Source organism: Microbacterium sp. TW_SC_2 (genome assembly GCF_055361165.1).
This window is the reverse complement of record NZ_CM143952.1, coordinates 2,208,683-2,264,208: the sequence shown is the minus strand read 5'-3', so window position 1 is coordinate 2,264,208 and position 55,526 is coordinate 2,208,683. Positions and strand designations below refer to the sequence as shown.

General features: G+C 69.4%; 57 protein-coding genes and 1 tRNA gene (1 of these 58 cut by a window edge). 31 read left to right on the top strand and 27 right to left on the bottom strand.

The window, feature by feature from the left end; all coding sequences use genetic code 11:
* Nucleotides 1-208: the 3' portion of a substrate-binding domain-containing protein gene (locus tag ACWA14_RS10770; protein ID WP_463793261.1), read on the top strand. Its footprint begins 911 nt before the window's first position; 208 of the gene's 1,119 nt are visible here — the last part of the coding sequence; the start codon falls outside the window, past its left edge; its stop codon occupies nt 206-208.
* Here the strand turns inward: ACWA14_RS10770 and ACWA14_RS10765 are convergent, their stop codons facing one another.
* Nucleotides 209-418, bottom strand: coding sequence for a glycoside hydrolase family 125 protein (locus ACWA14_RS10765; protein WP_463793258.1), 210 nt, complete (start codon nt 416-418; stop codon nt 209-211). It lies immediately after the preceding gene.
* On the opposite strand from ACWA14_RS10765, the gene ACWA14_RS10760 reads away from it, so the two are divergent.
* Nucleotides 360-1,004 (top strand): hypothetical protein, encoded by a 645-nt coding sequence (locus ACWA14_RS10760; RefSeq protein WP_463797505.1) that lies wholly within the window; start codon nt 360-362, stop codon nt 1,002-1,004. The two genes, ACWA14_RS10765 and ACWA14_RS10760, sit on opposite strands and share 59 nt — an antisense overlap.
* A 15-nt stretch (nt 1,005-1,019) precedes the next feature.
* Here ACWA14_RS10760 and ACWA14_RS10755 read toward each other — a convergent pair whose 3' ends face one another.
* Complete coding sequence (locus ACWA14_RS10755; RefSeq protein ID WP_463793256.1) at nt 1,020-1,946, bottom strand: spermidine synthase; 927 nt, start codon at nt 1,944-1,946, stop codon at nt 1,020-1,022.
* Between the two features lie 119 nt (nt 1,947-2,065).
* Between ACWA14_RS10755 and ACWA14_RS10750 the strand changes: the two genes are divergently transcribed.
* The 5 genes from ACWA14_RS10750 (at nt 2,066) to ACWA14_RS10730 (ending at nt 8,656) form a co-directional block, all read left to right on the top strand.
* On the top strand, nt 2,066-3,895 hold the full coding sequence (locus tag ACWA14_RS10750) for an ABC-F family ATP-binding cassette domain-containing protein (RefSeq protein ID WP_463793254.1): 1,830 nt from the start codon (nt 2,066-2,068) through the stop codon (nt 3,893-3,895).
* A 138-nt stretch (nt 3,896-4,033) separates the two neighbouring features.
* On the top strand, nt 4,034-5,833 hold the full coding sequence (locus ACWA14_RS10745; protein WP_463793251.1) for a Na+/H+ antiporter: 1,800 nt from the start codon (nt 4,034-4,036) through the stop codon (nt 5,831-5,833).
* Between the two features lie 114 nt (nt 5,834-5,947).
* Nucleotides 5,948-6,859, top strand: coding sequence for a MetQ/NlpA family ABC transporter substrate-binding protein (locus ACWA14_RS10740; protein ID WP_463793249.1), 912 nt, complete (start codon nt 5,948-5,950; stop codon nt 6,857-6,859).
* 94 nt (nt 6,860-6,953) lie between these two features.
* Nucleotides 6,954-7,997 (top strand): methionine ABC transporter ATP-binding protein, encoded by a 1,044-nt coding sequence (locus tag ACWA14_RS10735; RefSeq protein ID WP_463797431.1) that lies wholly within the window; start codon nt 6,954-6,956, stop codon nt 7,995-7,997.
* Entirely contained in the window at nt 7,997-8,656 is a 660-nt protein-coding gene (locus ACWA14_RS10730) for a methionine ABC transporter permease (RefSeq protein ID WP_463793247.1), read from the top strand. Before ACWA14_RS10735 ends, ACWA14_RS10730 begins: the two co-directional genes overlap by 1 nt.
* On the opposite strand, the gene ACWA14_RS10725 is transcribed toward ACWA14_RS10730, so the two are convergent.
* From ACWA14_RS10725 to ACWA14_RS10715, 3 genes are read right to left on the bottom strand one after another with little or no spacing between them, the layout of a single operon-like run.
* Nucleotides 8,643-9,587 carry a pseudouridine synthase gene (locus ACWA14_RS10725; protein ID WP_463793245.1) on the bottom strand — a complete coding sequence of 315 codons (945 nt, stop codon included), beginning with the start codon at nt 9,585-9,587 and terminating at the stop codon, nt 8,643-8,645. The two genes, ACWA14_RS10730 and ACWA14_RS10725, sit on opposite strands and share 14 nt — an antisense overlap.
* A 19-nt stretch (nt 9,588-9,606) precedes the next feature.
* Nucleotides 9,607-10,101, bottom strand: a complete 495-nt coding sequence (locus tag ACWA14_RS10720; RefSeq protein WP_463793242.1) for a MarR family winged helix-turn-helix transcriptional regulator — start codon at nt 10,099-10,101, stop codon at nt 9,607-9,609.
* 7 nt (nt 10,102-10,108) lie between these two features.
* Nucleotides 10,109-10,609: a GNAT family N-acetyltransferase gene (locus ACWA14_RS10715; RefSeq protein WP_463793240.1), complete on the bottom strand. Its 501-nt coding sequence runs from the start codon at nt 10,607-10,609 to the stop codon at nt 10,109-10,111.
* 131 nt (nt 10,610-10,740) lie between these two features.
* Between ACWA14_RS10715 and ACWA14_RS10710 the strand changes: the two genes are divergently transcribed.
* The 7 genes from ACWA14_RS10710 (at nt 10,741) to ACWA14_RS10680 (ending at nt 17,039) form a co-directional block, all read left to right on the top strand.
* Nucleotides 10,741-10,812 (top strand) — tRNA-Gln (locus ACWA14_RS10710).
* Between the two features lies 1 nt (nt 10,813).
* Nucleotides 10,814-12,244: a bifunctional UDP-N-acetylglucosamine diphosphorylase/glucosamine-1-phosphate N-acetyltransferase GlmU gene (glmU, locus tag ACWA14_RS10705; RefSeq protein ID WP_463793239.1), complete on the top strand. Its 1,431-nt coding sequence runs from the start codon at nt 10,814-10,816 to the stop codon at nt 12,242-12,244.
* Nucleotides 12,245-12,250: 6 nt separating this feature from the next.
* Nucleotides 12,251-13,285, top strand: a complete 1,035-nt coding sequence (locus tag ACWA14_RS10700) for a ribose-phosphate diphosphokinase (protein WP_463793237.1) — start codon at nt 12,251-12,253, stop codon at nt 13,283-13,285.
* Between the two features lie 96 nt (nt 13,286-13,381).
* Nucleotides 13,382-13,852, top strand: coding sequence for an FMN-binding protein (locus ACWA14_RS10695; protein WP_463793235.1), 471 nt, complete (start codon nt 13,382-13,384; stop codon nt 13,850-13,852).
* 10 nt (nt 13,853-13,862) lie between these two features.
* A complete protein-coding gene (locus tag ACWA14_RS10690) occupies nt 13,863-14,738 on the top strand; it encodes an FAD:protein FMN transferase (protein ID WP_463793233.1) in 876 nt (291 codons plus the stop codon).
* Between the two features lie 12 nt (nt 14,739-14,750).
* A complete protein-coding gene (locus ACWA14_RS10685; RefSeq protein WP_463793231.1) occupies nt 14,751-16,334 on the top strand; it encodes an FAD-dependent oxidoreductase in 1,584 nt (527 codons plus the stop codon).
* Nucleotides 16,335-16,643: 309 nt separating this feature from the next.
* Nucleotides 16,644-17,039 (top strand): type IV toxin-antitoxin system AbiEi family antitoxin domain-containing protein, encoded by a 396-nt coding sequence (locus ACWA14_RS10680; protein ID WP_463793227.1) that lies wholly within the window; start codon nt 16,644-16,646, stop codon nt 17,037-17,039.
* On the opposite strand, the gene ACWA14_RS10675 is transcribed toward ACWA14_RS10680, so the two are convergent.
* The 3 genes from ACWA14_RS10675 to ACWA14_RS10665 form a co-directional block, all read right to left on the bottom strand.
* The gene (locus ACWA14_RS10675) at nt 16,993-18,468 is read right to left on the bottom strand and encodes a sensor histidine kinase (protein ID WP_463793224.1); all 1,476 of its coding nucleotides are present in this window, start codon (nt 18,466-18,468) and stop codon (nt 16,993-16,995) included. The two genes, ACWA14_RS10680 and ACWA14_RS10675, sit on opposite strands and share 47 nt — an antisense overlap.
* 26 nt (nt 18,469-18,494) lie before the next feature.
* Nucleotides 18,495-19,223 (bottom strand): response regulator transcription factor, encoded by a 729-nt coding sequence (locus tag ACWA14_RS10670; RefSeq protein WP_463793222.1) that lies wholly within the window; start codon nt 19,221-19,223, stop codon nt 18,495-18,497.
* Nucleotides 19,224-19,294: 71 nt separating this feature from the next.
* Nucleotides 19,295-20,260 (bottom strand): acetylxylan esterase, encoded by a 966-nt coding sequence (locus ACWA14_RS10665; protein WP_463793220.1) that lies wholly within the window; start codon nt 20,258-20,260, stop codon nt 19,295-19,297.
* Nucleotides 20,261-20,433: 173 nt separating this feature from the next.
* On the opposite strand from ACWA14_RS10665, the gene ACWA14_RS10660 reads away from it, so the two are divergent.
* Together ACWA14_RS10660 and ACWA14_RS10655 are read left to right on the top strand one after the other, a co-directional pair.
* A complete protein-coding gene (locus ACWA14_RS10660) occupies nt 20,434-21,888 on the top strand; it encodes an ABC transporter permease (protein ID WP_463793218.1) in 1,455 nt (484 codons plus the stop codon).
* 44 nt (nt 21,889-21,932) lie between these two features.
* Nucleotides 21,933-22,658, top strand: coding sequence for an ABC transporter ATP-binding protein (locus tag ACWA14_RS10655; protein WP_463797429.1), 726 nt, complete (start codon nt 21,933-21,935; stop codon nt 22,656-22,658).
* Between the two features lie 75 nt (nt 22,659-22,733).
* Here ACWA14_RS10655 and gndA read toward each other — a convergent pair whose 3' ends face one another.
* Nucleotides 22,734-24,182: an NADP-dependent phosphogluconate dehydrogenase gene (gndA, locus tag ACWA14_RS10650; protein ID WP_463793216.1), complete on the bottom strand. Its 1,449-nt coding sequence runs from the start codon at nt 24,180-24,182 to the stop codon at nt 22,734-22,736.
* A 175-nt stretch (nt 24,183-24,357) separates the two neighbouring features.
* Here gndA and ACWA14_RS10645 point away from each other — a divergent pair, with 175 nt between their 5' ends.
* Both ACWA14_RS10645 and ACWA14_RS10640 read left to right on the top strand, forming a co-directional pair.
* Nucleotides 24,358-25,416 carry a D-2-hydroxyacid dehydrogenase gene (locus ACWA14_RS10645; protein WP_463793214.1) on the top strand — a complete coding sequence of 353 codons (1,059 nt, stop codon included), beginning with the start codon at nt 24,358-24,360 and terminating at the stop codon, nt 25,414-25,416.
* 14 nt (nt 25,417-25,430) lie between these two features.
* On the top strand, nt 25,431-25,937 hold the full coding sequence (locus ACWA14_RS10640) for a gluconokinase (protein WP_463793212.1): 507 nt from the start codon (nt 25,431-25,433) through the stop codon (nt 25,935-25,937).
* Between the two features lie 37 nt (nt 25,938-25,974).
* Here the strand turns inward: ACWA14_RS10640 and ACWA14_RS10635 are convergent, their stop codons facing one another.
* Nucleotides 25,975-26,100, bottom strand: a complete 126-nt coding sequence (locus ACWA14_RS10635; RefSeq protein ID WP_463793210.1) for a hypothetical protein — start codon at nt 26,098-26,100, stop codon at nt 25,975-25,977.
* A gap of 225 nt (nt 26,101-26,325) precedes the next feature.
* On the opposite strand from ACWA14_RS10635, the gene ACWA14_RS10630 reads away from it, so the two are divergent.
* Together ACWA14_RS10630 and pth are read left to right on the top strand one after the other, a co-directional pair.
* The gene (locus tag ACWA14_RS10630; protein WP_463793208.1) at nt 26,326-26,949 is read left to right on the top strand and encodes a 50S ribosomal protein L25/general stress protein Ctc; all 624 of its coding nucleotides are present in this window, start codon (nt 26,326-26,328) and stop codon (nt 26,947-26,949) included.
* 99 nt (nt 26,950-27,048) lie between these two features.
* The gene (gene pth / locus ACWA14_RS10625; RefSeq protein WP_463793205.1) at nt 27,049-27,630 is read left to right on the top strand and encodes an aminoacyl-tRNA hydrolase; all 582 of its coding nucleotides are present in this window, start codon (nt 27,049-27,051) and stop codon (nt 27,628-27,630) included.
* Nucleotides 27,631-27,676: 46 nt separating this feature from the next.
* Here the strand turns inward: pth and ACWA14_RS10620 are convergent, their stop codons facing one another.
* Together ACWA14_RS10620 and trpS are read right to left on the bottom strand one after the other, a co-directional pair.
* Nucleotides 27,677-28,294, bottom strand: a complete 618-nt coding sequence (locus tag ACWA14_RS10620) for a hypothetical protein (RefSeq protein ID WP_463793203.1) — start codon at nt 28,292-28,294, stop codon at nt 27,677-27,679.
* Nucleotides 28,295-28,316: 22 nt separating this feature from the next.
* Nucleotides 28,317-29,321: a tryptophan--tRNA ligase gene (trpS, locus tag ACWA14_RS10615; protein ID WP_463793200.1), complete on the bottom strand. Its 1,005-nt coding sequence runs from the start codon at nt 29,319-29,321 to the stop codon at nt 28,317-28,319.
* An 84-nt stretch (nt 29,322-29,405) separates the two neighbouring features.
* On the opposite strand from trpS, the gene ACWA14_RS10610 reads away from it, so the two are divergent.
* From ACWA14_RS10610 to ACWA14_RS10600, 3 genes are read left to right on the top strand one after another with little or no spacing between them, the layout of a single operon-like run.
* Nucleotides 29,406-30,062: an SRPBCC family protein gene (locus ACWA14_RS10610; protein ID WP_463793197.1), complete on the top strand. Its 657-nt coding sequence runs from the start codon at nt 29,406-29,408 to the stop codon at nt 30,060-30,062.
* Entirely contained in the window at nt 30,059-30,745 is a 687-nt protein-coding gene (locus ACWA14_RS10605; RefSeq protein WP_463793194.1) for a DUF4166 domain-containing protein, read from the top strand. Before ACWA14_RS10610 ends, ACWA14_RS10605 begins: the two co-directional genes overlap by 4 nt.
* Nucleotides 30,742-31,392, top strand: coding sequence for a DUF4166 domain-containing protein (locus ACWA14_RS10600; RefSeq protein WP_463793192.1), 651 nt, complete (start codon nt 30,742-30,744; stop codon nt 31,390-31,392). The genes ACWA14_RS10605 and ACWA14_RS10600 overlap by 4 nt, the downstream gene beginning before the upstream one ends.
* Here ACWA14_RS10600 and ACWA14_RS10595 read toward each other — a convergent pair.
* From ACWA14_RS10595 to ACWA14_RS10565, 7 genes are all read right to left on the bottom strand, one after another.
* Nucleotides 31,380-32,219: an exodeoxyribonuclease III gene (locus ACWA14_RS10595; protein WP_463793189.1), complete on the bottom strand. Its 840-nt coding sequence runs from the start codon at nt 32,217-32,219 to the stop codon at nt 31,380-31,382. The two genes, ACWA14_RS10600 and ACWA14_RS10595, sit on opposite strands and share 13 nt — an antisense overlap.
* Nucleotides 32,220-32,228: 9 nt before the next feature.
* Nucleotides 32,229-33,365, bottom strand: coding sequence for a YihY/virulence factor BrkB family protein (locus ACWA14_RS10590; protein WP_463793187.1), 1,137 nt, complete (start codon nt 33,363-33,365; stop codon nt 32,229-32,231).
* 37 nt (nt 33,366-33,402) lie between these two features.
* Nucleotides 33,403-34,170: a succinate dehydrogenase iron-sulfur subunit gene (locus ACWA14_RS10585; protein ID WP_463793185.1), complete on the bottom strand. Its 768-nt coding sequence runs from the start codon at nt 34,168-34,170 to the stop codon at nt 33,403-33,405.
* Between the two features lie 2 nt (nt 34,171-34,172).
* A complete protein-coding gene (sdhA, locus tag ACWA14_RS10580; protein WP_463793183.1) occupies nt 34,173-35,999 on the bottom strand; it encodes a succinate dehydrogenase flavoprotein subunit in 1,827 nt (608 codons plus the stop codon).
* Nucleotides 36,000-36,018: 19 nt separating this feature from the next.
* Entirely contained in the window at nt 36,019-36,465 is a 447-nt protein-coding gene (locus tag ACWA14_RS10575; protein ID WP_463793182.1) for a succinate dehydrogenase hydrophobic membrane anchor subunit, read from the bottom strand.
* Nucleotides 36,465-36,902 (bottom strand): succinate dehydrogenase, cytochrome b556 subunit, encoded by a 438-nt coding sequence (gene sdhC, locus ACWA14_RS10570; protein ID WP_463793179.1) that lies wholly within the window; start codon nt 36,900-36,902, stop codon nt 36,465-36,467. The genes ACWA14_RS10575 and sdhC overlap by 1 nt, the downstream gene beginning before the upstream one ends.
* A 143-nt stretch (nt 36,903-37,045) precedes the next feature.
* A complete protein-coding gene (locus ACWA14_RS10565) occupies nt 37,046-38,302 on the bottom strand; it encodes a CAP domain-containing protein (protein ID WP_463793177.1) in 1,257 nt (418 codons plus the stop codon).
* A 69-nt stretch (nt 38,303-38,371) separates the two neighbouring features.
* Here ACWA14_RS10565 and ACWA14_RS10560 point away from each other — a divergent pair, with 69 nt between their 5' ends.
* The 8 genes from ACWA14_RS10560 (at nt 38,372) to ACWA14_RS10525 (ending at nt 47,791) form a co-directional block, all read left to right on the top strand.
* Nucleotides 38,372-39,487, top strand: coding sequence for a mannose-1-phosphate guanylyltransferase (locus ACWA14_RS10560; RefSeq protein WP_463793175.1), 1,116 nt, complete (start codon nt 38,372-38,374; stop codon nt 39,485-39,487).
* Between the two features lie 147 nt (nt 39,488-39,634).
* Complete coding sequence (locus tag ACWA14_RS10555) at nt 39,635-40,732, top strand: BMP family lipoprotein (RefSeq protein WP_463793173.1); 1,098 nt, start codon at nt 39,635-39,637, stop codon at nt 40,730-40,732.
* A gap of 96 nt (nt 40,733-40,828) precedes the next feature.
* Nucleotides 40,829-42,337 (top strand): ABC transporter ATP-binding protein, encoded by a 1,509-nt coding sequence (locus ACWA14_RS10550; RefSeq protein WP_463793171.1) that lies wholly within the window; start codon nt 40,829-40,831, stop codon nt 42,335-42,337.
* Complete coding sequence (locus ACWA14_RS10545; protein WP_463793167.1) at nt 42,334-43,605, top strand: ABC transporter permease; 1,272 nt, start codon at nt 42,334-42,336, stop codon at nt 43,603-43,605. The genes ACWA14_RS10550 and ACWA14_RS10545 overlap by 4 nt, the downstream gene beginning before the upstream one ends.
* Entirely contained in the window at nt 43,602-44,882 is a 1,281-nt protein-coding gene (locus ACWA14_RS10540; protein ID WP_463793164.1) for an ABC transporter permease, read from the top strand. The genes ACWA14_RS10545 and ACWA14_RS10540 overlap by 4 nt, the downstream gene beginning before the upstream one ends.
* A gap of 27 nt (nt 44,883-44,909) precedes the next feature.
* Nucleotides 44,910-45,323, top strand: a complete 414-nt coding sequence (locus tag ACWA14_RS10535) for a cytidine deaminase (RefSeq protein WP_463793162.1) — start codon at nt 44,910-44,912, stop codon at nt 45,321-45,323.
* Nucleotide 45,324: 1 nt separating this feature from the next.
* The gene (locus tag ACWA14_RS10530) at nt 45,325-46,617 is read left to right on the top strand and encodes a thymidine phosphorylase (RefSeq protein WP_463793159.1); all 1,293 of its coding nucleotides are present in this window, start codon (nt 45,325-45,327) and stop codon (nt 46,615-46,617) included.
* Nucleotides 46,618-46,675: 58 nt separating this feature from the next.
* Nucleotides 46,676-47,791, top strand: a complete 1,116-nt coding sequence (locus tag ACWA14_RS10525; RefSeq protein WP_463793157.1) for an adenosine deaminase — start codon at nt 46,676-46,678, stop codon at nt 47,789-47,791.
* Nucleotides 47,792-47,815: 24 nt separating this feature from the next.
* Here the strand turns inward: ACWA14_RS10525 and ACWA14_RS10520 are convergent, their stop codons facing one another.
* The 8 genes from ACWA14_RS10520 to ACWA14_RS10485 all read right to left on the bottom strand — a co-directional run bounded on the left by ACWA14_RS10520 (nt 47,816) and on the right by ACWA14_RS10485 (nt 55,526).
* Entirely contained in the window at nt 47,816-48,568 is a 753-nt protein-coding gene (locus ACWA14_RS10520) for an alpha/beta hydrolase (RefSeq protein ID WP_463793155.1), read from the bottom strand.
* Between the two features lie 9 nt (nt 48,569-48,577).
* Nucleotides 48,578-49,864 carry a flavin-containing monooxygenase gene (locus ACWA14_RS10515; protein ID WP_463793152.1) on the bottom strand — a complete coding sequence of 429 codons (1,287 nt, stop codon included), beginning with the start codon at nt 49,862-49,864 and terminating at the stop codon, nt 48,578-48,580.
* A gap of 94 nt (nt 49,865-49,958) precedes the next feature.
* Nucleotides 49,959-51,116, bottom strand: coding sequence for a mannitol-1-phosphate 5-dehydrogenase (locus ACWA14_RS10510; RefSeq protein WP_463793149.1), 1,158 nt, complete (start codon nt 51,114-51,116; stop codon nt 49,959-49,961).
* A 17-nt stretch (nt 51,117-51,133) separates the two neighbouring features.
* Entirely contained in the window at nt 51,134-51,565 is a 432-nt protein-coding gene (locus tag ACWA14_RS10505; protein ID WP_463793147.1) for a PTS sugar transporter subunit IIA, read from the bottom strand.
* 64 nt (nt 51,566-51,629) lie between these two features.
* A complete protein-coding gene (locus tag ACWA14_RS10500; protein WP_463793145.1) occupies nt 51,630-53,252 on the bottom strand; it encodes a PTS mannitol transporter subunit IICB in 1,623 nt (540 codons plus the stop codon).
* Nucleotides 53,249-54,934: a phosphoenolpyruvate--protein phosphotransferase gene (ptsP, locus tag ACWA14_RS10495; protein ID WP_463793142.1), complete on the bottom strand. Its 1,686-nt coding sequence runs from the start codon at nt 54,932-54,934 to the stop codon at nt 53,249-53,251. The genes ACWA14_RS10500 and ptsP overlap by 4 nt, the downstream gene beginning before the upstream one ends.
* Entirely contained in the window at nt 54,931-55,212 is a 282-nt protein-coding gene (locus tag ACWA14_RS10490) for an HPr family phosphocarrier protein (RefSeq protein WP_463793138.1), read from the bottom strand. Before ACWA14_RS10490 ends, ptsP begins: the two co-directional genes overlap by 4 nt.
* Nucleotides 55,209-55,526: a PTS sugar transporter subunit IIB gene (locus ACWA14_RS10485; RefSeq protein ID WP_463793135.1), complete on the bottom strand. Its 318-nt coding sequence runs from the start codon at nt 55,524-55,526 to the stop codon at nt 55,209-55,211. Before ACWA14_RS10485 ends, ACWA14_RS10490 begins: the two co-directional genes overlap by 4 nt.

Genomic DNA, 55,526 nt, shown 5'->3' with positions numbered 1-55,526 from the left:
CGCGCTCCTCGTCGACCAGTCCATCAAGATGGTCGGCCAGCTCCAGAAGGGCGAGGAAGTCGACGTCAACGACACCGAGCAGTACGACAACGGCAAGAAGGTCGTCCCGGCATACCTGCTCGACCCGATCATCGTCACCCAGGAGAACGCTCTGGAGGCGTACGCCAACGTCCCGAGCCTGCTCGAGATCGTGCAGTCCTACCAGTAATCACTGAGTCACGACGGAGCCGCCCGGGTCATCTGACCCGGGCGGCTCTTTCATCGTCTGCCACCACATCCGAAGACAGCGGACGCGGTCCTCGGCGCCGCCGACCAGACCCTCCACGGCCAGGGCGATCGGCCAGACCCTGCCGGATCGCGTGTGCGGACTGCCGACACCGCGGAGCGCACGCCCGGCGAACCAGTACGGATTCGGCACGGCCACGCGCTACGGCGGGCTCGCCCCGCAGTCCGTCCGGCACGCGGAGTGGATGATCGAGCTCTCGAAGGCGTTCGCGACGGACCTGCAGCGACAGGTCTGGCTGCAGGAGGTCGGTGCGCCCTCGATGAACCTTGCGGACCACGAGATGCCGGAGTTCGCCACGCGCACGGTCGAGGCCGCGCTCACGACGCCGGGCCTCTACGGAATCACCTGGTGGTGCTCGCATGACGTGTCGCGGGCCCTCGGGGGTTACAAGGATCTGGAGTACTCGCTCGGTCTCCTCGACGTCGACAACACGGTGAAGCCTCTCGGGCGGCGCTTCGCCGAGCTGGTCGCCGAGGCACGGTCCGGGGCGGGAGCCTCGGTTCTCCCTCGTACGGTCGGCGTGGTCGTCGATGTGGACGATGCCGACCTTCCGCTCTCTCGCACCGACCTGGCGCCGGGCGGTGCGGTGTTCGAGCGCTGGCACGATCTGCGGGAGCAGGGCGAGCCGGTCACCGTGGTGACGTCGCGGGTCGCGGCGGATGCGCCGGCACTGGCGGACCGCGGGATCACGACGCTGGAGGCCGTGCAGCGCGCCTGACCCGGACGCGGGGCGTCAGTCCCAGATCGGGTCGTCGGGGCGCGGGGAGTCCGTGCCGTCCGCGTCGGTCATGACGCGTGCGCCGGCGATCCAGGAGGTCAGCGGACCGCCGTGCAGGACGTGCGGTCGCGGTGCATCGAACAGGCCGGGCGTCGTCACGATGTCGAGCGGCTCATCGCTCGCGAAGACGACGACGTTGCCGAGCGGCCCTTCCTCATCGTCCGGACCCGCCGCGAGAACGACGGCGACGTGGGCGAACACGGAGCCGAGGGTGGCCGCCTGCCGACGCGAGTACTCGAACGGATGCCCGTCGAGCAGGTTCACGGCGACGACGCCCGTCGCGGCCGAGCGGGCGGCGACCCGACGGTAGAACTCCTGGCTGGCGACGTGATGTCGGATGACGGCGGCATCCCAGAGATCGACGACGGTGAAGCCCGCCCCCACCCAGTCGGCGCCCACGGCGGTGCGAACGGACGCGGCGGCGTCGAGTCCGGAGGGCGGCGCTGACGGCACCGGCGATGGCCCCCCTTCCGGAAGATCCGCGTCCGCGACCGCCCGCGCATCGCCGAACACGACGCGGACGTCGGAGCCGGGAGGCAGGGGCAGCGCGGCGATCACCGCCGCATACAGCGCGGGCTCGAACTCGACCACGAGTTGGGGGGATCCGGCCCGTGTGGCCTCGACGTAGCGCGCCAGCGTGAGTGCTCCGGCTCCCAGATGCACGGTGAACAGCGGGGCGCCCGGCTCCGCGGCGGCATCCATCGCGCGGGCGATGTGCCGGGTGTACGCATACTCGAGGGCGGTGGGGTCGGTCATCGAGACGACCGACTGGGGGATTCCATCGACGCGGAGCTCGTAGCGGCCCGGCCGCCATCTCGACCGCACCAGCTTCGCCGTGTGATCGTCCAGTGAGAGGGAGAACACCCGGCGTTTCCATGGCACCCGTCGAGTTTAGGTCGGACGGGATCGGTCGGTGACCACTCGTCGGAACGGAGCGGCGGAGAACCCTCCTCGCTCTCGAGGGCTGGCGGTCGCCCGCAGACGACTACCCTGGAGAGGACATGGCACATCTTCTCGGGGCAGAAGCCCTACATCTCGAATACCCGACCAGGGTCGTCTTCGACTCCGTGACCCTCGGCATCGAGGAGGGGGACCGGATCGGCATCGTCGGCCGCAACGGCGACGGCAAGTCCAGTCTCCTCGGCATGCTCGCCGGGCTCAAAGAGCCCAACTCCGGTCGTGTGACGGTCCGCGGCGGCACCACGATCGGGGTGCTCTCGCAGGCGGACACGCTCTCCGACGACCTCACGATCAGTCAGGCCGTGGTCGGCGACACCCCCGAGTACGAGTGGGCCGGTGACGCCCGGACGCGCGACGTCATCGAAGGTCTGCTCACGGATCTGCCGTGGGATGCCGAGATCGGCTCGCTCAGCGGAGGGCAGCGGCGCCGCGTCTCCCTGGCCAAGCTGCTCGCCGGTGACTGGGACGTCATCGCCCTCGACGAGCCCACCAACCACCTCGACGTCGAGGCCATCACATGGCTCGCCGGGCACCTCAAGAAGCGCTGGTCGGGCAACTCCGGGGCGCTCCTGGTCGTGACACACGACCGGTGGTTCCTCGATGAGATCTGCACCGAGACCTGGGAGGTGCACGACCGCATCGTCGAGCCCTTCGAGGGCGGCTACGCGGCCTACATCCTGCAGCGCGTCGAGCGCGACCGGATGGCGGCGGCCACCGAGGCGAAGCGTCAGAACCTCGCGACCAAGGAGCTCGCGTGGCTCCGTCGCGGGGCCCCGGCCCGCACGGCCAAGCCCAAGTTCCGAATCGACGCGGCCAACGAGCTCATCGCCGATGTCCCCGAGATTCGCGACAAGGTCTCCCTGCAGTCGCTCGCGGTCTCGCGTCTCGGCAAGGATGTGGTCGACCTGCTCGACGTCGGCGTGACCTACCCGCCCTCGGGGATCAACCTCGAGGACAAGGTCGTGCTCCGCGACATCGAGTGGCGGATCGCTCCGGGAGAGCGCACCGGCATCCTCGGTGTCAACGGCGCCGGGAAGTCGACGCTGCTCGGACTCATCTCCGGCACGATCGAGCCGACGGTCGGCCGCGTCAAGCGCGGCTCGACCGTGGTGGTCAAGACCCTCACCCAGCGCCTCGACGAGCTCGAGGACGTGCGGCGCGAGCCGGTCCGCGTCGTGATCTCACGGCTGCGCACCTCGTACACGATGGGATCGGGCTCGAAGGCGCAGGATCTCACCCCGGGGCAGCTGCTCGAGCGGCTCGGGTTCGACTCGGCGCAGCTCTCCACTCCCGTCAAGGATCTCTCCGGTGGTCAGCAGCGACGCCTGCAGCTCCTGCTGGTCCTGCTGGACCAGCCGAACGTGCTGATCCTCGACGAGCCCACCAACGATCTCGACACCGACATGCTGGCCGCGATCGAGGACCTCCTCGACTCCTGGTCGGGCACTCTCCTGGTCGTTTCGCACGACCGCTACTTCCTCGAGCGCGTCACCGATCAGCAGTACGCGCTGCTCGACGGGCATCTGCGCCATCTTCCCGGCGGCGTGGACGAGTATCTGCGCCTGCGTCAGCTGCAGCAGTCGAACGTCGCCAAGGGTGCGGCGACGTCGAAGGCGGTCGCGACCGCCGCGTCCACGGCCTCGGCTCTCGACGGCGCGTCGCTGCGATCGGCGCAGAAAGAGGTCTCCGCGCTGGAGCGCCGGATCCAGAAGCTCACCCAGCAGAACTACAAGGCCAAGCAGGCGCTCGCGGAGCACGATCAGTCCGATTTCGCCGGCCTCGCCGAGAAGATGAAGGCGATCGACGAACAGCAGACCCAGATCGACGAACTCGAACTGCGCTGGTTCGAGCTCACGGAGCAGATCGGCTGAACGCCCGTTCGCGCGGGAGGGTCTGTCGCACCCGGTGTGCGGGGGAATACGGTGACAGTGCGATGCGCTGTGCTCTGGGCAGGGTCTGACGCCAGCCGGTGTCGCACGCCAGGACTCCGCGGCATCCGGGAGGTACGCATGGAGGGACTCGAGGTCACGGTCCTGCTCGGGCTCACGATTCTCGCCGGAGCCCTGCTGGCACCGCGCATCCGGCTCGCTCTCCCGCTGGTGCTGGTGGTCTTCGGGCTCGTGCTCGGATTCATCCCTCCGCTGCGTGAGGTGCAGCTGCCTCCCGAGACCGTGCTGCTGCTGTTCCTCCCCGTGATCCTGTTCTGGGAGAGCCTCACCACATCGCTGCGGTCGATCCGACGGGATTTCCGCTACATCCTGCCGATGAGCACTCTTCTCGTCGTGGCATCCGCTTTCGCAGTCGCGGGCGTCGGCGTGCTGTTCGGGATGCCGTGGGAGATCGCGCTCATCCTGGGTGCGGCGGTGGCGCCGCCGGATGCCACAGCCGTCGCCGCTCTCGGGCGGCTGCTCCCGCGGCGCACCTTCATGAAGCTCAAGGCGGAGAGCCTCACCAACGACGGCACCGCCCTCGTGCTCTACGCGATCGCGGTCTCGCTGGCCGTGGGCGGGCAGGTCACCCCGCTCTCGGTCACCGGGATGGTCCTGATGTCGTACGTCGGGGGAGTCGCGGCCGGAGCGGTGGTCGCCGCACTCGGCTTCCTGCTGCTGCGGCGGATCTCCTCGACCATGGTCATCAACGTCACGCTGCTGCTGATCCCGTTCACCGCGTTCCTGCTCGCCGAGATCGTGCATGCCTCGGGCGTGCTCGCCGTCGTCGTGGCGGGCCTCGCCGTCGCCGTCGTCTCGCCGCGCGTCACCACGGCGGCCTCGCGGCGTCAGACCGATGCCGTCTGGCCGTTCGGGGTCTTCCTGCTCAACGGTGCCCTGTTCGTGCTGATCGGCCTCGAGGTGCAGTTCGTGGTGCACGAGATCTCCGGCGCGGCGATCGGTCGTCTCGTGCTCGTGACGCTCGCGGTCTGGCTGGTGCTGCTCGTGGTGCGCTTCGTCTTCCAGCTGCTCACCGTGCCCTTCCAGCGCACCTCGGGACCACGGCCCCCGCGGGGTCTGCGCTCGCGCGCCCGGGTCGTGTCGACCATCGCGGGGATGCGCGGGGCGGTGTCCCTCGCGATCGCGCTCTCGGTGCCCGCGGGCGTCGCGGAGGGCGCCGGGGTGTCGGGCCGTGACGAGATCGTGTTCGTGACCGCCGGCGTCATCCTGCTGAGCCTGCTCGTGCAGGGTCCGCTGCTGCCCGCCGTCGTGCGGTGGGCGCGCATCCCCGTCGATCACGCCGCCGACGAGGAGTACGAGCTCGCGGAGCGCGCGATCTCGGGCGCCGCGCTCGCGTCTCTCGACGAACTGGCGACCACGCACGGCATCGGCCAGGAGGTGCGCGATCGCGTGCGCTCCGAAGGGTACCTGATGCTCGAGCTCGCCAACGCCCGGTCGCTCGCCCGGGAGCAGGCGCTCGTGGATGCCGAGGCGCGCGCACTCGACGACCTCCTGGGCGAACCCGATCCGCTCGGCGGGGCCGTCGTCGGCGCACAGGCGAGCGCGGTCGACCAGGAGGGAACCGACGGCGGGGCCGTTCCCGCCCCCTCGAACGTCCTCCCGGACATCACGGACGGCGGCACGGAGGGCGTCACGCTGCAGATGATCGCCACCTCGGCGGATGTCGACGTGATGCAGCGGTCCCCGCTGATCCGGCACGAGGAGCACTCGACGCTCAAGCTGGCGCTGTTGGAGCGCAAGCGCGAGGTGCTGCTCGGCCTGCGCCGCGCCGGCACCGTCGACGACCAGATCGTGCGCCGCATCTCCGCCCGTCTCGACCTGGAGCAGGTGCGGCTGCAGGGCATCGAGGAGTTCGACTGATCCTGCGCCACGCCCGGGATCTGCCGCTGTGACGCTGTGTGACGGGCGGATTCCGCTCGCGCCCCGAAGCCTGTCTAACGTAGCTGAGTCCCCCCAGAGAGGAACCCGAATCCCATGTCACGCCGCTCCACCTCCCTCCTCGCCGCGCTCGCCGCGGTGCCGCTCTTCATCGCCCTGTCCGGGTGCGCCACGGCGTCGTCCGACGCGGGGGCCGAGGGCGGAGATTCTTCCACGCCGGAGGTCGTCAAGGTCGGCGTCGTCGGCAAGGCCGACCCGCAGTGGCCCGCGTTCGTCGACGCCGCCGCCGAAGAGGGCATCGAGGTCGAGCTCGTCGACTTCGGCTCCTACGAGCAGCCGAACCCCGCGCTGAGCGAGGGCGAGATCGATCTCAACCAGTTCCAGCACATCGTGTACCTCGCGGATTACAACGTGAACTCGGGATCGGATCTGACGCCGATCGGTTCGACCGCGATCTACCCGCTCGGGCTGTACTCGAAGAAGTACGACGACGTGAAGAGCATCCCGAAGGGCGAGACCGTCGCCGTGCCCGACGACGCCTCCAACCAGGCCCGTGCGCTGCTCGTGCTGCAGTCGGCCGGCCTGATCGAGCTCAAGAGCGGCGGCACGATCTTCTCCGACGTCGCCGACGTCGACACCGCGAAGTCCAAGGTGAAGGTCACCGCCCTCGAGGCGGCCCTGATCCCGACGTCGCTGCCCGACGTGGCCGCGGCGATCATCAACAACGACTTCGTGCAGGATGCCGGACTGACCTTCGACGACGCGATCGCCCAGGACGACCCCGAAGACCCGAACGCGCTGCCGTACGTGAACATCTTCGCCGCCCGCGCCGATCAGGCCGACAACGCGACCTTCCAGCGTCTCGTCGAGATCTTCCAGACCGACGAGGACGTGCAGGCGGGCCTCGCCGAATCGTCGGGTGACACCGCCGTGGCGCTGCAGACGCCGGTCGAAGACCTCGTCGCTTCGCTGAAGAAGGTCCAGAAGGACACCGAAGACAACAAGTGAGCACGGGTGGGAGCCATCCCGCCTGATGTCAGAATCGGGTGACGCCGCGCGCGTCACCCGATTCGTCTTTCCCGAGAACAAGACCGGAGCACCCATGCCGATCGTGAGCCTGACGAACGTGTCGAAGGCCTACCCCTCGCGTACCCCCGGCGATGGCGACATCGTCGCCGTCGACGACGTGACCCTCGAGATCGAGAAGGGCGACGTCTTCGGCATCATCGGGTACTCGGGCGCGGGCAAGTCGACGCTCGTGCGGCTCATCAATGCGCTGGAACCGGCGACGTCGGGTGCGATCCATGTCGACGGCGTCGACATCACCGCGCTCAAGGAGAGCGAGCTGCGCCGCGTCCGGGGCGGGATCGGCATGATCTTCCAGCAGTTCAACCTGTTCTCCTCCCGCAGCGTCAAGGCGAACATCGCGTATCCGCTCACCCTCGCCGGGTGGAAGAAGGCGGACATCGAGGCGCGCGTGACCGAGCTGCTCTCGTTCGTCGGACTCTCCGACAAGGCGAAGGCCTACCCGGAGCAGCTCTCCGGCGGGCAGAAGCAGCGCGTCGGAATCGCGCGCGCCCTCGCCACCGGACCCGCGATCCTGCTCGCCGACGAGGCGACCAGCGCCCTCGACCCGCAGACCACCCATGAGGTGCTCGACCTGCTGAAGCGGGTCAACCAGGAGCAGGGCGTCACGATCGTCATCATCACGCACGAGATGGACGTCATCCAGACCATCGCCACCAAGGTCGCCGTCATGGAGAACGGTCGCGTGATCGAACAGGGCGACGTGTTCGAGGTGTTCTCGGCCCCGCAGAACCCGGCGTCGCAGCGCTTCGTCGGCACCGTCGTGAAGGGCCTGCCCTCGCCCGCCGAACTGGCGGTGCTGCGCGAGCGGCATCAGGGGCGCATCGTCACGCTGTCCTTCCGCGACGGCGACTCCTCGCAGGCGCAGGTGTTCCTCGACCTCGCCGGGGCGGGGCTCGACTTCGAGCTCGTGTTCGGCGGCATCAACGACATCCGCGGCCGTGCCTTCGGCCACCTCACGCTGGCGATCCGCGGAGACGGCGCCGCGATCGACCGGGCCCTGGCCGCGATCGGCGAACGGGTCGAAGTCACCGAGATCGCCCGAGAGGAGAGCCGCTGATGGATCGTCTGATCGAACTCGGACCGGAGTTCTGGGCCGCTGCCCTCGAGACCCTCTACATGACGTCATTCGCGCTCGTGCTCGGCGGCGTGCTCGGACTCCTGATCGGCATCATCCTCTACGTCACCCGCCCGGGCGGTCTGGTGCAGAATGCGGTCGTGTCGACGATCGCGAACCTCGCGGTCAACTTCTTCCGTCCGATCCCTTTCGTGATCTTCATGGCGGTCGCGCAGCCCTTCGCTCGCGCGGTCGTGGGCGTCGGCATCGGCACCACGGCGGGGGCGTTCATCATCGGTCTCGCCGCGGCCTTCGCGATCGGCCGCATCGTCGAGCAGCACCTCGTGTCGGTGTCTCCCGGCGTGATCGAAGCGGCGCGGTCGATGGGCGCGGGGCCCTGGCGCATCCTCTTCACGGTCGCGATCCCGGAGTCCCTCGGGCCCCTCATCCTCGGCTACACGTTCATCGTCGTCGCCCTGATCGACATGACAGCGATGGCCGGACTGATCGGCGGCGGCGGCCTCGGCGCGTTCGCGCAGATCTACGGATTCCGGCAGTTCGAGCCGGTGGTGATGTGGGCGGCCATCGTCCTGATCGTCGTGTTCGTGCACTTCGTGCAGCTGCTCGGCACCCGTCTCGCGCGCAGGATCATGCGCCGCTGACCGGCGCTTCCTGCAGCGTGAGCGTGGTCGTGAAGACACGCTCGCGCTCGCTCAACGGGTCCACGAACCGCAGTTCCCGCGCCAGCAGCTGCAGGGGGCGGCGGTAGTCGTCGGGCGCTTCGGGCAGCAGTTCGGGGTAGAAGCCGTCGTTCAGGATGCCGATGCCCAGGGCGGCGAGGTGCACGCGGAGCTGATGCATCTTCCCACTGTGCGGACGCAGCAGGGTGTGGAGCACGCGGTCGTCGGCCCCCTGCAGTTCGATCAGCGTCTCCGAGTTCGGTTTGCGCTCGGCGTCGACCTGCACGCGCACCTCACCGCGGTTCTTGGTGATGTGGTTGCGGTGGATCACCGGGAACGGCTGGCCGTCCAGGGCGGGCGCCGCGGCATCCCAGTCCGCGGGAAGCGCCGACACCGCCTCGTAGACCTTGCTCACCGCGCGATTCTCGAACATCAGTTGATAGGCCCCGCGGGTCTCCGGCCGCACCGAGAACATCAGCACGCCGGCCGTCGCGCGATCGAGCCGATGGATCGGGGTCAGCTCCGGGATGTCGAGGAGGTTGCGCAGCCGCACGAGCGCGGAGTTCTGCAGGTACTTCCCTCCGGGCGTCGTCGGGAGGAAATGCGGCTTGTCCACCACGACGAGATCGCGGTCCTGATGCAGCATCGCGATCTCGACGGGGAGGGGGGTCTCCTGCGGCGGCAGCCGGTAGTACCAGATGAACTCCGCGGCACCGAGGGGCGCGTCGCGAGCGATCGGAGCGCCGTCGCGGTCGACGATCTCGCCGCGGTCGAAGCGTGCGAACAGCGTCTCGCTGTCGAGATGGAAGAAGCGCTCGGCCATGTACGCGGCGATGCTCGGCCAGGGACCGGACAGCGGCACGTGCAGCCGTGTCGCGCCGACACCGTCGCGCACCGGCAGGGGCGAGGCCATCGCCATCAGTCGGCGCCGTTCATGCGTCGAAGCTGAGGCTCAGCTTGCGCAGCAGTCCGGCCAGGCGATCGCGATCGGATCGGGACAGGCCCCGCAGCAGCTCGGCCTCGACGTCGACGAGCCGCGTGATCGCGGCATCCACGCGCACTCGCCCGTCGTCGGTCAGGATCACCAGCACGCTGCGTCCGTCGCCGGGGTCGGCCTCGCGACGCACGAAATCCCGCGCGACCAGGCGGTCGATGCGGTTCGTCATCGTGCCGCTCGAGACGAGGGTCTGCTGCAGCAGCTGTTTGGGGGAGAGTCGGAACGGTGCGCCCGCGCGGCGCAGTGCCGACAGGACGTCCCACTCCCACGGCTCGATGTCGCTGCGCCGGAAGACGTCGCGCCGGGCGCGGTCGAGATGCCGGGAGAGGCGGTCCATGCGCGAGAGCACCTCGAGCGGGGAGAAGTCGAGATCGGGCCGCTGCGTGTTCCACGCACCGACGATCCGATCCACCTCGTCCGTTGCGCTCATCCGTTCATTATCGCGCCTGCGCGCCCGATGCGATCACCGCGACCGGCACCGGATGGAGCGTCAGGAAGACGCTGTGCGGATCGGGGCGGTAGCGACCGAAGGCCGCGGACTCCGTGAAGCCGGCAGCGGCGTACAGGGCGCGGGCCGGGAGGAAGAAGTCGGAGCTGCCGGTCTCGAGCGAGATGCGCCGGATCCCGCGCGCGGCGGCATCCGCCACGAGATGGTCGAGCATCTCCCGGCCGAGCCCCCGGCCCCGATACGCCGGATCGGTGCGCATCGACTTCACCTCCTCGTGGTGGGCGTCGACCGTCGCCAGCGCCCCGGAGGCGATCGGGCGGCCGTCGTCCGTCATGGCGAACAACCGCACTCCGGGTGCGAGCAGGCGATCGAACGGCAGAGCATGGCGGCTCTCCGGGGGAGCGGTGTCCTCGAGATCGTCGAGGTGGGCCAGGAGGAAGTCGGCCATCTCGGCGGTGGCGGTCTCGATGCGTTGGATGATGATGCCCATCCCGACATCATGACGCCACCGTGTTTCCTGCGGATGTCGACTCCCGCGCGCACCGCACGAATCCCGCTCGCACGGGCGGGAAGGCCGCGGCGTGGCAGAATTGACCGGTGGCGTCCCCGGGGGCGCCGCGGTCCGCCGTGGTGTAATGGCAGCACGACAGCCTTTGGAGCTGTGAGGTCTAGGTTCGAACCCTGGCGGCGGAGCATGACACGGAACAACCTCGCCATCATCATCCTCGCAGCGGGCCAAGGCACCCGCATGAAGTCGCGGCTTCCGAAGGTGCTGCACGCGATCGGCGGACGTCCGCTGGTCGGCCACGTGCTCACCACCGCCGGGCGCCTCGACGCCGCGCACATCGAGGTGGTCGTGCGTCATGAGCGCGACCAGGTCGTGGCCGCGCTGAGCGCCGACTACCCCGACGCCGTGTTCATCGATCAGGACGACGTCCCCGGCACCGGACGTGCCGTGCAGGTGGCCGTCGACGCCCTGCCCGACGACTTCGACGGCGACGTGCTCGTACTCTCCGGTGACTGCCCCCTGGCGGATGCCGACACGCTCGCCGCGTTCGTGGCGGAGCACCGGACCTCCGGTGCCCCGGCGACTCTCATGACGGCCGTGGTGGACGATCCCCGCGGCTACGGACGGGTCATCCGCGACGCCGACGGCAGCGTCGATCGCATCGTCGAGCAGAAGGACGCGAGCGATGAGGAGGCGGCCGTCCGTGAGATCAACGCGGGCATGTACGTCTTCCGTGCCCGGACCCTGCGCACCTACCTGCCCGAGGTGGGCGTGGACAACGCGCAGGGCGAGATGTACCTGACCGACGTCCCGGGTCTCCTGCGCCGTGACGGAGACCGCGTCGCGGCATCCGTCGTCTCCGACGTGACCGTGACCTACGGCGTCAACGACCGGGCGCAGCTGGCCGAGGTCGGGCGTCTCCTCAACGCCCGTATCGTGCGGCGCTGGCAGCTCGAGGGCGTCACCGTGATCGATCCGGCGACGACCTGGATCGACGACGATGCGACGCTCGCCCCGGATGTCACGATCCTGCCGAACACTCACATCCTGCGCGCGACCTCGATCGGTGCCGGGGCGATCGTCGGCCCCGACACCACGCTCGTCGACTGCGAGGTGGGGGAGGACGCCATCGTCCGCCGCACCGACGCGACGCTCGCCGTGATCGGCGCCGAGGCCACGGTCGGGCCGTTCTCGTTCCTGCGACCCGGCACGGTCCTGGGTGCACGCGGCAAGATCGGCGCGTACGTCGAGACCAAGAACGCCGAGATCGGCGAGGGCAGCAAGGTCCCGCACCTCTCGTACGTCGGCGATGCGACCATCGGCCGTGGCGTGAACCTCGGCGCGAGCACCATCACCGCCAACTACGACGACGTCGCCAAGCACCGCACGATCATCGAGGATCAGGTGCACACCGGCTCGCACACGGTGCTCGTCGCGCCCGTTAGGCTGGGTGCGGGCGCGAAGACCGGCGCCGGTGCCGTCGTCCGCAAGGATGTCCCCGCCGGCGCTCTGGCCATGAGCGTCGCGCCTCAGCGCAACATCGAAGGCTGGGTCGAGAAGAACAGGGCAGGAACGGGTGCGGCGGACGCCGCAGCCAAGGAACGATCGGCGGAATAGGCGAACATGGCGCGCAAGAAGAAGACAGTCGATCTGGATCGCGACAACGGGATCGCGCCCGGTCTGGTCGCGAAGACCAAGAAGCGGCTCGTCATCGCCGGTGGGCGCTCGCACCCGCAGCTGACGGCCGACGTTGCCGCCTCCCTCGGCACCGAGATCGCGCCGACCGAGCACCGCACCTTCGCATCCGGCGAGATCTACGCCCGCTTCGAGGTGTCGATCCGCGGCTGCGACCTCTTCCTCATCCAGACCTTCGGTGAGCCGGTCAACGAGTGGCTCATGGAGACGCTCATCATGATCGATGCCGCCAAGCGCGCCTCGGCCAAGCGCATCACGGTGGTCGCCCCCTACTACCCGTATTCGCGCCAGGACAAGAAGGGCCGCGGTCGTGAGCCGATCAGCGCCCGTCTCGTGGCCGACCTGCTCAAGACCGCCGGCGCCGACCGCGTCATGAGCGTCGACCTCCACGCCGCGCAGATCCAGGGCTTCTTCGACGGCCCCGTCGACCACCTGTTCGCGAAGCCCGTGCTGCTCGAGCACTTCCGGAGCACGCTGAGCGCCGCCGACCGCGAGGTCCTCACGGTCGTCTCGCCCGACATGGGCCGCGTGCGCGTCGCCGACACCTGGTCGGACAGCCTCGGTGCCCCGCTCGCGATCATCCACAAGCGCCGCGACCCCAAGGTCGCCAACCAGGTCTCCGTGCACGAGATCGTCGGCACGGTCGAGGGGCGCACCTGCCTGCTCGTCGACGACATGATCGACACCGGAGGCACGATCGTCAAGGCGGCCCAGGCGCTCAAGGCGGCCGGTGCGCTCCGCGTCATCGTCGCCGCGACGCACGCGATCTTCAGCGACCCCGCCAACGAGCGTCTGCAGGACGCGGCGATCGACGAGGTCGTCGTGACCGACACGATCCCCCTCACCGAGTCGCGCCGATGGGAGGGCCTGACGGTCCTTCCGATCGCCCCGCTGCTCGCTCGGGCGATCCACGAGGTGTTCGAGGACGGATCGGTCACGAGCATGTTCGGCGGCGACGCTTAGAGGACGCATCGCGGAGGCACAGCGCGCGCATAGGCCGTGTCCCTACGGTCGAATCGACGACGAGACCTCGTCTGACACCGAGCCGGGAGGACCGCCATGATCCGCACCACCGTACCGACCTCTGTCCGCAAGGGTTCCGCCATCGTCGGAATCGCCGGGCTCCTCGTCCTGGCGGGGTGCTCCGGCACCGCCGATGCCGAAGACGCCTCCACCTCGGGAGACACCGGAACCAGCACCGACTCCAACGGCGGAGGCTCCGACGCCGCCGGCTCCTACACGGACGGCACCTACACCGCTGACGGCTCGTACCAGACCCCGGAGACGGTCGAGGAGATCTCCGTGACCCTCACGCTCGCCGAGGGGGTCGTGACCGAGGTCGAGGTCACCGGAGACCCGCAGGCTCCCGAGTCCTCCCGCTACCAGTCGGAGTTCATCGACGGGATCTCGGACGAGGTCGTCGGAAAGTCCATCGACGAGCTGAACGTGAGTCGCGTCGCCGGCTCCTCGCTCACCAGCGGGGGATTCAACGACGCGGTCGAGTCGATCAAGGAGCAGGCTGCCGCCTGACGCCCCGCTCATGGCGACCTGGCAGTTCGACGCGATCGGCACCCGCTGGGAGGTCGAGACCTCGACAGATCTGACCGTCGATCTCCGTGAAGCGGTCACGAGCGAGATCGACCGCTTCGATCGGGAGTGGTCGCGGTTCCGTGCGGACTCGGGCGCGACGCGTCTGGCCGCCTCGGGAGGAGAGCTCCTCTCCCCGGATGCCGCGCCCATGCTCGACGCGTTCCGGGCGGTGTCCACGGCCACGGCGGGGGCGGTGAACCCGTTGGTGGGCGAGAGCCTCGATGCGCTCGGCTACGACGCGGAGTATTCGCTCGTCGCCGCGGCCCCCGTGGCCGCCCCCACGGCCTGGGCCGATCGGATCCGCTGGTCCGACGCCGGAGTGACCGCGTCCGCCCCGGCGCCGATCGATGTGGGGGCGCTCGGCAAGGGGCGCCTCGTCGATCTCGTGTGCGCGGTGCTCGACGGCCTGCCGGGAGACCTGGTGGTCGACGCCGGCGGTGACATGCGCTTCCGCGGGGCGGCAGCGCGGGTGGCGCTGGAGCACCCCTACGATGCCACGAGGGCGATCGGTGTGGTCACGGTGCAGGACGGGGCGCTGTGCGCCTCGGCGACGAACCGGCGGGCCTGGGGAGACGGGCTGCATCACGTGCTCGACGCGCGGACCGGGGTGCCCGTGCGCACCTGGGCCGCGACCTGGGCTCTCGCCCCGGACGCGATGCGCGCGGACGCTGTCGCCACCGCCCTCTTCTTCGACGGTGGCCCCGCGCTCGCCGCCGAGTGGGGTGTGGAGTGGGTGCGCATGTCGACCGACGGACGTGTGCAGCGCTCGCCCGGATGCCCCGCCGAGCTGTTCCTCGCGAAGGCGGATCCCACCCGCCGCGGGTAGGACGAGAGAAGGATGGACACCGTGACCACTGCATTCACCGCCGCGCGACAGCGCGTGCTCGCACTCCTGGGCGCCCTGTCGATGTACCGGCTGGTGCTTGTCTCCCTGGCGGCGCTCGCGGTCATCGCGCTCGTGCTGTCGACGCTGGGCGTGATCGTGTCGCCGACCCCGCTCGAGATCCTCGTGAGCTTCGTGGTGCTCGCCGCCGTGATCTCCGGTGTGGATGCCGCCGCACAGCGCGTGTTGCGGCTGCCGTGGCGGATCGAGTCCTCCCTGGTGACGGCGCTGATCCTGCTCTTCGTCCTGCGGCCGGGGCTGGAGCCGTCGATGCTGCTCGGTCTCGCCGTCGCCGGTGCCGTCGCGAGCCTGTCGAAGTACCTGATCGCGTGGCGCGGACGGCACATCCTCAATCCGGCGGCGTTCGGAGCGGCGTTCGTCTCGATCCTCGGATCGTTCGGCGCGCTGGAGTGGCTCGGCACCTCGGCGTCCTGGTGGGTGGGCACGCCGTCGCTCTTCGTGCCGGTGGTGCTCCTCGGCCTCGCGGTGCTGTGGCGCACGGAGAAGGTGCGCGTCGTGGCGGCGTTCCTGGCAATCGCGGTCGTCACCTCGGTCGTACGGCAACTCGTGCAGTCGCAGCAGTTCGACATGGCCTTCGACCTCGGGACCGCGGTGCAGTTCGCCCTGCTGCAGTCGCCGTTCCTGTTCCTCGGGGCGTTCATGCTGTCCGAGCCGCTCACGCTGCCGCCTCGTCGCTGGCAGCAGTTGTCGGTGGCGGCGCTCGTGGGCGTGCTCGCGGGGTGGCCGATCTCGGTCGCCGGTCTGTTCACTCTCGGCCAGGAGCGGGCGCTGCTGATCGGCAACCTGCTCGCCTTCGCGTTCGCGCTGCGCGGATCCGTCCGGCTCGTCCTGGAGCGCCGTGCTTTCGTGACCCCGACCGCGCAGGAGCTGACCTTCCGGGCGAAGGGGAACGTGTCCTTCCTCCCCGGGCAGTACCTGGAGCTGGATGTGCCGCATCGCCGCCCCGATGCCCGGGGCACGCGCCGGGAGTTCAGCATCGTCTCGGCGCCGGCAGATCTCCCGATCCTGCGGATCGCCTACAAGAACGGCAACCAGCAGCATCCGTCCTCGTACAAGCGGGCGCTGGCCGATGCGCAGCCCGGTGCCGCGCTCGCGGTCACGGGGACCTGGGGCGACTTCATCCTGCCGCGCGGCGAGGCCCCGGTGCTGATGGTCGCGGCGGGCATCGGCGTCACTCCGTTCGTGTCGCAGCTGCGCCAGCTCCAGGCGGCGGGGGAGCGGCGCGACATCGTGCTCGTGTACGTCGCCGCGGAGGCGTCGGAGCTGGCCTTCCAGGATGAGCTCGCGGCGACCGGGGTGCCCGCCGTCGTCTTCACCCGGGACGAGCCCGCCCACCTGCCGCCGCACTGGACCTGGGCAGGCGGAGCGCGTCTGGATGCCGCGGGGCTCGAGGGTGCCGTGCCGGACCTCGCCGCGCGCCACGCGTTCATCTCGGGTCCGCCGCGGCTGATCGCCGACCTCGCTCCGGCGCTGCAGAAGGCGCGCGGGCTGACGACCGACGCGTTCGCGGGGTACTGAACCGCGGCGCTCCCGGTCCGGAGCCCGGGGTGTCGGGGGTCCGGGCGTGTCCGCCCGGTGCCCGCCCGGCGCCCCGGCCCGCGCGCATGCAGGACATTCGTCCATCTGCAAGAGCGACTCGCCACGATTCGTCCTGCAGGTGACGAGAGTTCCTGCACGTCGCGGACGCGGCGGGGGAGTTCGGTCGATCATGGGTGTCGAAGGGCGACGGCGGCGACTCTTCCTGCACCGGAACCGTCGGACAGGGAGAGTCCCCGAATCGTGACTCCTGCGGGTTCGTCGACGTTCTCCAGACGCGAGGATCGATGGATGCTGACACCGGATCACGTCCTCACCCATCACGGCGGCGTCGCGCGCGGCACCCTCCTCCACCGGTTCGGGCTCGATCGACGCATGCTCGAACGAGCCGTGCGCGAGGGAAGCATCCTGCGCGTCCGGCAGGGCGTGTTCGCCGCACGCGATGCCGAGGAGGACGTCGTGACGAGGGCCCAACACGGTGGGGCCCTCACCTGCGCGCGGGCGCTGCGTCTGCACGGGTGTCTGGGCGCGGCGTGGCCGCGAGGCGGGAGGGCGTGGCCACGGCGTGGGAGTGGTGGGGAACGTGGGCGCGGGACCCCGCGAGACCGTGCGAGGGGCCTCGGGCGTGCCGGGGAGATCCTCAGCCGTGTGGAGCGGATGCCGGATTCAGGGGCAGGCGCACCGTGAAGGTGGTGTCTCCCGGCTCGCTCGAGACGGAGATCTCTCCACCGTGGCCCTCGACGATCGCCTTCACGATCGCGAGACCCAGACCCGTGCCTCCGGTCTGGCGAGCACGCGAGGTGTCGGCACGCGCGAAGCGGGCGAACAACTCGTCCCGCACGCCGGGGTCGATCCCGGGTCCGTCGTCGTGCACGCGCAGCACGGCCTCCTCGCCCTCCTGGCTCACCCGCAGCGTGATGACGGTGCCCGGAGGCGTGTGGGTGCGCGCGTTGGCCAGCAGGTTCGCGACCACCTGGTGCATGCGGCCCGCGTCGCCGACGATCACCACGGGCTCGTCGGGCACCTCGATCGCCCACTCGTGGTCGATCGCGGTCGGACGGGCGTCGGAGAGCCCCTCGAGGGCGAGCTGGGCGAGGTCGACCGTGCCGTACACGAGCTCGCGGCCCTCGTCGAGGCGGGCGAGCAGCAGCAGGTCCTCGACCAGGCGCGTCATGCGCAGCGACTGCGCCTGGATACGCTCCAGCGAGGTGGTCGTCCCCTCGAGCGCTTCTGCGGGCGGCTGCATGCTGATCGCGCGCAGCGAGAGCTCGGAGTAGCCCCGGATCGAGGCGAGGGGGGTGCGCAGCTCGTGGCTCGCATCCGCGACGAAACGGCGCATCCGCTCCTCGTTCTTCTGCCGGGCGGCCAACGAGGTGTTCACGTGATCGAGCAGAGTGTTCAGAGAGGCGCCGACGAGGCCGGTCTCGGTGCGCGGGTCGGATTCGGATGCCGGGATGCGCTCCGTGATGCTGACCTCACCGCGATCGAGGGGCTGATTCGCGACGCGCATCGCCGTCGCCGCGACCGCACGCAGAGGTTTGAGGCCGACGCGGATCGTGATCGCGGTGGTCAGGGCGAGCAGGATGAGCCCGCCGAATGTGGCGAGAGCGATCACCGTGAGCAGGGTTGCGAGCTGGTTCTGGATCTCGTCACGCGGGAGACCCGCGATGACCAAGACGTTGCCCGGAGTGGAGGTGATCGCCACTCGGTAGGAGCCGACGCCGTCGATGGAGACGTTCGCGACATGATCGGTGCTGAGCGCGGCCGCGACCTGCGAGAGCTGCGCGTTCGACAGGCTCATGGTGGTGCCGCTGAGGTCTCCCTCGGTGTCCGAGAAGACCACTCCGCTCGTGCCGGTGACCTGGTTCGAGACGACGAAGAGCAGACCCGGCGGCACCTGGGACAGCGGTCGTTCGAGGATGTTCTCGACCGTCGCGCGGTCCGGGGAGACCTGTTCGGACAGCACGGTGAGGGAGCGGAGGGGGCCGTACAGGTTCTGATCGAGCTGGTCCTCGAGCGTGCGGCTCAACGTCGCACTCGTGATCACCGCGACGATCACGAGGATCAGCGACACGAACCCGATCACGGCGGTCATGAGCCGCGTCTGCAGGCTCATCGGCCGCCGCATGATCGCGGGTGCTCTCACTGAGGCGCCTTGATCATGTAGCCGACGCCGCGGACGGTGTGCAGCAGCGGTGTGCGTCCCGCGTCGATCTTCTTGCGCAGGTACGAGATGTACAGCTCGACGACCGAGGACTTGCCCCCGAAGTCGTAGCTCCACACGCGGTCGAGGATCTGAGCCTTCGACAGGACACGGCGCTCGTTGCGCATCAGGTAGCGCAGCAGCTCGAACTCGGTCGCGGTGAGGTCGATCTCGGTGCCGTCGCGCACGACCTCGTGGCTGTCCTCGTTGAGGCTGAGGTCGGCGACGCGCAGGATCGACTGCCCGTCATCGGCCAGAGCGTGGCCGGTGCGGCGGATGATGGCGCGCAGCCGGGCGATCACCTCTTCCAGGCTGAACGGCTTGGTGACGTAGTCGTCGCCGCCGGCGGTGAGCCCGGCGACACGATCGCCCACGGCGTCCTTCGCGGTGAGGAACAGCACCGGCACCAGGCTCCCGGCCTCGCGCAGGCGCTTGAGCACGGCCATGCCGTCGAGGTCGGGCATCATGATGTCGAGCACCAGTGCGTCCGGTTCGAACTCGCGGGCGACCTGCAGCGCTTCCATGCCGGAGGACGCGGTGCGCACCTCCCAGCCCTCCATGCGCAGCGCCATCGCGAGGAGGTCCGTGAGCATCTGCTCGTCGTCGACCGCGAGGATGCGCAGGGGAGAACCGTCGGGGCGGCGCAGTTCGGGGAGATCGTTGCTCATGCGACCATTCTGCGGAATCTCCTATGCGATTTCTATGGAGACCTCTATGCGTTGCCTGTGAACGCGGCGGATCATGTCAGTCGATCGTCGGGGAGCGCGAGGAAGTCGAGGCCGTCGTCGAGAGCGAGCCGGTCCGACAGTTCCGCGAGCGGCCCGTCGAGATGTGCGCACGCGCGCACGCTGAGTCGCCGAGGTCCCGGGAGGGAGTGGTACACGGCGAACTGTCCTCGAGGGTCGATGGCGGGGCCGCGCACCGCTGCCGCCACGTGGACCGGGATCCGCAGACGGCGGGCGGCGATGGCGGCGTCGAAGTAGTCCAGCACCGGGCGCGCCTCCGGATGGGAACGCAGATGCCGACGCACCGCCTCGCCGCTCCCCGTGCACCGCCGGCTCAACCGGGTCGAGTGGTCTCCGAAGCTCGGCACGTCGAGCGCAGCACGTCGGAAGCGCGCATCCCAGGGGAGTGCCATGGCGCCGATGCCCCCGCCGAAACTCGTGCCGTTGAAATCGAGACGGCCGGCCGCACCGGGCGCACGTTCGAGCAGGACGGTCGCCGCGCGCCAGATGTCCGCGGCTGCGAACCGGTGCGAGTAGGTGTCGCGTCGGGAGATGCCCGCGACGACATGTTCGTCGGCCGACGCCGGAAAGCGGCTGCGGACGGCGAGGTGGGTGCCGGGAGCGCACGGGAAGATCGCCGCGGTGTCCGGGGGGACGCGGTCGGGTTCAGGCCCGGTGCGCCCTCCGTACCCGTGGCCGATCACGAGCCCGCGTCGGATGGCGGATGACACGCGTGGCACCATCACGAAGCCCACCGCGGGTTCGTCGGCCGACGAGGAGAAGCGGATCTCCGTCACGCGATGCGTGCCCGAGGAGTCGAGCTCGGCGACCGTCTCGTGGTCGACGGCCCCGGTGCCGAAGGTCTGGAAGGTGTCGCGCCAGAACGCGTCGAAGTCCTCCGGCTCGTCCTGGCGCGGCCCCGGCGTCAGCAGCGCGCTCAGCGGGTGCTCCGCCATCTCCTCGGGCGGGTCCTCACTCATCGCCGGCCTCTCTCGTCGTGGGAATGCGATCCCGACGACGCTACCCCGCCGCCGCCGCCGCCGCGGTCCGGTGCGACAGTCCATAGTCTCTTCATCGCCGCCCCCTCGAACCCGCATATGCGCTCTTCCTAACGTCGATCCCGTCCCGCGATGTCCGCGGCAGAAGGAGAGAGATGTTCGGAAGATACCTGCGCCGCGAACTTGCCGGGCGCACGAAGCAGACCCTGATCGTGACGATCGGCCTGGCGATCGCGATCGCCCTCGTGATCGTCGTCAACGCCCTCACGGCCGGCGTGCGCGACGCCCAGAACCAGGCCCTCGAGTCGGTGTACGGCGTCGGCACCGACCTCACGATCACCGGAGCGGCGACGGAGCCGGGGGAGGGCGGGGGACCGCGCTTCCAGTTCGACGAGGATGCCGGAGAGACCGACGGCGACACGACGAGGCTGGATCAGTCGATGCTGGTGACGGACTTCGCGCGCGGAACACTCGACGCCTCGGTGGTCGACACCGTCGCCGGGACCGAGGGCGTCTCGGCGGCATCCGGAGCCCTCAGCCTCACGAACTCGACGTTCTCGGGGGAGGTGCCCAGCGGCGGATTCGGGCAGCAGGAGGGCGAGCAGGGCGTCGCCCCCGAGGCAGGGCAGGCGCCCCCGGAAGGAGGCCAGGGCGGCGGCGAATTCGGCGTCGAATCGTTCACGGTCCTCGGTGTCGACCCGGCCGCGACAGCGATCGGCCCGCTGGCCTCGGCGGAGGTGACGGACGGCCGCGCCCTCGATGCCGCAGATGCGGGGACCCTCGTCGCCCTGGTCGACAGCACCTATGTGACGACGAAAGAGATCGCGGTCGGGGACACGATCGATGTGGCCGGATCCGCGCTCGAGGTCATCGGCATCGTGGCGTCCACGTCGGACGCCGCCGACACGGCGGCGAACGTCTACCTCCCGCTCGACACGGCCCAGGAGCTCGCGGGCGTCGGCGACGTCGTGTCCACCGTCTCCGTGCAGGCGGACTCCGCGGCGTCGATCGACACCGTGCAGTCGGCGCTGTCCGACGCGCTTCCCGATGCGACGGTGACCTCGCAGTCCGAGCTGGCTTCGACGGTCTCCGGCTCGCTGTCGAGCGCGACCTCGCTGATCACGAACCTCGGCACGTGGCTCTCGATCATCGTCCTCGTCGTCGCCGTGCTGCTCTCGGTGCTGCTGACCCTGTCCGGCGTCTCGCGGCGCACGCGGGAGTTCGGCACGCTCAAGGCGATCGGCTGGTCCGACGGGCGCGTCGTGCGGCAGGTGGCCGGTGAATCGATGGTGCAGGGACTGATCGGCGGGGCGGCCGGTCTCGTCCTCGGCATCGCGGGCATCGTGGTCATCAACCTCGTGCGTCCGACCGTGGCGGCCGCGGCCGCGAGCCCCGGGAACGGCGGGCCCACGGGCGGCCCGGCCGGTGGGGGAGGTGCGATGTTCGCGACGACTCCGGCTGCCGACATCGTGCTCCAGGCCCCGCTCACCCCCGTGGTCCTCGTCGTCGCCGTGGGACTCGCCGTGCTGGGCGGACTCGTCGCCGGGGCGTTCGGCGGTTGGCGTGCGGCACGACTCAGCCCCGCAGAGGCATTGCGGTCCGTGGCATGAGCGGCACCGAGACGACCCCGCAGATCGACCAGAAGGAGAACGACATGACCATGGCAGAGCCCGCCCCCACGGCACAGAGCGACAGCGATCGCCTCCCGCTGTATCGCGCGACCGGCGTCACGCGGACGTACTCGCAGAAGGGCAGGACGGTGAACGCGCTCACCGGGGTGGACCTCGAGATCATGCCGGGAGAGTTCGTCACGATCCAGGGGCCGACCGGGGGAGGGAAGTCCACGCTCCTGCAGCTGCTCGGGGCCTTGGACACCCCCTCGGCGGGATCGCTCCGCCTCGACGGGAGAGAGCTGGCATCCGCGTCGGCGACCGAGCTCTCGCGCATCCGTGCCGATGAGATCGGATTCGTGTTCCAGTCGTTCAACCTCATCCCGACACTCACCGCCGCGGAGAACGTCGACATGGCCCTCGAGCCGCTGCGTCTCGACAGGACGGAGCGTCGGATGCGCGTGGACGCCGCACTCGCTCACGTCGGGCTGGACGACCGCGGTGCGCACCTGCCCACCGAGCTCTCCGGCGGTCAGCAGCAGCGTGTGGCGATCGCTCGCGCGATCGTGAAGCGTCCGCGGGTGCTGCTCGCGGACGAGCCGACCGGCAATCTCGATGAGAGCATGCGTGACGAGATCCTGTCGCTCCTGCAGGCGCTGTGCGCCGAAGGCATCACCATGATCGTGGTCACGCATGATTCCGCCGTCGCGCGACGGGCGACCCGGCGCCTGCGTCTGACGAAGGGCGCCGTGCAGGACATCACCCGCTGACACCGGACGCAGGTCGCCGCACACAGAGGGGGCCCGGCGGATGCCGGGCCCCCTCTGTGTGCGTTCAGCGTGAGGTCAGTGCGTGTCCTCGGCCTCGATCTCGGTGCGGTCGCCCGACCACTGTGTGTGGAAGGTGCCTTCCTTGTCGATGCGCTTGTAGGTGTGGGCCCCGAAGAAGTCGCGCTGCCCCTGCACCAGGGCGGCGGGGAGGCGGTCGGCGCGGATGCCGTCGTAGTACGACAGCGACGACGAGAACGCCGGCGCGGGGATGCCCGCTTCCGCCGCGGCGATGACGACGCGGCGCCAGGCGGCCTGTGCGCGCGTGATCGCCTCGGTGAAGTACGGAGCGGTGAGCAGCACGGGGAGCTCGGGATCCTCGGCATAGGCGTCGGCGATGCGGTTGAGGAACTGCGCGCGGATGATGCAGCCGCCGCGCCAGATCTTCGAGATCGCGCCGAGATCGATCTTCCAGTCGTACTCGGCAGCGCCGGCACGGATCTCGTCGAAGCCCTGCGAGTACGCGACGATCTTCGAGGCGTAGAGCGCGAGACGGACGTCTTCGATGAACGCCTCGGTGTCCTCGACGGTGAACTCGTCCTCCGGGCCCGGCAGGTCGCGCGACACAGCGCGCTGCTCGGGGTGAGAGGAGAGCGAGCGGGCGAAGGTGGCCTCGGCGATGCCCGACACCGGGACGCCCAGCGACAGCGCGGTCTGCACCGTCCATGCTCCGGTGCCCTTGGCGCCGGCCTGGTCGAGGATCACGTCGACGAGCGGGGCGCCCGTCTCGGCGTCGACCTGGCGCAGCACCTCGGCGGTGATCTCGATCAGGTACGACTCGAGCTCTCCCCGGTTCCACTCGGCGAAGATCTCCGCGATCTCGGCGGGGGTCTTGCCGGTGCCGCGGCGGATGAGGTCGTAGGCCTCGGCGATGAGCTGCATGTCGGCGTACTCGATGCCGTTGTGCACCATCTTCACGAAGTGTCCGGCGCCGTCGTGCCCGACGTGCGTGACGCACGGTTCGCCCTCGGCGACCGCGGCGATCGACTTCAGGATCGGGCCGAGGGTCACCCACGACGCGTCCGAGCCGCCGGGCATGATCGAGGGGCCGCGCAGGGCGCCCTCCTCGCCGCCGGAGATGCCGGCGCCGACGAAGTTGATGCCCGTCTCGCGGACCGCCTTCTCGCGGCGGATCGTGTCGGGGAAGTAGGCGTTGCCGCCGTCGACGATGATGTCGCCCGGCTCGAAGACCTCCACGAGGGAGTTGATCACGGCATCCGTGGGGCCACCGGCCTTGACCATGATGATCGCGGTGCGCGGCTTCTGCAGCGTGTCCGCGAACTCCTGGTAGGTCGAGGCGGGAACGAACCCGGCCTCGGGATGCTCGGAGACGAGCGTCTCGGTCTTCTCGTAGCTGCGGTTGAAGATCGCCACCGTGTTGCCCTCGCGGCTGGCGAGGTTGCGGGCGAGGTTCGACCCCATGACGGCGAGTCCGACGACTCCGATGTTCGCTGATGCTCCGGGCACAGAATGCTCCTCGATCGTGATGAAGGGATGGCTTTCAGCGTATCGCTGTGACGAGGTCACGGCGTCCCCGTGTCGCAGTCCGCGTCACAGTTCCCGTCACACCGGTGGCGGCGTTCCCCCGACCCCGGACCCCGCCTCTACGCTGGAGAGAAGAGATGCTCCGAGGAGGACCAGCGTGACAGATTCCGGCAAGACCCTGAGAGCCGTCGTCGCGGTTCCGCTGCCCGAGGAGTTCTGTCTCCTCATCGAAGAGCGGGAGCCGAGACTCGAGGTCGTGCGCGATCACGCCCTGGTGCCTCCGATGCGCGGGCCGGCGGACTGGTCGGGTGATCCGGCGTTCACCCGCACGCCCGAGCAGCAGGCGGCCTTCGATGAGATGGTCGACTCGGCCGATGTGCTGTTCGGCATCCCGGATGTGGATGCCGCCGCTCTCGCCCGCACGGTCGCGGCCAACCCGCGACTGCGCTGGGTCATGACCACGGCCGCGGGCGGGGGCAGCACGATCAAGGCGGCGGGCCTGGACAGGGCCGACCTCGATCGGGTCGCCTTCACCACCAGCGCGGGTGTGCACGGTGGCACGCTGGCGGAGTTCGCCGTGTTCGCGGTGCTGGCCGGAGCGAAGGGGCTCCCGCGACTGCTCGAGGATCAGCGCACGCGCACGTGGCCGGAGCGCTGGGAGATGCGTCAGATCGACGAGATGACGGTGCTCATCGTCGGGCTGGGCGGCATCGGATCCGAGTGCGCTCGCCGCTTCCACGATCTCGGTGCGACCGTGTGGGGCACCACGCGCTCGGGCGAACCGGTGCCCGGAGTCGATCGCCTCGTCCCGCTCGACCGGCTGATCGAGGCCGTCCGTGATGTCGATGCGATCGTGGTCACGCTGCCGGGTACCGAGCAGACGACGCATCTGATCGGAGCCGATGTCCTCTCCGCGGTGACGCCGGGGACGATCCTCACCAACGTCGGGCGCGGCTCCGTGATCGATGAGGCCGCACTCCTCCCCGCCCTGGACGACGGGCGGATCTCCTTCGCCGGTCTCGACGTCTTCGAGGACGAACCCCTCGAGGCGTCCTCGCCGCTGTGGGCCCACCCGCGCGTGCTGGTCAGCCCGCACACGGCTGCATTGAGCTCGCGAGAGCCGGAGCGGATCGCGCGCCGATTCGCCGAGAACGCCACCCGGCTGCTCGACGGTGACCCGCTGCGCGCCGTGGTCGACACCGTCGAGTTCTACTGAGCGAGGAGGACGCCATGGCACGCATCGTCGTGATGGGGCCCAGCGGTTCCGGGAAGTCGACGGTCGGTGCGGCACTCGCGGAGCGCCTCGGTGCGCGCTTCGTGGACGCCGACGACCTGCATCCGTTGACGAACATCGAGAAGATGGCCGCGGGCATTCCGCTCGACGACCCCGATCGGATGCCGTGGCTGGCGCTCGTCGGTGCGGCGCTCCAGGAGAGCGCGCACATCGTGATCGCCTGCTCCGCGCTGAAGCGCTCCTATCGCGACGCCATCCGAGATGAGGCGCCCGTGGCGTTCTTCGCGGAACTCGCGGTCAGCCGCGCGGTGCTGGAGGAACGCGTGCGGAACCGGGGCGGCCACTTCATGCCGACGTCGCTCGTGGACTCGCAACTGCGGACCTGGGAGCCGCTCGGCCCGGATGAAGCGGGAGTGAGCGTCGACGAGTCGTCGAGCATCGATGAGGCCGTCGTGCGGATCGCGGAGGCGGTACCGCCCGCATCGGGGGAGAGTGTCCGCTGAGCGTGTCGGCTGAGCGCGTCGGCTGAGGGAGGGGCGTTCAGTCCTTGCGGTAGCCCGAGCGGCCCATCGAGAACAGGGCGGCGAACGTGGCTCCCGCAGCGCACACCGTCATGGCGCCGATCACCCAGAGCAGTACGTGCGAGAAGAAAGCGCCGTCGAACATGTGATTCTCCGTGATCTGCAGGGAATGGCCGGTGTTCCCAGCCTATCGGGTCATCCGGTAGCATGGAGTGCGTACCTCGGCGAGGGATGCTTCAGCGCGTGCGCGAACATCCGTGATCGACGCGGCGAAGCAAGCCCGGTGGCTTTCCTCACGCGTCTGCGTTCGAGATAACAATCCACAGACCACCGCGCGGCAGTTTCGCTGCGTGTCCCGAAGGAGAACCTCATGTCTGAAGACACCAAGGTCCACGCCGAGCTCCGCGAGAGCTTCGGCAAGGGCTTCGCCCGTCGCCTGCGCGCCGCCGGCAAGATCCCCGCCGTCATCTACGGCCACGGTACCGAGCCGGTGCACGTCGCACTGCCGGGCCACCAGGTCTCGCTCATCATCCGTCGCGCCAACGCGCTGCTGGAGCTCGACATCGAGGGCACCTCGCAGCTCGCCCTGGTCAAGGACGTCCAGAAGGACCCCGTGCACCAGATCATCGAGCACATCGACCTGCTCGTCGTGCGCAAGGGCGAGAAGGTCATCATCGACGTTCCGCTGTACCTCACCGGTGAGTCGTTCCCCGGAACGATCGCGAACCTCGACACGAACACGCTGTCGATCGAGGCCGAGGCCACGCACATCCCGCAGAACATCGAGGTCTCCGTCGAGGGCCTCGAGGAGGGCGCGCACATCACCGCCGCCGACGTCAAGCTCCCCAAGGGCTCGTCGCTCCTCACCGACCCCGAGGTGCTGGTCGTCGCGGTCGCCGTGCCGGTTCTGGACCTCGAGTCCGACACCGACGCGGAGGAGCCCGCCGAGGGCGAGACCGAGGCCGAGGCTGCCGAGGAAGACGCCGCGGAGTAATCTCCGAAAGTTTCAGGGCGGAGGGGGCGCGATCGGATCGCGCCCCCTCTGTCGTATCCTGGCCAAGTCCACGGACGGGTCGGGGAGAGGATCAGGAACATGACGTCCACCTGGCTGGTCGTGGGTCTCGGCAACCCCGGCCCACGGTACGAGGCGACCCGGCACAACATCGGGCAGATGGTCGTGGACGAGCTGGCCGCACGCCGCGGCGAGAGCTTCCGCGAGCACAAGGGCGGTGCCCGTGTGGTCGAGACCTGGCTCCGCCCCGGTGCGGACAAGCTCGTGCTGGCGAAGCCGCTGTCCTTCATGAACGTCTCCGGAACCCCCGTGGCGGCGCTGGCTCGCTTCTACTCCGTGCCGGCCGAACGCATCGTCGTGGTGCATGACGAGCTCGACATCCCCTTCGACACCGTCAAGCTGAAGATCGGCGGCGGCCACGGGGGACACAACGGCGTGCGCGATGTGGCCCGGGCGATCGCGACTCCGGAGTTCCCCCGCGTCCGCGTGGGGATCGGGCGTCCGGTGGGGCGCCAGGATCCCGCGGACTGGGTGCTGTCCCCGTTCGGCAAGGACGAGCGGGCGAACCTGCCCATCCTCGTCGACGATGCCGCCGATGCGGTCGAGCTCCTCGTCGCTGAGGGGCTGGTCGCCGCGCAGCAGAAGCACCACGCGCCGCGCTGAGTGCCTCCGCCGTGACGACGGTGCGGGTGAGCTGTGCAGCCTGCGGTCAGCTGTACAGACCGGCCGTGCCGGCGGCGCCGCCGGCAGCGAGAGCGCTCACGAACACGACGAAGAACAGCAGCGGTGCGAGGACCGCGACGATCAGCGCGGCGATGCCCTGACCGCGGCCGCGTCGGCGCACGATCGCCACGATGCCGAGGACGATAGCCGCGATGCCGAGGAGCGTGCCTGCCCAGAACGAGAGCTCCGCCCACAGCACCTGATCGCGCGCGGGCGAGAGGAAGGCCAGGGAGTCCGACCCGTCCATCCGGGTGATGGCCTCGGGGATGCGCCGCCCCATCTCATAGCCGGCGATCCCGACGACGATCGGTGTGACGATCGCCGCCACGAGGGACAGGATCAGAGCGACGACACCGAGCACACCGGATTGCCGCGGGGCGGCCTCGGGTGCGCCGGGGAAGCTCGCGGGGGAGCTGTAACCTCCGACCGGAACCTGATACGCGCCCGGCGGGGCCTGATACGGCGCCGGGGCGACGGGCGCAGCACCGTAGCCGGTCGGCCCCGCGGGGGCCACGGGATACGCGGGCGGCGGCACCGCTCCCTGCGGCGCAGGCGGGACGGGCGGTACGGCGCCGGACGGCGCTGAAGGCTGCGGATCTGTCACGACCCCATCCTAGGGCCGTGCCTCAGACGCGCCGGAGCAGACCGACACGGTCGTACACCGTGGACAGCGTCGCGTCGGCGACGGCATCCGCACGACCGGCGTTCTCGGCGAGGATGCGGTCGAGTTCGGCGGGGTCGTCCAGAAGCTCCAGCGCGCGAGCGCGCACCGGCGTGAACTCCTCGACGACGACCTCGGCGAGGCCCTTCTTGAAGTCTCCGTACCCGCGACCGGCGTACTCGTCCGCGATCGCCGCGACCTGGCGCCCGGTGAGGGCCGCGTAGATCGTGAGCAGATTGGAGACGCCGGGCTTGTTCTCCCGGTCGAACCGGACCGACCCCTCGTTGTCGGTCACCGCCCGCATGATCTTCTTGGCGGACTTGGCCGGATCGTCCAGCATCCACAGCACACCGGCGTCGCTCTCGGCCGACTTCGACATCTTCGACGTCGGATTCTGCAGATCGTAGATACGCGCGGTCTCCTTCTGGATGACCGGGGCGGGCACCGTGAAGGTCTCGCCGAAGCGCGAGTTGAAGCGCTCGGCGAGGTCGCGCGTGAGCTCGACGTGCTGCTTCTGGTCGTCACCCACCGGCACCACGTCGGTCTGGTACAGCAGGATGTCGGCGGCCATCAGCACGGGGTACGTGAAGAGGCCGACGCTCGTGGCGTCCTGTCCGTACCGCGCGGACTTGTCCTTGAACTGCGTCATCCGGTTCGCCTCGCCGAAGCCGGTGATGGTGCTCAGGATCCAGGCGAGCTCGGCGTGCGCGCGCACGTGGGACTGCACGTACAGCGTCGACAGCGAGGGCTCGATGCCCGCGGCGATGTACTGGGCGGCGGTCCGCCGGGTCTTCTCCCGCAGCTCGGCCGGGTCCTGTGCCACGGTCAGGGCGTGCAGGTCGACCACGGAGAAGTAGGCGTCGTAGGAGGTCTGGAGGTCTCGCCACTGCAGGAGAGCGCCGATGTAGTTGCCGATCTGGAGGGAGTCGGCGGAGGGCTGCATTCCGGAATAGAGGCGAGGCTTGGTCACAGCACAATCCTAGGGCGATCCGGGCCTCCGCTCTCCCCGGGCGGCGCCATGACAGCCGCGGACGACGGCCACTAGGCTGACGGCATGACGGCCCCGCCCCCCAGCGCACGCCGTGCTCTCCCTCGCCGGGATCGCGCGGTGTATGTCGAGATCCTCATCCGCGCTCCGCTGGAGACCGTCTGGAGCCTCACGCAGGATCCCGAGTCCCACGTGCGCTGGGATGCGCGGTTCACCTCGATCCGACCGCGCAGAGTGCGACCGGACGGCGCACAGGAGTTCGGCTACGAGCTCGACCTGGGCGTCCACACGATCCATGGGACAGGGGTCTCGCGGGGTGAGCGGCGCGGTGCCGGGGGCGAGCGCACCTCGGCTCTCGTGTTCGACACGGACGACCGCCTGTCTCCCCTCGGATCGGGGCGCGGATACTGGCGGTACGTCCCGACGGACGACGGCGTGCGATTCCTCACCGGCTACGACTACGAGCCCGGATGGGGCGTGCTCGGACGCATCGTCGATCCGCTCCTGACGCGCCGATTCGTGTGGTGGCTCACCGCGCGGAGCTTCGATCGGCTGCGCATGTGGGCCGAGGACGACATTCCCCCCGAGCAGAGCAGCGGTTGGCGCTCGCTCCGCCGCGGCTCGCGTCCGTCGGCGCGACGCTGTCTGTCGCGCCCGTCAGTCCGCCAGGAGCGGACCGTGATGCAGGACGCGCCGGAGTCGCTCGCGGTGATCAGCGGATGACGGTGAGCGAGGGCGTCTTCTCCCGTGCGCTCGGGGACGACTTCGCACGCCTGCACCCCCAGCTGCAGCGGCGGTTCGGCGTGGGGGTGGCCGCGGGCTACAGCTGCATCGGACGCGGAGTGATGACGGAGGTGCGCCGGGGCCCCTGGTGGACGCTCCCCTTCCTGGCGATCGGGACGCTGCGCCACATCATGTTCCCGGAGCGCGGTCGGGACATCCCCTTCCAGATCGACAACCACGCGTACGTCGACAGCCACGGTCGGGAGACCGTCACGTTCGTGCGCACCATGGCCGTGCGCCCCGGACGCCGCCGCCGCTTCGACGCGACGATGATCTACAGCGAGAAGCGGGGGAGGATCATCGACTACCTCGGCACCCACCAGCACCTCGCGGTGGATCTGGACCTGGCCGTGACCGACGACGGTGCCCTGCAGCTGAGCTCCGGAGCCCAGCGCTTCTATGAGGGACCCGTCGCCTTCCGCTTCCCGATGCGCTTCAGCGGGCGGGCGCGGCTGACCGAACGGTTCGACGACGAGCAGCAGCGGTTCCTGATCGACCTGGAGGTGCACAACGACGTGCTGGGCTTCCTGTTCGGCTATCGAGGCGCGTTCGAGTGCGAGTACCCGGAGGGCGAGCCGCCGCCCGAGACCGTGAAGCCGGTGCGCGAGGAGGTGCGCGAATGATCGCTCGAGGTGAGGTCTTCCTGGCCGCCCTGGGGGAGGAGGTTGAGCGTCTGCATCCGGAGATCCTCGCGCAGATGCGCGGGTCCGCAGACCCCGACCGGGCGGAGGGCGTCTTCGAGGTCGCCGGCAGCCGCTTCGGCCGGTGGGGCGTGCTGGCGGTGCCGGTGGTGGGTCCGCGGATGCTCGTCACGCGGTTCGCCCGCGACGTGCCGTTCTCGATCACCACGCGTTCCGGTCGCACGGCGACGGGGCGGGCGACCCTGGAGGCGACCCGGGAGTTCCGTTTCCCCGGGTCCACCCAGTACATCTCGGACCGGCTCACGCAGAGCGTGGTTCCCGGACTCGTCCGCAATCTGCTGGGCGCCCGCGGGCGGGTCGAGCTGATCGAGGAATGCAGCGTGACACCCGACGGATCCCTGCGGATGCAGACCCGACGGATCGCCCTGCGTCTCGCGGGTCGACGGATCGCCCTGCGGGGGATCCTCGGGGTCTCGGTCCTGGTGGAGGACGGCTGGGATGAGGAGAACGCACGTCGCACGATCAGCCTGCGGGCCACGAACCCGCTGATCGGCACGGTGCTGGAGTATCGCGGGTGGTACCGCCACCTCACCCGAGGCGTGACGCCGGTCCGGACTCAGACGGAGTAGTCGACGACCACGGGGGCGTGATCGCTCCACCGCTGGTCGTATGCGACGGCGCGTGCCACGTGGTAGCTCTCGGCACGCGGAGCCAGAGCGGGAGACGCCAGGTGGTAGTCGATGCGCCAGCCGGAATCGTTGTCGAAGGCCTGCCCGCGCATGGACCACCAGGTGTACGGCCCCGGGACCTCGCCGTGGAAGCGGCGACCGATGTCCACCCAGCCCAGACCGGTGCCGACGGAGCCGTCGACGCCGGTGATCTCGGAACCCGCCGCACCGAGGAAGCGATCGAAGTATGCCCGCTCCCGCGGGAGGAAGCCGGCCTTCTTCCGGTTGCCCCGCCAGTTCTTGATGTCCAGCTCGCGGTGGCCCACGTTCAGGTCGCCCGTGACGAGGGCCAGCGCGTCGTCTGCTCCGAGCGCGCTCAGCCGCGGCCCGAAGGCGTCGAGGAACTTCCACTTCTCGTCCTGCTTGGGGGTGTCCGCCTCGCCGGAGTGCACGTATGCGCTGACGACGGTGAGCGGGCGGTCGCCCAGGAGGAAATCGGCCTCGATCCACCGGCCCTTCGAATCGAAGTCGTCGGGCCCGAAAGCGGTGCGGGACGACAGCGCGGGGGTCCGGCTGGCGATCGCCACGCCGGCACGTCCTTTCGCGGTCGCCTCATCGTGGACGATGCTCCAGCCGGGCAGCGCGGCCGCGAGGTGCTCATCCTGCCCGCGCACCTCCTGCAGGGTGAGGATGTCGACGTCGGCGGAGTCGAGCCAGCCGCTCATCCCGTTCCGAGCCGCCGCCCGGATCCCGTTGACATTGACCGAGGCGATACGCAGGTGAGGCATGATTCCAGCCTAGGTCCCGGCTCGGACATTCTCGGATGCCGCCTCGGCCTCGGCATCCGCGAGCGCGGTCTCCGCCGCGGCGACCGCGCGCCGTGCCGACGGCCGCCGATACCAGGGCGCCGCGGCCAACGCTTCCTCGGCGTGACGCAGGTGCACCCGCGCGGCGATCAGCAGCGCCTCCACCTCGGCCTGATGCGCCGTCGCCGCGTCCACGTGCTCGAGAGGTTGGTCATTGTTTGCCGCAGCCACCGCGATCCACGATCCCGCCATCAGGACGACGATCGCGAGCCAGCGGCACCACAACAGCAGTCCGACGATCACCGTGAACGAGGCCAGCAGGGGATTGCCGGGAACACGGGTGAGGAGCAGGCCGGCGCCGAGTTGGAGCACCACCATCGCGCCTCCGCCGAGCAGCGCGCCCGGCCAGATGTAGCGCCAGCGCAGCTGAGTACCGGTCAGGAAGCGCACGAGCATCGCCAGCGCCGTGGCATCGAGCGTGAACGCCACCGCGACCGACACGATGCGCACCCCGAGGAAGAAGATCCAGGAGCCGGTGCTCCACCCGAAGAGATGGAACACCTGCTCGAGCGCTGACACACCCGCCCAGCTGAGCACCGCGCCGACCAGCATCGCACCGCCGAAGACGATCGCGGCGAAGAAGTCCCGCGCCTTCAGCAGCCAGTAGCTCCGCGCGTCGAACGGGAGGCCGAAGAGATCACGGACTGCTCGGCGCGTGAAGGTGACCGCCCCGACGGCGGTCCAGAGTGCGACGCCCACGGCGATCGCACCGGTCACCCCGAGCACGCCGGTCGCGTCCTGGGCGATCTGGGTGACGTCGTCGACCGTGAACACCCCGTCGTCGCTGATGATCCCCGGGAGGTAGGTGTTCATCAGGCGCACCAGCGCGTCGATGGCGGTCTGGCTGCCGCCCAGCCAGAGGCCTGCTCCTGCGAACGCCACATAGAGCAGGGCGAACAGTGCGAAGAGCACGTAGTAGCTCATACCCGCGGACAGCAGGAAGCCGTTGCTGAACGAGAAGTTGCGCCACACCCGCACCGGGAAGGCGGCGAGTGTCCGGTCCTTCAGCTCGACGACACGACCGAGGGGTTCCTCGAGACGGGCGCGGAGAAGGGGACGATCTGACACGTCCCCACCCTATCTAGGCAGGGCGGGGACGTCAGGGTCAGGGGCGACCGCGCAAGATCGCCTGCTTGACCTCGGCGATGGCCTTGGTGACCTCGATGCCGCGGGGGCAGGCCTCGGAGCAGTTGAAGGTCGTGCGGCAGCGCCAGACGCCTTCCTTGTCGTTGAGGATGTCGAGGCGCACGGCGGCGTTGTCGTCGCGCGAGTCGAAGATGAACCGGTGCGCGTTGACGATGGCCGCCGGGCCGAAGTACTGTCCGTCGGTCCAGAACACGGGGCACGACGAGGTGCACGCGGCGCACAGGATGCACTTCGTGGTGTCGTCGAAGATCTCGCGATCGGCGATGCTCTGGACGCGCTCCTTGCCCTTCTCCGGCACGGAGCTGGCGATCAGGAACGGCTGCACCTCGCGGTACGACGCGAAGAAGGGCTCCATGTCGACGACGAGGTCCTTCTCGAGCGGCAGGCCCTTGATCGCCTCGACGTAGATCGGCTTCGAGATGTCGAGGTCCTTGATCAGCGTCTTGCACGCCAGCCGGTTGCGACCGTTGATGCGCATGGCGTCGGATCCGCAGATGCCGTGCGCGCAGGAGCGGCGGAAGGTCAGCGAGCCGTCGACCTCCCACTTGATCTTGTGCAGCGCGTCGAGGACGCGGTCGGTGGAGTAGAGCTCCACGTCGTAGTCGACCCAGTGCGGCTCCGCGTCGACCTCGGGGTCGAAGCGACGGATGTTGAACGTGACGATGAAGGACTGGATGCCGGTCTCTTCCGTCGTGTCAGCGGGGGATTCTGCGATGGCGGTGGACACGCTCAGTACTTCCTCTCCATCGGCGGGTAGTTGAACTCACCCTGATCGTTCTTGGTGAACACGACGGGCTTCCAGTCGAGCTTGATGTGATCGCCCGGATCGGAGGAGTGCGCGTCACCCGTCAGATAGGCCATCGTGTGCTGCATGTAGTTCTCGTCGTCACGCTTCGGGAAGTCGTCGCGCATGTGGCCGCCGCGGCTCTCCTCGCGGTTCTGCGCGGCGTAGACGACGACCTCGGCGATGTCGAGGAGGAAGCCCAGCTCGACGGCCTCGAGCAGGTCGGTGTTGAACCGCTTGCCCTTGTCGTCGACGTGCACGTTCATGTACCGGTCGCGGAGCTCCTTGATGACGCCGAGCACGTGCTCGAGGGATTCGTGCGTGCGGAAGACCTGCGCGCCCTTGTCCATCTCGTCCTGCAGCGTCTTGCGCAGCACGGCGATGCGCTCGGTGCCCTGATTGTTGCGCAGACCCTCGAGCATGTCCGAGACGAAGCCCGCCGGGTTCTCGGGCAGCGGCACGAAGTCCGCGGTCTTGACGTACTCGACGGCCTTGCGACCCGCGCGCTTGCCGAACACGTTGATGTCGAGCAGCGAGTTGGTGCCGAGACGGTTGGCGCCGTGCACCGAGACGCAGGCGCATTCGCCCGCGGCGTACAGGCCGGGAACGACGGTGGTGTTGTCGGCCAGCACCTCGGCGTCGTTGTTGGTGGGGATGCCGCCCATCGCGTAGTGCGCGGTCGGCATCACGGGCACGGGCTCGACGACCGGGTCGACACCCAGGTAGGTGCGGGCGAACTCGGTGATGTCCGGGAGCTTGGTCTCGAGGACCTCGGCGCCCAGGTGCGTGCAGTCGAGCAGCACGTAGTCCTTGTGCGGACCGGCGCCGCGGCCCTCCGCGACCTCCTGCACCATGCATCGAGCGACGATGTCGCGCGGCGCGAGGTCCTTGATGGTGGGGGCGTAGCGCTCCATGAAGCGCTCACCGGAGGCGTTGCGCAGGATGGCGCCCTCACCGCGGGCTCCCTCGGTGAGGAGGATGCCGAGCCCGGCGAGACCGGTGGGGTGGAACTGGAAGAACTCGAGGTCCTCGAGGGGGAGACCCTTGCGCCACACGATGCCGACGCCGTCGCCGGTGAGGGTGTGCGCGTTCGAGGTGGTCTTGAAGATCTTGCCGAAGCCGCCCGTCGCGAAGATGACGGCCTTCGCCTGGAAGACGTGCAGCTCGCCCGTCGCCAGGTCGTAGGCCACGACGCCGGAGACCTGGGTCTTGCCGTCGGCGTCCTTCACCGTCAGCAGGTCGAGCACGTAGAACTCGTTGAAGAAGTTGATGCCGAGCTTGACGCAGTTCTGGAACAGCGTCTGGAGGATCATGTGCCCGGTGCGGTCGGCCGCGTAGCAGGCCCGCCGGACCGGCGTCTTGCCGTGCTCGGCGGTGTGACCGCCGAAGCGGCGCTGATCGATCTTGCCCTCGGGCGTGCGGTTGAACGGCAGGCCCATGTTCTCGAGGTCGATGACCGCGTCGATGGCCTCCTTGGCGAGGATCTCCGCCGCGTCCTGATCGACGAGGTAGTCGCCGCCCTTGACGGTGTCGAAGGTGTGCCACTCCCAGGAGTCCTCCTCGACGTTCGCGAGCGCCGCGGCCATGCCGCCCTGCGCTGCTCCGGTGTGGGAGCGCGTCGGGTAGAGCTTGGAGATCACGGCGGTCTTCGCGCCGCTGCCGGCCTCGATGGCCGCCCGCATCCCGGCCCCTCCCGCGCCGACGATCACGATGTCGAACTGGTGGTAGTGCACACCGTCGCGAACGACGGAATCCTGCGTCTCGGTAGTCACTTCTTCTTTAGCCTTCTTCTCAGTTACCGACCAGCGCGGCGCACTCGGCCCAGAGGACGCTGTCCTCCGTGACGCCCAAGCAGGGGTCGAACGTGAACACGACGAGGGTGCCCAGCAGGATCAGGAGGCCGGCCGAGAGGCCGAGCGCCCAGACCAGAGCCTTGCGGGCCTTCTCGGTCGTGACGTAGTCGTTGACGATGGTGCGCATGCCGTTGGCGCCGTGGATCAGAGCGAGCCACAGCATCAGGACGTCCCACCACTGCCAGAACGGCGTGGCGAACTTGCCGGCGATGAAGGCGAAGTCGAGGGCGTGGATGCCCTCGCCGACCATCAGGTTGATGAAGAGGTGGCCGAAGATCAGCACGACGAGCACGACGCCCGAGGCGCGCATGAAGATCCAGCCCCACTTCTCGAGGTTGAATCGACGCTGCCGGCGAACCGGAGCGATGGCGGTCTGGGTGCTCATCAGTGCCCACCTCCCGAGAATCCGGCGAACGCGAGGATCAGGTGACGCGGGACGAAGCCGGCCATGATGATGGCCCAGACCCCGATGACGCCCCAGAACAGCTGGCGCTGGTACTTCGCGCCCTTCGACCACAGGTCGACCGTGATGATGCGCAGGCCGTTCATGGCGTGGAACACGATGGCCGCGACGAGCACGACCTCGCCCAGCGCCATGACGGGGTTCTTGTACGTGCCGATGACCGCGTTGTACGCCTCCGGCGAGACGCGGATCAGCGCTGTGTCGAGCACATGCACCAACAGGAAGAAGAAGATGGCGACTCCGGTGATGCGGTGAAGCACCCACGACCACATTCCTTCGCGGCCCCGGTAGAGGGTGCCGCGCGGTGTCTTGGACGTGGTTTCCGAAATCGACGGTGTCAAGCGAGCGCTTGTGGACACGGTCGTCCTCCCTGGATCGATGAGCGTCGGTCGCGTGCGCTGCGTTCGTCCAGGAGTGATCCCGCCGAAGTGTCAGGCATGCCCGATCGACATCCATCCTATTCCCGTCAGAACAGGAGGGGCGACGAAGGGGAGCCTAAGTGTCAGCCGATCTGGCTCATTCCGTTCCAGCCCGAGCCGATGGTGCGACTCGGGAGGAATCCGCCCCGTCCGGTTCCCGGGTAGAGGATCAGACTCCCCGTCCGCGAGCGGGCGATCACATCCTGCGTCCCGTTCCCGTCGAAGTCTCCCGCGCCGGCGACGGCCGTCAGGGAGTTCCACCCGCTGCCGATGCGCGTGGGGGTTCCCCAGCCGCCTCTGCCGGTGGTCGGGTACAGCCACAGGCTGCCGTCGGGGCGGTCGGCGATGAGGTCGCCCCGAGAGTCCCCGGTGAAGTCGCCGACGGAGGACACCGTGTTCACCGACGCCCAGCCGTTGCCGACCTTGCTCCCACCCGCACGCCATCCGCCCTTGCCGTTGCCGGGGTAGAGGATCAGGTCCCCGGCGGGCGTGCGTCCGAGCACGTCCGGCAGACGATCGCCGTTGACGTCGATGCCGCCGATCAGCTGCGAGAACTTCGACCACCCGGTGCCGATCGGGGTCGGCGGACGGAAGCCGCCCCGGCCGTCCCCCGCGTAGAGCATCAGTCGTCCGTCGGACTCGGTGCGGGCGATGTCGGCGATCGCGTCGCCGGTGAAGTCGCCGAGGGTGACGAAGGGACGCGAGCCCCACCCGCTGACCGCCGTGACGGGAGCCTTGAATCCGCCCGTCGCATTCCCGGGGTAGATCTTCAGGTCACCGGTCGAGGTCCTGGCGATGACGTCGGAGGCCCGATCAGAGGTGAGATCTCCCGCTCCCCCGGGGAGGGTCTTCACCGGGGAGCCGATACCGAAGATCTGCACCCAGTACGTGCGGTGGCAGGATCCGGTGGCGAAGCCGACACCGAGTCCGGTGTACCGCTTGTCCAGGATGTTGGCACGATGACCGGAGGACTTCATCCAACCGGCGACGACGCTGGCGGCATCCGGTTGTCCCGCCGCGATGTTCTCTCCCGTGGCGACCCATCCGAAGGCGCCGACGCGCGTGCTCCGCCAGCCGGACGAACTGTGCACGAAGGTGCACGAGGCCGCCAGGTGACGGGCCCACTCCGCGGCGGCGGCGTCGAGCCCCGCGTCGGAGACCAGGGCGGGCAGACCGGATCGGGTGCGTTCCGCGTTCGTCAGGGCGAACACCTCACCCGCGGCACCGCCGGCGGCGGACGCGGCCGACGGAGCGAGGGCCGCCGTGGCCATCGTCACGGCGAGTGCGGCGACGACGGCTCGCCGGATGACGGAGGACAGACGGCTGCGGGAGGTCGGCATGGATCGACCATAGCGGTGCGGAACAGCGGTGCTCCGAGCACGGCCGTCGCACCCGGATACGCTGTCTGCATGACCGAACCGATCGAGAACTTCTACGCCGTGATCCCGGCGGGTGGCATCGGGAGCAGGCTGTGGCCGCTGTCGCGTGCCGACGCCCCGAAGTTCCTGCACGATCTGACGGGGTCCGGTCATTCGCTGCTGCGCGACACCTGGGACCGTCTCGAGCCGCTCGCCGGCCCCGGCCGGATCGCCGTGGTCACCGGTCGTGCGCACCGCGCCGCCGTGGAGGCGGAGCTGCCGGGCATCGCGGACCTGAACGTCTTCCTCGAGTCGGAGCCGCGCGAATCCGCCGCCGCGATCGGACTCGCGGCCGCGATCCTGCTCCGACGCGACCCGGACGTGATCATCGGTTCCTTCGCCGCCGATCACGTGATCCGGGGGACCCGCGTCTTCGAGTTCGCGGTGCGCGATGCCGTCGAGGTGGCGCGCGAGGGGTACATCTGCACGATCGGGATCTCCCCGACCGAGCCCGCCGTCGGCTTCGGATACATCAAGAAGGGGCCTGAGCTGGTCGTGGAGGGAGCGCGCGAGGCCGCGCTCGTGGAGAGCTTCGTGGAGAAGCCGGATCTCGAGACCGCGAAGGCCTACCTCGCCGACCGCGGCTACTTCTGGAACGCCGGGATGTTCATCGCCCGGGCGAGCGTGCTCCTGGAGGAGCTCGAGGCGAACGAGCCCGAGCTGCACGCGGGGCTGATGGAACTGGCCGAGGCCTGGGACGACCGCGAGCGGCGAGGGCCGGCCGTCGACCGGATCTGGCCGCGCCTGAAGAAGATCTCGATCGACTACGCGGTCGCGGAGCCCGCCGCCCGCAGCGGTCGGCTGGCCGTGGTGCCCGGCCACTTCGACTGGGACGACGTCGGCGACTTCGCCTCGCTCACCAAACTGATCACGCACGGCCGCAAGAACGACCTCGCCGTGCTCGGCCCCAACGCACGAGTGCTCACGGACGGAGCGAGCGGCATCCTGGTCAGCCAGACCTCGCGGGTGATCAGCCTGGTGGGGGTGAAGGACATCGTGGTGGTCGACACCCCGGATGCGCTTCTCGTGACGACCGTCGAGCACGCGCAGCGGGTGAAGGGCGTCGTCGAGTCGCTCAAGCTCACCGGTCGCAGCGACGTGCTCTGATGAGCGCGTCCGCCTGCTCATCGGCGCGTTGATTCCAGGTTCATAACCATTCACTGGCATCGGGGCCAGCGGAGTGCGCGATCGCGGAAACAGTAGGTAACTTTGATCGATCCGCGAGGGCCGCGGTTTCGTTGAGGGAGGCATCAGTTGACCATCTCCACCACCAAGAAGCTGCTGGGCGCGACCATCGCTGCTGGCGTCGTCTTCGCACTCGCCGGCTGTGGCCAGGCACCGGCTGAATCGGGAAACGGCGGCGGCGACGCCGCAGCTCCTGATTTCCTGCCCTGCATCGTCTCCGATGAGGGCGGCTTCGACGACAAGTCGTTCAACCAGCTCTCGTTCGAGGGCGCCACCAAGGCTGCCGAAGAACTCGGTGTCGAGCTCAAGGACGTCCAGTCCAACGCCGAGACCGAATACGGCCCCAACATCACCAACCTCGTCGACGAGAACTGCAACGCGATCGTCTCGGTCGGCTTCGCGCTCTCCGCCGCCACGGTCGAGGCCGCCACGGCCAACCCCGACATCGACTTCATCCTCGTCGACGACGCGGCCGACAACGACTTCGACGGCACCAAGGACGCCGACAACGTCAAGCCGCTGCTCTACGACACCGCTCAGGCCGCTTTCCTCGCCGGCTACCTCGCCGCGGGCTACTCCGAGACGGGCAAGGTCGGCACGTTCGGCGGACGCGAGTTCCCGACCGTGACGATCTTCATGGACGGCTTCAAGCAGGGCGTCGACCACTACAACGAGGTCAAGGGCGCCGACGTCGCGGTCGTCGGCTGGGACGGCACGACCGGCTCCTTCACCGGTGGCTTCGAGGCCAACCAGGACGCCAAGCAGGTCGCGGTCAACATCCTGGACCAGGGCGTCGACGTGATCTTCCCCGTCGGCGGCCCGATCTACCAGTCGGCTCAGCAGGCCATCAAGGAGTCGGGTGAGGACATCGCCCTCATCGGCGCGGACGCGGACCTCTACGTGACCGACCCGAGCACGGCCGATGTCGTGCTGACCTCGGTGCTGAAGGCCATGGACCTCTCCACGTACGAGGCGGTCCTCTCGAGCGGCAACGACGAGTTCGACCCGGAGGCCTACGTCGGCACCCTGGAGAACGACGGAGTGGGCATCGCGGACCTGCACGACTTCGCGGACAAGGTCGACGCGACCCTGCAGGACGAGGTCACGCAGCTGCGTCAGGACATCATCGACGGCACGGTGACCGTCACCTCGTACCTGAGCGAGTGACATCCTGAGAACGGGGAGGCCGATCCGTCGGCCTCCCCGTTCTGTCCTGTCGGGAGTCGCTCCCGACCGATGGTTCTGCTGAATAGGATCGACAACATGAAGCTTGAACTCCGCGGCATCACCAAGAGATTCGGCACTCTTACCGCGAACGATCACATCGATCTCACCGTCGAGGAGGGTGAGATCCACTGTCTTCTCGGAGAGAACGGCGCCGGCAAATCGACGCTGATGAACGTTCTCTACGGGCTCTACCAGGCCGATGAGGGAGAGATCCTGCTGGACGACGCCGTCCAGCAGTTCGCCGGCCCCGGCGATGCCATGGCCGCCGGAATCGGAATGGTGCACCAGCACTTCATGCTGATCCCGGTGTTCACCGTCGCCGAGAACGTGATGCTCGGCCATGAGCAGACACGGTTCGGCGGTCGGCTCGACCTCACGGCCGCGCGGGCGAAGGTTCGCGAGATCTCTGCGCGGTTCGGATTCGACGTCGATCCGGATGCGCTCGTGGAAGACCTTCCCGTCGGCCTCCAGCAGCGGGTCGAGATCATCAAGGCGCTTTCCCGCGATGCGAAGGTCCTCGTGTTCGACGAGCCCACCGCGGTCCTCACGCCGCAGGAGACCGACGAGTTGATGGCGACGATGCGTCAGCTCAAGTCCCAGGGCACCTCGATCGTCTTCATCACGCACAAGCTGCGCGAGGTGCGCGAAGTCGCCGACCGGATCACCGTCATCCGTCTCGGGAAAGTGGTCGGAGAGGCGTCTCCGACCGCCTCGAACGAGGAGCTCGCCTCACTCATGGTCGGACGCGCCGTGGAGCTCACGGTGCACAAGGGACTCCCGAACATCCGCGAGAACGGGCTCGTGGTCCAGGGCCTCACGGTCACGGATCGATCCGGGATCGTCCTCGTCGATGATGCATCGTTCGAGGTGCGCGGCGGAGAGGTGCTCGCGATCGCCGGGGTCCAGGGCAACGGCCAGACCGAGCTCACCGAGGCGATCATCGGTCTGCAGGACCAGGTGCGCGGCAGCATCCGCCTCGACGGCGAAGAGCTCGTCGGACGCAGTGTGCGGCAGATCCTCGACGCCGGCGTGGGGTTCGTCCCCGAGGACCGCAGCGTGGACGGGTTGGTGAAGGAGTTCTCGATCGCGGAGAACCTGATGCTCGACCGCTCGCACGGCGGCGAGTTCGTCAGTGCCGGCACCGTGCGTCGGGCGGCGCTCGACGAGTTCGCCCGCGCGAAGATCTCCGAGTTCGACATCCGCACCCAGGGGCCCACCCAGGCGGCTGGCCGTCTGTCCGGCGGGAACCAGCAGAAGGTCGTGCTCGCCCGCGAGCTGAGCCGCGACCTGTCGCTCTTCGTCGCCGCCCAGCCGACCCGTGGTGTCGACGTCGGATCGATCGAGTTCATCCACAAGCGCATCGTCGACACGCGTGACGCCGGCGTCCCGGTGATCGTGATCTCCACGGAGCTCGACGAAGTCGCCGCCCTCGCCGACCGGATCCTCGTGATGTACCGCGGGCGCGTCGTCGGCATCGTGCCCGGGGACACCCCGCGCGACCAGCTCGGCCTCATGATGGCCGGCATGAACGGAGAGAGCGCATGAGCGCCGCAGAGCCGACAGGCCCGCTCGCAGACCCGCAGACGCCGGTCGCCCCCTCGCGCTGGCGAGTGGCCTTCCAGCAGATCGTGACGGGCAACGGGATCATCTCCGTGCTCGCGGTCCTGATCGCCGTCGTCGTCGGCTCGATCATGATCGCTGCCACCAACGAAGACGTGCAGGCCGCGGCGGGGTATTTCTTCGCTCGACCGGGAGACATGCTCGGTGCCGTCTGGAGCGCGGTCTCCGGCGCTTACGCCGCGTTGTTCCGCGGTGCGATCTACAACTTCAACGCCGATGACTTCGCCACCGGCATCCGTCCGCTGACCGAGACGCTCCGGTTCGCGACACCGCTGATCGCCGCCGGCCTGGGCGTGGGGCTCGCCTTCCGCGCCGGGCTGTTCAACATCGGCGGTCAGGGGCAGATGCTCATGGCGGCCGCGGCGGCAGGCTATGTCGCGACGAAGTTCGATCTGCCGTTCCCGCTGCACCTGCTGGCTTCGCTCGTCGCCGGCATGCTCGCCGCGGCGCTCTGGGCCGGCATCGCCGGTCTCCTGAAGGCACGCACCGGCGCGCACGAGGTGATCACCACCATCATGCTCAACAACATCGCCGTGTATCTGCTCGCGTGGATGCTGGCGACGCAGGGGATTCTGCAGGCGCCCGGCTCCAACAACCCGAAAACGGCTCCGATGCCGGACTCCGCCGTGCTCCCGCTCATCCTGGGAGACACCTACAAGCTGCACTTCGGCTTCCTCCTCGCCCTCGCCGCGGTGGCTTTCGCCTGGTGGCTGCTGGAGCGCTCATCGCTCGGCTTCCGTTTCCGGGCGGTGGGGGAGAACCCAGCCGCCGCGCGCGTCGCGGGCATCGACGTGGGCCGCATGTACCTCACGGTCATGCTGATCGCGGGTGCCCTGGTCGGCATCGCGGGTGTGAGCCAGGTGCTCGGCAGCGAGACGAGCGGCTTCGGCGGTGCGATCGACGCCGGTATCGGTTTCGACGCGATCACCGTGGCACTCCTCGGGCGGTCCTCGCCCATCGGAATCCTCGGCGCCGGTCTGCTCTTCGGGGCCTTCAAGACCGGCGGCTTCACGATGCAGTCCTCGCAGGGGATCCCGATCGAGATCGTGCTGGTCGTGCAGTCGCTGATCGTGCTGTTCATCGCCGCGCCGCCGCTGGTGCGCGCGATGTTCGGCCTCCCGCAGCCGGGGCGTCCGGCGCGGAAGAAGAACCGAGCGACGACGGCGTCGAAGAAGCAGGAGGTGTCGGCATGAGCGCCGCATCCACCACGACCCCGCAGATCGAGGCTCCGCGCACGGTCGCCGTGGTCTCCTGGAAGGCGCCGATCATCTTCGGCATCTTCACGGTCCTTTTCGCGCTGCTGCCGCTGCTGGTCTCCCGGGAGGGAGTGACCACCTTCCGGCTGGCCTCGGGCGAGGCGTTCTTCACGGTGCCGGACATCCTGCTCCCCTCCGCGGCGACGGCATGGACGGCCGTCGTGCTGCTGGCCGCGGTCACCGCGTTCTCGATCTACCTGACCGGATCGCGCCGCCGCGTTCCGCTGTGGCTCGTGGTGGTCTACGTCGCCGCGCTGCTGATCGGCTTCCTCGCCTGGGCGGCCGCCGGTGCCACCCTGCCGATGGTCGGGCTGCTCGGCGGCGCTCTCGCGCTGGCCACCCCGCTGATCTTCGGCGCCCTGGGCGGTGTGATCGGTGAACGCGCCGGTGTCGTGAACATCGCGATCGAGGCACAGCTCCTCGCCGGTGCCTTCTCCGCGGCGATCGCCGCATCCGCCGCAGGGACCCCGTGGGCCGGACTCGTCGCCGCGATGGGTGCGGGCATGCTCGTCGCCCTGGTGCTCGGTGTCTTCACGATCACGTATTTCGTCGATCAGGTGATCGTCGGCGTGGTGTTGAACGTGCTGGTGATCGGTCTCACGACCTTCCTCTTCCGGCAGGTGCTGGCACCCAACACGGAGACGCTCAACAGCCCGGAGACGTTCGCCGCGATCCCGATCCCGGTGCTGAGCGAGATCCCCGTGATCGGGCCGATCCTGTTCCGGCAGTCGTTCATCGTCTACCTGATGTACTTCGTCGTCGCCTTGGTCTGGTTCGGTCTGTACCGCACCCGCTGGGGCCTGCGTCTGCGCGCCGTCGGCGAGCACCCGCAGGCCGCGGACACGGTCGGCATCAAGGTGCTCGCGACGCGCTACCGCGCGATCCTGCTCGCCGGAGCCGTGGCCGGCCTCGGTGGGGCGTTCTACACTCTCGTCGCGGTGCCCCGGTTCAACCAGGAGATGACGGCCGGCGCCGGCTTCATCGCTCTCGCCGCTGTGATCTTCGGCAAGTGGGACCCCATCAAGGCGACGCTCGCCGCGCTGCTGTTCGGGTTCGCGACGAACCTGCAGGGCGTGCTCAGCGTCATCGGATCGCCCGTTCCCAGCCAGTTCATGCTGATGCTGCCGTACGTGGTGACGATCTTCGCCGTCGCCGGGCTCGTCGGCCGCTCGCGGGCGCCGGCCGCCGACGGCGAGCCGTACATCAAGTCCTAGGCCTGTCGAGAAGAAGGAATCATCGCAATGACAGACATCGACTGGGACGAGCTCCGTCAGGTCGCGACCGAAGCCATGGCGAAGGCGTACGCGCCGTACTCGCGCTACCGCGTGGGAGCCGCCGCGCTGGTCGGCGACGGGCGCATCGTCGCAGGCTGCAACGTCGAGAACGCCTCGTACGGGGTCACCCTGTGCGCCGAGTGCGCCCTGGTCGGTGACCTGCACATGTCGGGTGGCGGCCAGCTGGTCGCCTTCGTGTGCGTCAACAACGACGGACAGACCATCATGCCGTGCGGTCGCTGTCGTCAGCTGCTGTTCGAGCACGCCATGCCCGGGATGCTGCTGGAGACCGTCTCCGGCATCCGCACGATCGATGAGGTCCTGCCCGATGCGTTCGGGCCGCGCGCCCTTCGCCAGGCTCAGGGACCAGAGGAGTATTGAGATGACCGTAGAGCCTTTCGACGCGGTGGACGTCATCCGCGCCAAGCGTGACGGCGGCGCCGTCCCGGAGAACGCGCTGCGCTGGATGATCGACGCGTACACGCGCGGCTACGTCTCGGATGCGCAGATGGCCTCGTTCGCGATGGCCGTGTTCCAGCGCGGCATGGAACGCGACGAGATCCGCGTGCTCACGGATGCGATGATCGCCTCGGGTGAGCGGATGAGCTTCGCGTCGCTGGGGAAGAAGACGGTCGACAAGCACTCGACCGGCGGCGTCGGTGACAAGATCACCCTGCCCCTCGCCCCGCTGGTCGCGGTGTTCGGCGTCGCCGTGCCGCAGCTCAGCGGTCGGGGTCTCGGCCACACCGGAGGCACCCTCGACAAGCTCGAGTCGATTCCCGGGTGGCGCGCGGCGCTGTCGAACGAGGAGATCTTCGCCCAGATGCAGAGCGATGTCGGCGCGGTGATCTGCGCCGCGGGATCGGGGCTCGCCCCGGCCGACAAGAAGCTCTACGCCCTGCGCGACGTCACCGGCACCGTCGAGGCGATCCCGCTGATCGCGTCGAGCATCATGTCGAAGAAGATCGCGGAGGGCACGGACGCCCTCGTGCTCGACGTGAAGTTCGGCTCCGGCGCCTTCATGCAGGACATCGATCGTGCGCGTGAGCTGGCGCGCACCATGGTCGCCCTCGGCACGGACTCCGGGGTGGCCACCACGGCGCTGCTGACGGACATGAACGTGCCCCTCGGACTCGCGATCGGCAACGCGAACGAGGTGCGCGAATCCGTCGAGATCCTCGCCGGAGGGGGCCCCGCCGATGTGCGGGAGCTGACCGTCGCCCTGGCGCAGGAGATGCTCGCGCTCGCGGGTCAGCCGGATGCCGACGTGGAGCGTGCGCTGGACGACGGCCGGGCGATGGACGTCTGGAAGGCGATGATCCGCGCGCAGGACGGCGACCCCGATGCCGCTCTCCCGACGGCGCGCGAGACGCACGTCGTCACCGCGCCCGAGGACGGCGTGCTCGCGCGCCTCGACGCCCTGCCCTTCGGCGTGGCCGCCTGGCGTCTCGGTGCCGGCCGCGCCCGCGCCGAGGACCCCGTGATCCATGAGGCCGGCATCGATCTGCACGCCAAGCCGGGAGACCGTGTCGTGGCCGGGCAGCCCCTGTTCACGCTCTCGGCCGCCGATGACGCCCGCTTCCCGCGCGCGCTCGAGGCGCTCGAGGACGCCTGGGCCATCGGCTCCGAGGCACCTGCGGTGGGGTCGATCGTGCGCGAGCGCATCACGGCCTAGGCTGAGGCGGGCCCGCCTGTCCGGCGAAGACGCCCGCACGACTTCTGAGAGGAACACCATGTCGATCGAGCCGAACGGCGACGTCACGATCCAGGGCGCATCCCTGCGCAGCCTCCCGAAGGTGTCGCTGCACGATCATCTCGACGGCGCCCTGCGTCCTGCGACGATCATCGAGCTCGCGGATGCGGCGGGCATCGACCTGCCGGAGACCGATGCCGCTGCTCTGGGGCGCTGGTTCCGCTCGCAGAGCGATTCCGGCTCGCTGGTGAAGTACCTGAAGACGTTCGAGGTGAGCGTCGGCGTGATGCAGACGGCCGAGTCCCTGACCCGCGTGGCGCGGGAGTTCGTCCAGGACCTGGCCGCGGACGGCGTGATCTACGGCGAGATGCGGTGGGCGCCGGAGCAGCATCTGCGCAACGGACTCACCCTCGAGCAGACCGTCGACGCCGTGCAGCAGGGCATCGAGGAAGGCGAGGAGATCGCCGACCGCGCGGGCACGAACATCCGCGTCGGCCAGCTCATCACCGCTCTGCGTCAGAACGATCGCGCACGGGAGATCGCCGAACTCGCCGTCGCGTTCCGCGGGCGCGGAGCGGTCGGATTCGACATCGCCGGTCCGGAAGACGGCTTCCCGGCGTCGAACCACCGCGCGGCCTTCGACTACCTGGCCGACAACTTCTTCCCGGTGACCGTGCATGCGGGCGAGGCGGCAGGTCTCGACTCGATCCGCTCCGCGCTGATCGACGGTCGCGCGCTGCGGCTCGGTCACGGCGTGCGCATCGCGGAAGACCTCGAGGTCGTCACGGAAGAGGGCGACGAGGTGCAGGTGCAGTTCGGCGATCTGGCGCGGTGGGTGCGGGATCGGGAGATCCCGCTGGAGCTCTCTCCGTCGTCGAACCTGCAGACCGGCGCGGTCGCCGCCTGGGGCAAGACGCTCGCCGACCATCCGTTCGATCTCCTGTATCAGCTCGGCTTCGCGGTGACCGTGAACGTGGACAACCGCACGATGAGCGGCACCTCGCTCACCCGCGAGCTGGCGCTGCTCGTCGAGGCGTTCGAGTACGACCTCGACGACCTCGAGGCCTTCCAGTTCACCGCGGCATCCGCGGCCTTCCTCCCGGTCGAGGAGCGGGAAGAGCTCGTCGAACTGATCGCCGAGGGCTTCGACGTCTGACCGTGGTCGGCTGAGCGGATCGGCTCAGCGGTCGGTGAGCTGCGTCATCGCGAAGTCGTCGAGGAGGGCCGACACCGTCTCGTGCATCTGCTCGTCGGAGAGGCGCGGCGTGCCGTCGCCGGCCTGCGGGCCGTAGTCCCCGAAGGAGGCATGCGCGGCGCCGTCGATCTCGATGAGTTCGGCGTCGGGCGGGAGCAGATCCCGCGCGTCGGCGATCTTCTCCGGAGTCGACAGCCCGTCCTCCGAGCCTGCCAGGCTGAGCACCGCCAGTCCGGACTCCGAGATGTCCGTCGCGCAGTAGGAGCCGAAGAGCACGAGGGCATCGGCGTCGGCGGCGAGCTGGCATGCCCGGACGCCGCCCAGTGAGTGGCCCCCGACCGCCCACGTGTCGATCGCGGGTGCCGCCGCGGTGAACGCGTCGAGGCCGCGCAGGTCGAAGAAGGCGAGGTTCAACCAGGGGCGCGTGATCACGACGGTGACGCCGTCTTCCGCGAGTCCCTGCAGGATGGCGGCATACGCCCAGGGGTCGACCTTCGCCCCGGGGACGAAGACGAGCCCGACGTCGGAGTCACCCTGGACGGGTGCCAGCACGATGCCCTCCGCGGCATCCGTGACCGTGATGGCAGGGTTCTCCCGAACACTCGCCAGCGGACCGGGCTCCGCCGGCATGACGCCGACCTGGCTCCAGATGAGGACGCCGCCGAGGCCCAGCACCAGCACGACGCCCACGCTGCCGAGGATCCACCGGATGACGCGCCGGCCGCGCTTCTTCTGCATGATCCCAGGCTACGTCGTCAGCTGTCGCATCTCGTGCCGGACCGCCCGTCGATAGGCGTCCTTGTTGACGTAGTAGGCCATCCGGTCGAGTCCGAGATAGTGATAGCCGCCGGTGACGTCGGGCCACGGGGAGCCGGTCACCCGGGCACGGAACCGCTCGGCCGCCGCGGGGTCTCTCTCGACGGCGGCGAGGTAGGTCGCGAGCAGCTCCGCCTGCTCGAAGCGCCCCTGCCAGCCGATGCCCGACGCCTCGATCATGCCGACCACGGCGAGGCCGTTGAACGAGGCGGGGAAGATGTTCAGGAAGAGACGCGGTGCGGCTCCCTGCCAGGCGAGGTGCGAACGATCCACGAAGGGGTAGTCGAGCCGGTAGCCGGTGGCCAGCAGGACGAGGTCGTATTCGTCGGCGCTCCCGTCACGGAAGCGCACCGTGCGGGCATCGAAGCGGTCGACATCGGGGCGGATGCGCAGATCGCCCTGTCCGAGGTGGGTCAGCACCTGGGTGTTCACGATCGGATGCGACTCGTAGATGCGGTGATCCGGCTTCGGGAAACCGAAGCGCACGGGGTCGCCGGTGAACGCCCGCAGCACCCGGCTGTCGATCGCCTGCTTGAGGCGCGGCGGCAACGGCCGGCCCTGGTTGAGGGTGTCGCTGGGCCGGCCGAACAGGTAGCGGGGCACGAAGTGATAGCCGCGCCGCACGCTCATGTCGACGGATGCCGCGTGGTGCACGGCATCGACGGCGATGTCGCAGCCCGAGTTGCCAGCCCCGATCAGGAGCACCCTTTTGCCGGCCAGCTGCGCGGGGGAGGAGTACGCGCTCGTGTGCAGCAGCTCGCCCGCGAAGGTTCCGGAGAACGCGGGGATGCGCGGTTCGGCGAGCGTGCCGTTGGCGAGGATGACGCCCCGGTACCACCGGGTGTGCTCGCCGTCGGGGCCGACGGAGGTGAGATCCCACCCGCCGTCGAACGGCTCGAGGCCGGTGACGCGGGTCAGGAAGCGGTAGCGGTCGGCGAGCCCGAAGTGCGTCGCGTAGTCGTGGAAGTACTCCCGCAGCACCCGGTGCCCGGGGTAGTCGACCGTGGTGCGCATCGGGAACTCGGCGAACTCGGTCGTGGTGCGCGAGGAGATCAGGTGCGCGGACTCGTACACGGTGCTGCGCGGGTTCGAGATGTCCCAGAGACCGCCGACGCCGTGCGAGGCCTCGTAGCCGTCGACCGCGATGCCGCGCTTCGTGAGCGCGCGAACCGTCGCGAGACCCGATGGTCCTGCGCCGATGACCGCGTATGCACTCATGCTGCTCCCGCACCTCGCTGTGCTCGAAAACGCCCCCGCGCTCCCGATCGTATCGGGTGCGCGGGGGCAGAAGGCGTGCTGCGGCGGTCGCGGCTCAAGAGGCGGCGATGGCGTCCTGACGGGCCTGCACGGCGTCGCGGATCGGACCGAAGAGCGGATGCGCGGGGTCGAGGCCCGTGGTGCGGGTCGTGAACGTCGCGGCATCATCGGAGCGCAGCAGCTGCTGCAGCTCGACGGACTGCTCGTCCTCGGCGTCGTCGAAGTCCAGCGCGGCGGCCACTGCGGCCACGAGCGCGCTCGACGAGAGGCCGCGCTCGGCCGCCATCGCTGCGGGGCCGACGAAGCGCTCGTTGCGGGAGATCTTCCGCAGGGGCTGTCGGCCGACGCGCTGCACGGTGTCGACGAGCTCCGGGTTGCGGAACCGCTCCAGGATCGTGGCCCGGTAGGCCGCGAGGTCGTCCGGGTCGAGCCCGTGCACGGCCACGAGCACCGCCGAGGTCTCCTCCAGGGCGGCGGTCACGCGTGCGGCCACCTCCGCGTCGTCCAGGGCGTCCGAGATGCGCTCGATCCCGCGCTGCGCGCCGAAGTACGCCGCGGCGGCATGACCGGTGTTCACCGTGAAGAGCTTCCGCTCGATGAAGGGGCCGAGGGCATCGACGAAGTGCGCGCCGGGGATGTTCGGCAGGTTCCCGTCGAACGGAGCCGACTCGATCGCCCACTCGAAGTACGGCTCGACCGTGACGTCGACGCCCCCGCCGGGGGCCTGGGCGGGCACGATCCGGTCGACGGCGGTGTTCGCGAACACCGCGCGGGACAGGATCGTCTCCGCATCCGCTCCGGCGGCCTTCTCGATCTCCGCACGCAGCAGATCGGTCGCGCCGATCGCGTTCTCGCACGCCATCACCGCGAGAGGAGCGGCATCCGGAGAGCGCTCCGCGAGCCCCGCGACGATCGCCGGCGCGACGAAGCGCAGCACGGTCGGGCCGACAGCGGTCGTGACGACGTCGGCCGTCGCGATCTCCCGGGTCAGGGCATCCGGATCCGTGCGACTGTTCACCGCACGGAAGCCCGTGACGATGCGGTTGACACCACCGGGTCCGGCCTCGCGGACGGTGTAGGAGTCGACCGCGTTGATCGCGTCGACGAGCGTCTCCGCGACGTCGGAGAAGACGACCTCGTAGCCGCCCTCGTGCAGCAGCAGGCCGACGAAGCCGCGGCCGATGTTGCCCGCACCGAAGTGGACCGCCTTCATCCCTCGCTCACCGCCCATCAGTCGTTCACAGCGGAGAGCAGCGCGAAAAGCTCCTCGGGCGTCTGAGCGGCGTTGAGCTTCGCCACATCGTCGTCGTCCGAGAACAGGATCGCGATCTGCGACAGGATCTCCAGGTGCTCGTCCCCACGACCGGCGATGCCGATCACGAAGGTCGCCGGCTCTCCGGCCCAGTCCACGCCGCCGTCGTAGCGCACCACGGAGAGGGCGGAGCCCAGGATCGCGTCCTTGGTCTCGTTGGTGCCGTGGGGGATCGCGAGACCGTTGCCCATGTATGTCGAGACGGTCTCCTCCCGCTGACGCATCGCATCGACGTAGGCCGGGGTGACCGCGCCGGCGGCGACGAGGATGTCGGTGGCCTCCTGCAGCGCGGCTGCCTGGGTGCTGCTGCCGGAGTGGATGCGGACCTGGTCGAGGGTGAGAACGCTCATGGTTTTACCTTTCTGAGGATGTGGCGGTGGGGCGGATGCCGTGGCATCCGCCCCACCGGGTCTGTCACGCGTCGGCGTCGCGCTGCTCGCGCACCATCTCGACGACCTCTTCATACTGCGGCGCATTCATGAAGTTGTCGACGGAGACGTGGACGGAGTTCGGCGACTTCGACTTCGCGCGGTCGGTCAGCTGCTGCTGCGTGATCACGAGGTCGGCCGTGCCGTCGAGGTTCGCGATCGCCTGGTTGGTGACCGTGACCCCTTCGACGCCCGCCTTCTTGAACTTGTTGCGCAGGACGCTGGCGCCCATCGCCGACGAGCCCATGCCGGCGTCGCAGGCGAACACGACGTTCGAGATGCGGCGATCGGTGGCCACGCCACCCGCCGCACCGGCAGCCGCGGCGCCGGAGGAGGCGCGCAGCGCGTCCATCGCCGCGGAGGACTTGCCCTTGTTGGCCTCGGTCTGCGCGATCGCCGCGCCGAAGGTGTCGCCCTCGGCCTCGAGGTCGCGCTTGCGGGAGGCCCGCAGGATGACACCGGTGATGAGGAACGTGACCGTCGCGGCGATGACCACCGAGAGGTACACGACCACGAGGTTGCCGACGCCGCCGCCGATGGCGGCTGCCGTCACGGCGATGATGCTGCCCGGTGCGGCCGGGAAGGCCAGGCCGCCGCCGAGGAGCATGTTCGTGGTGACGCCGGCTGCTCCACCCGCGATCAGCGCGAGGATCGTGGTCGGCTTGCTCAACGCGTACGGGAAGTAGATCTCGTGGATGCCGCCGAAGAACTGGATGATCGCCGCGCCCGGAGCGGAGGCCTTCGCCGCACCGACACCGAAGAAGGTGAAGGCGAGCAGGAGTCCGAGGCCGGGACCGGGGTTCGCCTCGATGAGGAAGAGGATCGACTTACCGGTCTCCGCGGCCTGCTCGATGCCGAGCGGGGTGAACACACCGTGGTTGATGGCGTTGTTCAGGAACAGCACCTTCGCCGGCTCGACGATGATCGAGACGAGGGGCAGCAGCTGCAGCGAGACGAGCCAGTCCACCGCGGTGCCCAGCACGGTGCTGATGCCGAGCATCAGCGGACCGAAGGCGAAGAAGCCGACGATCGCGAGGATCATGCCGAGGATGCCGGCGGAGAAGTTGTTCACGAGCATCTCGAAGCCGGGGCGGATCTTGCCGTCCCACAGGCGGTCCATCTGCTTGGTGATGTAGGCCGCGATCGGACCCATGATCATGGCGCCGAGGAACATCGGGATGTTCGTGCCGACGATGACACCCATGGTCGCGATCGTGGCGACCACGCCGCCGCGCTCGCCGTAGACCATGCGTCCCGCGGTGTTGGCGATCAGGAGCGGCAGAAGGTAGGTGACCATCGGCCCGACGAGCCCGACGTAACCGAAGAAGTTGCCGCCATCACCCTCGGAGAGCGCGGTCATGGCGCCCTGCCAGTTGATCACGGCGGCATCGCCGCCGCCGCCGATGATCTCGGCGACCGGGGCCCAGTGCCAGCCGAAGGGGCTCTCGGCGCCGAAGAAGCCCTTGGGGATGAACAGCATGGTGATGAAGCCCCACGCGATGAACGCCGCGATGTTGGGCATGATCATGCCGGAGAGGAACGTGCCGAAACGCTGCACGCCCGTTCGGAGCCCGTTCGCTTTCGAAGGGGCCGGTGACGTCGTCGTCATGATGTCGTCTCTTTCTGGTGGAGGGGGAGAGCTGCGGCGGCTTCGGCCGCAGCCTGGCGTGCACCGGCGGCGTCGTCCGCCGCCAGTGCGGATTCGGCGAGGCTGCGCGCCTCGTCGAGGGTGCGCTGGGAGAGCGCGTGTCGGACATCGGCGAGGGCCGCCGGAGCCATGGACAGGCTCGTGGCACCCAGGCCGACCAGGATCACGGCGAGCAGCGGGTCGGCGGCAGCCTCACCGCAGATGCCGATCGGCTTGCCGAGGCGTGCCCCGGCCGCGCCGACCTCGCGCACCAGGCGGAGGACCGCCGGATGCCATGGGTCCTGGAATCCGGCCACCGAACCGAGCATCCGGTCGGCGGCCATCGTGTACTGCGTCAGATCGTTCGTGCCGATCGAGGCGAAGTCCGCGTGCGCCAGCACCCGGTCGGCGAGCAGCGCGCTCGCCGGGACCTCGACCATGACGCCCGGCATCTTCAGCCCGTACTCGCGAGCGAGCGCCGTGAAGTACGCGGTCTCCTCGACCGTGGTGACCATCGGCGCCATGACCCACAGCTCGGCGTCGGTGGCGGCATCCGCCTCGGCCAGCGCCGTGAGCTGCTCGCGCAGGATGTCCTCGCTCGCGCGCAGTGCCCGGAGGCCGCGCAGACCGAGCGCGGGATTCTCCTCGTGCGCGTCGTTGAGGAACGCGAGCGGCTTGTCCGCACCCGCATCGAGCATCCGCACGACGACCTTCTTGCCGGGGAATGCTGCGAGGAGCTCGCGGTACGACTCGCGCTGCTGCGCGATCGTGGGAGCCTGCTGGGCGGACAGGAACAGGAACTCGGTGCGGAAGAGACCCACGCCCTCGGCCCCGCGCGCGACGGCGTCCGCGGCATCGGCGGGCTTGCCGAGGTTGGCCAGCAGCGGCACGGGAGTGCCGTCCGCGAGGGCTCCGGGGGTCAGCGGTGCGGTGTCGGCGGCGCGGCGGGCGGCGGACCGCTGGGCGGCGCGTTCCTTCTCCTCGTCCGTCGGGTCGAGGGTCACGACCCCGGCGGCGGCATCCACGATCACGGTCTGTCCGCTGGCGAGCGAGGTCGCCTCCGCGGCGCCGACGATGGCGACGATGCCCTTCTCACGGGCCAGGATCGCGGTGTGCGAGGTGGGTCCGCCGTCGACCGTGATCAGGGCGAGCACCTGGTCGAGGTTCAGGAGCGCGGTGTCGGCCGGGGCCAGGTCGCGGGCGACGAGCACGAACGGATGACCGGGATCCGGCACGCCCGGTGCGTCGACGCCGCGGAGCCGTGCCAACACGCGCTGGGCGATGTCGTCGAGATCGGCGGCACGTTCGCCGAGGTACCCGCCGACAGCCTCGAGGGTCGCGCGGAAGCCGGCGAAGGCGTCGTGCACAGCCCACTCGGCGGTGGCGCCGCCGTCGAGGCGGGTGTCGACCTCGTCCTGCAGGCTCGGGTCCTCGGCGATCATCGCCTGCGCCTCCAGGACCTCCTGGGCGGAACCGCCCGCGGCGGCGGCGCGATCGTTCAGCTCCTGTGCGACGGCGGCGACGGCGTCGAGCACGCGGGCGCGCTCCTCGTCGGCGGTCAGCGTGCTCGGGGTCTGCTCGGGGGCGGGCAACGCCTCGGCCATGCGGACGACGGGGCCCTGCGCCACGCCGAGCCCGATCCCCACTCCGCGGAGAGTGCTCATCCGGCGGCGACCTGATCGTGGTCGGTCGTGAGCAGCTCGGTGAGGGTGTCGAGAACGGTCTCGGCGGTGTCGCCCTCGGCCGTGAGGGTCACGTAGTCGCCGTGCTCGATCGCGAGGGCGATGACGCCGAGGATGCTGGCGGCGTTGACGGCCTTGCCGGAGTCCTTCGCGATCGTGACGGCGATGCCGGACTCCTTCGCGGCCTGTGCGAACAGTTTGGCGGGGCGGGCGTGCAGCCCGTGCGATGAACCGATGCGGACGGTGCGAGAGGCGGTCATGGTGTTCCTTCCGGGGTGGTGCGGGCGTCGGTGAGAAGTGCGCGGGCGAGAGCCAGCGTGCGCTCGCCGTCCCGATCGGCGAAGACGTCGTCGGGGAGGAGGGCCACCGGCACGCTGACGGTGCGGCGGATCGCGGAGATCCGGTCGGCGAGGTGCGGTCCGATCAGGACGAGGTCCTGAGCGCCTTCCGCGACGGAGGACTCCATCCCGGCAGACGCATCCCAGGGGAGACCTGCCTCGGCGGCTGCGCGGCGAAGCCGCTGGGCGACGAACGTGCTGGACGCACCGGCGCCGCACACCACGAGGATCCTCAT

Coding starts and splice junctions, on each gene's coding strand:
- ACWA14_RS10750 (WP_463793254.1), top strand. CDS start 2,066: ATGGCACATCTTCTCGGGGCAGAAGCCCTACATCTCGAATACCCGACC.
- ACWA14_RS10745 (WP_463793251.1), top strand. CDS start 4,034: ATGGAGGGACTCGAGGTCACGGTCCTGCTCGGGCTCACGATTCTCGCC.
- ACWA14_RS10740 (WP_463793249.1), top strand. CDS start 5,948: ATGTCACGCCGCTCCACCTCCCTCCTCGCCGCGCTCGCCGCGGTGCCG.
- ACWA14_RS10735 (WP_463797431.1), top strand. CDS start 6,954: ATGCCGATCGTGAGCCTGACGAACGTGTCGAAGGCCTACCCCTCGCGT.
- ACWA14_RS10730 (WP_463793247.1), top strand. CDS start 7,997: ATGGATCGTCTGATCGAACTCGGACCGGAGTTCTGGGCCGCTGCCCTC.
- ACWA14_RS10725 (WP_463793245.1), bottom strand. CDS start 9,587: ATGGCCTCGCCCCTGCCGGTGCGCGACGGTGTCGGCGCGACACGGCTG.
- ACWA14_RS10720 (WP_463793242.1), bottom strand. CDS start 10,101: ATGAGCGCAACGGACGAGGTGGATCGGATCGTCGGTGCGTGGAACACG.
- ACWA14_RS10715 (WP_463793240.1), bottom strand. CDS start 10,609: ATGGGCATCATCATCCAACGCATCGAGACCGCCACCGCCGAGATGGCC.
- glmU (WP_463793239.1), top strand. CDS start 10,814: ATGACACGGAACAACCTCGCCATCATCATCCTCGCAGCGGGCCAAGGC.
- ACWA14_RS10700 (WP_463793237.1), top strand. CDS start 12,251: ATGGCGCGCAAGAAGAAGACAGTCGATCTGGATCGCGACAACGGGATC.
- ACWA14_RS10695 (WP_463793235.1), top strand. CDS start 13,382: ATGATCCGCACCACCGTACCGACCTCTGTCCGCAAGGGTTCCGCCATC.
- ACWA14_RS10690 (WP_463793233.1), top strand. CDS start 13,863: ATGGCGACCTGGCAGTTCGACGCGATCGGCACCCGCTGGGAGGTCGAG.
- ACWA14_RS10685 (WP_463793231.1), top strand. CDS start 14,751: ATGGACACCGTGACCACTGCATTCACCGCCGCGCGACAGCGCGTGCTC.
- ACWA14_RS10680 (WP_463793227.1), top strand. CDS start 16,644: ATGCTGACACCGGATCACGTCCTCACCCATCACGGCGGCGTCGCGCGC.
- ACWA14_RS10675 (WP_463793224.1), bottom strand. CDS start 18,468: ATGAGCCTGCAGACGCGGCTCATGACCGCCGTGATCGGGTTCGTGTCG.
- ACWA14_RS10670 (WP_463793222.1), bottom strand. CDS start 19,223: ATGAGCAACGATCTCCCCGAACTGCGCCGCCCCGACGGTTCTCCCCTG.
- ACWA14_RS10665 (WP_463793220.1), bottom strand. CDS start 20,260: ATGAGTGAGGACCCGCCCGAGGAGATGGCGGAGCACCCGCTGAGCGCG.
- ACWA14_RS10660 (WP_463793218.1), top strand. CDS start 20,434: ATGTTCGGAAGATACCTGCGCCGCGAACTTGCCGGGCGCACGAAGCAG.
- ACWA14_RS10655 (WP_463797429.1), top strand. CDS start 21,933: ATGACCATGGCAGAGCCCGCCCCCACGGCACAGAGCGACAGCGATCGC.
- ACWA14_RS10640 (WP_463793212.1), top strand. CDS start 25,431: ATGGCACGCATCGTCGTGATGGGGCCCAGCGGTTCCGGGAAGTCGACG.
- ACWA14_RS10635 (WP_463793210.1), bottom strand. CDS start 26,100: ATGTTCGACGGCGCTTTCTTCTCGCACGTACTGCTCTGGGTGATCGGC.
- ACWA14_RS10630 (WP_463793208.1), top strand. CDS start 26,326: ATGTCTGAAGACACCAAGGTCCACGCCGAGCTCCGCGAGAGCTTCGGC.
- pth (WP_463793205.1), top strand. CDS start 27,049: ATGACGTCCACCTGGCTGGTCGTGGGTCTCGGCAACCCCGGCCCACGG.
- ACWA14_RS10610 (WP_463793197.1), top strand. CDS start 29,406: ATGACGGCCCCGCCCCCCAGCGCACGCCGTGCTCTCCCTCGCCGGGAT.
- ACWA14_RS10605 (WP_463793194.1), top strand. CDS start 30,059: ATGACGGTGAGCGAGGGCGTCTTCTCCCGTGCGCTCGGGGACGACTTC.
- ACWA14_RS10600 (WP_463793192.1), top strand. CDS start 30,742: ATGATCGCTCGAGGTGAGGTCTTCCTGGCCGCCCTGGGGGAGGAGGTT.
- ACWA14_RS10595 (WP_463793189.1), bottom strand. CDS start 32,219: ATGCCTCACCTGCGTATCGCCTCGGTCAATGTCAACGGGATCCGGGCG.
- ACWA14_RS10575 (WP_463793182.1), bottom strand. CDS start 36,465: ATGAGCACCCAGACCGCCATCGCTCCGGTTCGCCGGCAGCGTCGATTC.
- ACWA14_RS10565 (WP_463793177.1), bottom strand. CDS start 38,302: ATGCCGACCTCCCGCAGCCGTCTGTCCTCCGTCATCCGGCGAGCCGTC.
- ACWA14_RS10560 (WP_463793175.1), top strand. CDS start 38,372: ATGACCGAACCGATCGAGAACTTCTACGCCGTGATCCCGGCGGGTGGC.
- ACWA14_RS10550 (WP_463793171.1), top strand. CDS start 40,829: ATGAAGCTTGAACTCCGCGGCATCACCAAGAGATTCGGCACTCTTACC.
- ACWA14_RS10545 (WP_463793167.1), top strand. CDS start 42,334: ATGAGCGCCGCAGAGCCGACAGGCCCGCTCGCAGACCCGCAGACGCCG.
- ACWA14_RS10540 (WP_463793164.1), top strand. CDS start 43,602: ATGAGCGCCGCATCCACCACGACCCCGCAGATCGAGGCTCCGCGCACG.
- ACWA14_RS10535 (WP_463793162.1), top strand. CDS start 44,910: ATGACAGACATCGACTGGGACGAGCTCCGTCAGGTCGCGACCGAAGCC.
- ACWA14_RS10530 (WP_463793159.1), top strand. CDS start 45,325: ATGACCGTAGAGCCTTTCGACGCGGTGGACGTCATCCGCGCCAAGCGT.
- ACWA14_RS10525 (WP_463793157.1), top strand. CDS start 46,676: ATGTCGATCGAGCCGAACGGCGACGTCACGATCCAGGGCGCATCCCTG.
- ACWA14_RS10520 (WP_463793155.1), bottom strand. CDS start 48,568: ATGCAGAAGAAGCGCGGCCGGCGCGTCATCCGGTGGATCCTCGGCAGC.
- ACWA14_RS10515 (WP_463793152.1), bottom strand. CDS start 49,864: ATGAGTGCATACGCGGTCATCGGCGCAGGACCATCGGGTCTCGCGACG.
- ACWA14_RS10510 (WP_463793149.1), bottom strand. CDS start 51,116: ATGAAGGCGGTCCACTTCGGTGCGGGCAACATCGGCCGCGGCTTCGTC.
- ACWA14_RS10505 (WP_463793147.1), bottom strand. CDS start 51,565: ATGAGCGTTCTCACCCTCGACCAGGTCCGCATCCACTCCGGCAGCAGC.
- ACWA14_RS10500 (WP_463793145.1), bottom strand. CDS start 53,252: ATGACGACGACGTCACCGGCCCCTTCGAAAGCGAACGGGCTCCGAACG.
- ptsP (WP_463793142.1), bottom strand. CDS start 54,934: ATGAGCACTCTCCGCGGAGTGGGGATCGGGCTCGGCGTGGCGCAGGGC.
- ACWA14_RS10490 (WP_463793138.1), bottom strand. CDS start 55,212: ATGACCGCCTCTCGCACCGTCCGCATCGGTTCATCGCACGGGCTGCAC.
- ACWA14_RS10485 (WP_463793135.1), bottom strand. CDS start 55,526: ATGAGGATCCTCGTGGTGTGCGGCGCCGGTGCGTCCAGCACGTTCGTC.